The following is a 57,671-nucleotide window of genomic DNA, read 5'->3' on the forward strand; positions in this document are numbered from 1 at the left end:
ATTTTCCCGTTAACGTTCATAGGAAATGATTCAAGACAAATGAAATGACTAGGAACCATATAAATTGGTAGTTTATCAAGTAAAAAAGATCTAAGTTTCTGTTCATTTATTGTGTTATTACTTGTAAAAAATGAACAGATCCATTGCTCGTTATTCTTATCTCTATTAATTTCTGTTACACATTGTTTTATTCCAGGGTATTTAATGATTACTTTTTCGATTTCTTCCAATTCTATTCTGTATCCTTGAAACTTAACTTGATTATCCTTTCTACCTAAATATTTAATATAACCACTTGGCAAAATTACACCGAGATCACCAGTTTTATAAATTCTATTCTCACTAATTGACGGAATTGAGACGAAGTTTTTTTTGGTAAGCTCAGGCTTATTAACATAACCTTTACCTACACCTATCCCTGATATATAAATTTCTCCTTTTTCGTTAACTCCCAGTTTTTGTTGTTTTTCATTTAAAATGAATACATTCATATTTTTAATAGGCTTTCCTATATGAATATCATTTGCTTTAGTTAAATTGCAATAAGTTGCAAATGCAGTTATTTCTGTTGGTCCATACAGATTATAAATCTTAGCACTACTATTAGTTTTAATTAATTCAAGTAGATTATAGGATATATTTTCAGCACCTAATAGCACAGTAGTTAGTCTTTTTAAAAAAACATAATCGTTATTGTAACTAAGGAGGTATTCTAATCTTGTAGGAGGAATAAGGAGTATATCAACATTGTTATTTATAATTAATTTTTTCATTAAAACAGGGTTTATTTGCTCTTTTTCATTCGCAAGCACCACTGTCAAACCCTTACATAAAGGTAAAATAGTTTCAGGTACTGACATATCGAAAGAAATATTTGATATGCAGGCTATTGTTTTCCCAAAATTTATTCCAACTTCTTCTGTTCCATTTCTAATTAAATTCATTAACGACTCCTGTGTTATCAGAACACCTTTTGGATCCCCTGTCGAACCAGATGTATAAATAATATAGGCTGTATTTTTCATATAATTAGGTGAACTTTTTTGTGGAATATCTTCAGTATATGTTGTTATTTCTTTTGCTTTAGACATATTTATAATTTTCTTGTTCTTAATGTAATTGCAATCTTGATCAGAAACAACACATTCTGATCCGCTATCTTTTATTAAATAAATAATCCTTTTTTCGGGTAATGTTGGTTCTATGGGGACATAAGTTGCACCTAGCTTCAGTAATGCAAATAATGTAGCAAGTAGCTCAGGAGACCTTTTCATTATTATACTTACTATTCTACCTGAATGAATTCCCTCTTTTTCTAAATATAACGCTATTGAATCCACACGGAATAGAAACTCTTTATAAGTAATTCTCTGACTTTCGAATTTGACTGCTACTGTGTCTGGATACTTAAATGAAGTCCTCCTTAACAAATCATAGATTGACAGTTCCATTTTATTACCCCCCTTAAATTAACTGCTAGCGCTGCTATAATTCTTTATTGCATAATTCCAAAATATACGGACTAAAACAAAAAGAATGATCGGGACAATATAAGCCCATATTAAAAGCGTATTAGAAATCTTGCCAACTAAGAACATTGAAGGAAAATTTGAGATTGTAAAAATAGGTATAAGAAAAATCCCTATTCTTTGAATTATTTTTGTATAAATTACCATCGGCATTGTATTAAAATCCCATGCCTTATCTGATATATTAAATATCGCCTTTGTTTCAATAATCCAAAAAGACAAAAGCTGCGGAATCAAAAATAATGTATACGCAACAATTACTCCTAAAAAAATTAGTAATATATAACCAAGAAAATAACTAAATGTTAAATCTATATTTAATTTTAAAATAGCCATAATAACCATTGCCGTTCCACCTAAAAAGTTTGATAGGATCATAGAAAAGTCAATTTTCCTAAGTGTTAACATAAACTGGAGGGAGACTGGTTTTATTATAAGAAGATCTAAGTCACCCTTTTTTATGTTATTAGGTATTTCGTAAAAATTAATCATTATAAATCCAGTATAGAATGCTGTTATTATAGAAAAAGTTCCTACATAAAGTAAAATTTCATCTGGTGAGTAACCGTTAATAGTAATGTCTAGATTATAAATAACAATAAGATACATAATTTTTGTAAATATAAACCCACTTTCTACAATAAACCCAATGAAAAAATTCCATCTATATTCCATTTGAGTTATTAAACTAAGTTTTAAAAATTGAATATATACAATTAAATGCTTATTAACTACATTTATTAATTTACTCATTAGCCACCCACCGCCAAATATTTGTTCATACCAATTTTCCACAAAGCTTTAAGGAGAAAAAAGTGGATAACTATCCATACTAATTGAATTAGAACTCCATTAAGAATCATGGAAGGGCTTAATCTTCCTGTTATTATGTTTATCGGAAAATATACTGTATATTTAAAAGGTAAAAAATTAAGAGCATAGTTTAATCTTTCACCAAAAATATCTAAGGGGAATATTGAACCACTTATAATTAACGTTAAAAGATTGACTCCCCAAAAAAGCATTGATACTTCTTCAAACCAAAATGCTAATGAACTTATACAATAGAAAAAAAGAAAATTAAGCAATATAGATAATAATATAGGTATAATCGAAAAAAATATATTGATTATATTTAAATCTAAATCCATAACCGAGTTAATAGTACATAATAAGAATACTGAAAGTATTATTGTAACTAATAATTCGCTGCATTTTTGTCCTAAAAAACAACTACTTCTAAACTTAAAATAATTTATTGGCTGAATAAGAAATTTACTTAAACCCCCATCCTTTATATCTAGTGCAATATCCCTCTCAAACCCTGTAGATACTAAATTCGTAACCAAAGCAGCCATTACGGTATATATAATTAACTCACTATAAGTATAACCAAAAACTGTTTTGCTACTAGTATTTTCAAAAATAGAAGACCACAAGTATAATTGGATTACTAAAGTGAAAAATCCTCCAAATATATTAAGAAGGAAATTAGTTCTATACTCCATTGAATTTTGAATTCCTAATATAAAAGTTTTCTTATATTTTAGCCTCTTTCTCAATTTTAATCACACCTTCTTTCCTATACAATAATTCAATGCTCTCTTCAATTGGAATATTTTCTATGGTGAAATCTTTTATTGGAAATTGACTTAGAATGGATAATAAATCTTGATTAACAATTTTATTTTCAACTTCCAACTGTACATTATAATCATCATATATCCTAATATTCCCAAGTGAAGATAACTCATTTTTATTAAAGTTTTCTGTGAAATTTAGATTTATTAGTTTTTTATTGTTAAATATCTCATTTATTTTATATAAATCACCATCATAAACTAGCTCCCCATTATTAATTACTATAACTCTATCGCACAATTCCTCTATATCTTCCATATAATGACTCGTTAGTATTATTGTTGTTTTGAATTTTTGGTTATAATCTTTAATGAATGCTCTAAGATTTCTTTGAGTAATTACATCTAAACCTATTGTTGGTTCATCAAGAAAAATTATTTTAGGTTGATGTATTAGTGCAGCAATCAATTCCATTTTCATTCTCTGTCCTAGAGATAATCTTCTTACTTGAACGTTTAATAAATCTTTAACTTTTAATAATTCAGCCAGTTCTCTAACAATTAAATTGAACTGTTTATCATTTATTTCATATATATATTTATTAAGATTTAGTGATTCTATTGCAGGTAAATCCCACCAAAGCTGACTCTTTTGCCCCATAATTATGGAGAAGTTTTTCTTAAACTGTTCTTTTCTTTCCCATGGTATATAGCCGCTTACTGTAGCGGTTCCTTCAGATGGATAAAGTATTCCAGCTAACATTTTTAATGTCGTAGTTTTTCCGGCACCATTAGGACCTAAAAATCCAACGATCTCACCTTCTGAAATACAAAAGGACACATTCTTCACAGCTTTTTTGACTAATTTCTTTCTTCGAAATAAATTTTGAAGTGAAGATTTTACTCCAAGCTCTTTTTTATAATAATTAAAATGTTTAGACAAATCTTTGACTTCTATAATCATAAGACCATTCCTTTTCACATTTAGTCTCATAAGGCAACCATCAACAAATAGAGAAGTTTTGTTAACCAAAAACATTTACATATTAATATTTTTATAGATTATTCTTATACCAATCAATAGTTAACCGCAAACCAGTTGCAACGTCATAGTCAGGTTTATAATTCAATAAATTCATAGCTTTATTTATATCTGCATTTGAATGTCTAACGTCTCCAACCCTATCCGGACCAAACTTAGGAACTATTTCTTTTCTAAGAATTCGAGAGATATCTGAATATAGCTGAATTATGGTTTTCTGTTGGCCGAATGCAATATTGAAAACCTTGCCAAAAGACTCTTCTTTAGCAAGACAAGCTTTTAAATTAGCTTGGACTACGTTATCAATAAAAGTAAAGTCTCTAGTCTGTAAGCCGTCACCATTAATTATTGGCGGTTTATTATAGAGAAGCGTCTTGATGAATTTTGGTATAACCGCAGCATAAATTGAATTAGGGTTTTGCCTCTTTCCAAAGACATTAAAATAACGCAAACCAATAGTTGGAAAATCATAAATCTCATTAAAATTTTTCGAATAAAGTTCTTTGGTAAGCTTTGTTATTGCATAAGGAGACAATGGATTACCTATTCTATCCTCAATTTTTGGTAGATTTAAATCGTCACCGTATACTGAAGAAGAAGAAGCATATACAAATCTTTTTACTTTAGCTTTTTTAGAGGCTACAAGCATATTTAAAGTTCCGTTCACATTTACATCATTTGTTTCAATTGGTTTGTCTATAGATCTAGGCACAGAGCCGAGTGCTGCTTGATGTAGTACATAATCAATTCCCTCACATGCCTTTTGACATTCTTCTAAATTACGAATATCACCTTTTTGGAGGTCAAAATTAGAGTTGCTATAAAAAACTTCAATATTTTCTTTATTACCAGTAGAAAAGTTGTCAAGAACCCTTACATAAAACCCCATTTCCAGTATTTTTTCAACAAGATTAGACCCAATAAAACCCGCTCCACCAGTAACAAGAAATTTGGAATTTTCAGGGAAATCATATCTATTATTATTATTATTATTATTATTCAACTTAAAGCCTCCAATAGAGAAAGTTTTTATTCTCTACTTCTTCTCGATTAAAAATGCCTTTTAAATCAATTAAAGTATTTTTTTTTATATTTATTTTATAATTTTGATTTTGCACTTCAGAGGAAGTTGCAGCTTCCATAATTGCAGCTTCGAAAGCAACATTATTGTATACATTGATTCTATACATATTTGAAATATCAGTTAAATCAATAGATTTAAATATATTATGAGGGACAGCGAAAATTATACAGTCCATATTTTTTATATCATTAATATCATTAAGTTTAATTCTGTATTCATCCCATAAATCATCTGCATTTGCAATAGGATCTACTACCTTTATGTTGGTTTCATACTCTTGAAGCTCTCTAATTGTATTCACAACTAAGCTATTTCTTATATCCGGACAGTTCTCCTTAAATGTCACACCAAATACTGCAATTCTTGCTCCCTTAATATTCTTCCCGGCTTTTAATAACATCTTTATAGTATTTTCCGCAACATACTTTCCCATACTGTCATTTATTTTACGTCCAGCAAGAATTATTTGTGAATGATATCCTATCTCTTCAGCCTTATATGTAAGGTAATACGGATCTATTCCTATACAATGTCCGCCAACTAAGCCGGGTGAAAAGTCCATAAAATTCCATTTGGTTTTTGCAGCTTCTAAAACAGACTTTGTATCTATCCCCATTTTATTGAAAATAATTGAAAGCTCATTCATAAAGGCAATATTTATATCTCTTTGAGAATTCTCAATTACTTTAGCTGATTCCGCCACTTTAATACTTTTTGCTCTATAAACTCCTGCCTTTACAATTGTTTTATAAACTTGTGATATAATATTAAGTGACTCCCTGTCCATTCCAGATACTACTTTTGTGACATTTTCCAAATTGTGGTGATCGTCCCCTGGGTTTATTCTTTCTGGTGAATATCCAATTTTAAAATCAATCCCACATTTAAGACCTGACTCTTTCTCTAATATTGGTGCACATATTTCTTCTGTAACGCCAGGATAAACGGTAGATTCATAGACTACAATCGAATCTTTTTTTAAGTTTCTACCTACAATAGAACTTGCCTCTTTAAGTGGAGATAAATCAGGGGTTTTATTTAAATTAATAGGAGTAGGTACAGCAATAATATGAAATCTAGAATCCAAAAGCTCTTTTTCATTATACGTAAACAAGATATCTGAATCTTTTATTTTTTCCCTTTCTACTTCATAAGTATATTTTTTACCTTTCAAATAATTTTTTATTTTATCCTCAGAAATATCAAAACCTATTACTTTAAAATATTTTCCTAATGAAATTGCAAGTGGTAATCCAACATATCCTAAACCAATAACTGATACTTTAAACTTCTTATCCCGTAAAGATTTATACAAGTTCATAATTTCCTCCCATAAATATATGCGGACATGAGAATTCTTGATAAATTACAAAGGATTCCTAAAAAACAGTTATCAAGATAAGTCAAGTATACTTAATACACACAATATAAAAACTCTGAAAATTTCAATTCGCAATTCGATTTTTCAATTGCCCTTTTTAAGTTTTAGCCCTAGCATATCAACATCAGTTGTATATAAATACCCTTAACTTGATACCTTCAGTTTCTTTGATTATTATACCATAGTTACCACAATTATACAAACATTTTTCTGGTTTTTCAGAAAATTCTTTTTGATTTTAACAAATTCAATGGCTTAAATTCCATAGATAGCTAGAAAGGAATAATACTAAACTTTCGTCCTGAACTGTCGATATTAATAATAAGGCCGGCGCGATACTCCCTATAACATCCTTTTCAGTAGATTTCATTATCGTGCCGGTTTTCTCACATGCAAAGCAATCCCGCCAATCTGATTGGCGGGATTTTATATTTTACATTCCTGTCCAAACGTCTTTCACATAACGTTTTTGATCTTGCAGCTTTTGCAGCCATTCAGCTGATTCTTCCTGACTTGCTCCTTTTTCAGCTTCATACGCCAATCGCAAAGTTTTCTCTACATCAGGAGCCATTTGCGATCCATCACCGCATACGTAAATATGAGCCCCTTTTTCAATGAGTGTCATCAATTTCTGCGTATCTTGCTTGAGCAAGTGCTGGACATATCCTTTTGGTTCGTTTTCGACGCGCGAGTAGCATCGGCGGATTGTAACCAAACCGTCCTGTTCCGCTTGATCCAGCTCTTCTCTGTAAAGGTCGTCATGGTCCGGGCGGCGGCAGCCGAAGTATAAAAGTGCTTCACCAAGGGTGCTTCCTTCCTTCTTCAAAACCGATCTTGCCTGAATAAAGCCCCTGAATGGCGCAATTCCTGTGCCCGGCCCGACCATAATCATAGGCGTTTCAGGCTCATCCGGCATCTGGAATCCGGACTGCGGCGTACGAATGAAGCAAGCTGCTGCATCACCTGTATTCAATTCTGCTAAATAATTAGAGGCGACACCCCGGTATTCACCTCGGCCGCTCCATGCTGAGGCTTTCACAACTCCTACCGTCATGCTCACGATATTTGCATGAACTTTCGGTGAGCTTGAAATGGAATAGTATCTCGGTTTTAGTGATGGCAAAAGTGCTAAAAACCGTTCAAACGGCATTTCGCAGGCAGGATAATCCTCTAAAAAATCAAGCATGGTAAGACGTTTTGCAAGTACCTGCTCTTTGTAAATGCCATCATCTGAAACGAGCTGTTCCAGCTCTTTTTGATGCGGCGGACAGACTGTATAAGAGGCCAGCTCCCGAAGCTGAAGCCTTGATGCCGGTTCCTGCAGCTCTACATAGGACGACAATAAATCCACTACTTTGATCGGCCGATCCATCGGCAGATGAGACATATGAGCGCTTCCGCTTACTTTTATCACATGATTGGACTGCAAACCGAATCGGCTGAGAACCCGCTGAACAAGCTCCCTGCTGTTCTTCGGCAGGATTCCGATATGATCGCCTTCTTTATATGTTTTACCAGCCGGAATTTTCAATTCGATATGGCGGGTTGAACGCGTACTGTCAGCTGTCTGGAGTTCTCGATTCTCTAACACACTCCCTTCAAAGGCGCCATATGCTTTAGCAACCGGCGTTTCCGTCGCTTCACTGAGAAAAGTAATCGATAATGAAGGCCTGTCTTCTTTCTGGGCTAATTCGTTAATATCAAATGCGTCCATCGTTTTCTCCCAGAAGCGGTTTTCCCAAGACTCGCGATGGCTTTCAAAATCATCGGCGGCGTCACCTTCCCCAATCGCTGTTAAACGCGATGCCCCCTTTGCTTTCATCATGTCATCAATCAGGCGGGGAATCCGCTGATACGTGCTGGCCCAGCTCCGGTTTCCGCAGCCGAATACCGCATAGGAAACACCTTTCAATTGGCCTTCCTCAAGCTCTTTCAGCCACTCTACAAAGCCGGCAGCATTATCAGGCGGCGCCCCATTATAAGAAGCCGTTACAATGACGACTGCCCCTTCTTCAGGGAGCTTGCCAATATAATCATCAAGCGGAGCCGTTTCAGTTGTAAAGCCCATCTGGCGGCCTTGAGCAGCCAGTTCACCGGCTATTCCCTCAGCTGTCCCAAGGTTTGAACCGTAAAGAACGAGTAAAGGTGTGCCGTGTTTAGGTTTGGTTTCTTTTGGCTTTGTTTCTGTTTTGATGTCTGTCTGTTCTTTTCTCTGTACATTGATTGCCGCTGTTTTCCGCGGTTTCACAGTAATTTTAAAATCATCCGGCTTGATCGTTAATGCTTCTTTGATTTTTAGTTCGTAGCCAGTATGGTTTATCAATTCAAAATGCTTTAATACAAGACCGAGAACCATTGTCGCTTCTTGAAGAGCAAACTGCATGCCAATACAAGCGCGCTGTCCGTTTCCAAACGGCTTATACGCATGGTGAGGGATACTTGAAGGATCCTCAAACCGTTCTGGACGGAAATCTTCCGCATCCGGTCCCCAAGCGTTTTGATCCCGGTGCAGTTTTGGAATTAAAACAGTGACTGGCTGCCCTTTACTGATCGGATATTCCCCGCCTAGAACAGTATCCTCCTTCGCATATAGAGAAAAAGCCGGAGCTGTTGGATACAGTCTGAGGGTTTCATTTAAAACCATCCGAATGTATTTGAGCTGCTGGATTTGTTTATATTCAGGCGTGTCATCCGTTAACACGCGATCCGCTTCCTCCTGAGCTTTTTTCAGTTTTTCCGGATGTGTAAGCAGACAATAAATCGCAAAGGATAGCAACCCGCTTGTTGTCTCATGTCCAGCAATTAAAAATGTGATGATTTGGTATCGAATGTTTTCGTCATCCAGCGTTTCACCCGTTACTGGATCTTTGGCATAAAGCATGAGAGACAAGAGATCCTTAATGTTTTCATCCGGATTCGCCTTTCGCTCCGCTATCATTCTATCAACCAGGGAGTTCATGACTTCTATATCCTTTTGGAACTGCAGCTTCGTTTTCACCATCATTTTATCTTGCAGGCCCAGTCTTTTCGATTGATTCATCGCCTCTTTTAAGGCACGGAGCATACTGGTGATAAACGGATGCTGTGAATCACGGTAAAAGCTGTTGAATCGATAGTTAAACCCGCACAACCCAATCGTATCAAGCGTCAGACGTGTCATATCGTCTGCTACATCAATTTCTTCATTAGGGTTTAACCGGCTCCATTTTTGAATCAGCTGGGTTGCGATATCCAGCATCATAGAATGGTAGCCTTTCATCGCTTTTTGACTAAAACTCGGCAGCAAAATGCGGTGGGCTTTTTGCCAGTTCGGTTCATGCGTCCAGCTTGTAAATAAGCCATCTCCCCCGAATTCGCGCACCTTTTGCAAGCCTTTGCCAAGGTTCTTGTCAAAGCGGCTTTCATCACACACTTCAGCCACAAGATTGTGGCCCGATACAAAAACACTGGATACTCCCGGAAAATCAAAACGGAAAATCGGCCCCAATTCATCAGCTATCCGCCATAAGGATTGAGAAAGCTGTTCTTTTTCCAGATGCGGAAGATTTTTTAAAGGTCCGTATGTTTTGGGCTGAGGTATTGCGCTTGCCTGTTTCATTAACATCTCCCTTTCCTTATTTTTGTGATGAATGAAGCTTAATGGCGTCCCAGCAGCATTGTTCCAATTCAGTAATTAAATCAGTGTCCATCTCTATATCACCTGTTTGAACGAGCTGATATATCTTGAGAAACGCCCCTAATACAATCGCAATTAACACATTAGAGGGCAGGCTGCGAATCACGCCTTCCGCTTTTCCCTTATTAAAATAGTCATCAAGCATTTGAGTCAGATTTTCTATCATTTTTTTGCTTGTGTGATTTAAGTAATGAGCATCTTTTTTGGTTTCAAGAAAAAAAAGCGCATAGTCGCTCTCTTTCGTAAACTGAACGAGACAGCAAAATACGTGGTGAAAGCCTTCTCTGACAGGCAATTCTGAAACGTCTTGCTTCAGTTTTTCCGTAAATCGCTGGATGCTTTCTTGAAACAGCACGTTTACGAGTGTTTCTTTGCTGTCAAAATAACGATAGATCGTTCCTGTCCCTACATGAGCACGATCAGCTATCATAGGAATAGTGGTAGCGTCAAAACCCCTTTCCGTAAAAAGTGAGACCGACGCTTTCATAATCATGTCGTATTTACTGCTGGATGCGGATAGCATATAATGTTACAACCTCCGATTCGTTGCGGAATGAATATTCATTCCTTTTGTTCACAAAGAATGTCTGCCCTGTCTGAAATCACCTCTTTGTTCTTTCTTCTGTTATAAGTTTATATGAAAAAAACTTTTTTTAATATAAAGTATATGCAAAAAATAAAAAATTAAGAAAATATACCCAATCCTAAAGCGAGGATCTTGTATATATTTCCCGAGAAATTTTTTATTTAACAGCCACAATACATAGACAGGAATCACGCCGGATAACAGAAAGATCCCTGAAATGCTGGTCTTTCAGCAGTTGAATATACGTTTTCTCTTTTTCACCGGTCTTTGTGTCAATACTGATATAAAACCGGCCGTCAATTTGAAGCACCCTGTAAATTTCTCTTAATGCAAGCCTAATATCGGTGCAGCTTTGAACCGTATGTAAAGAAAAGACTTTATTAAAGGTACGGTCATCAAAGGGAATGTCCTCTGGATAGCCATGAAAAACCTCCCCGTTCCCCATGTTCTTTCGATTCGCACGTGATATCTGTCTTACCTTTCGTTTTGAAGGATCAATGCTTTTTAGGCTACCCTTTTTTAGTTTCTTGGTTATGCTTTTAAAGACAGTGCCGTTTCCAATTCCAATTTCTAAAATTCTGTCATTTTCTTGTATATCTATAGAGTCAATCATCATATGCTCAATTGTTTTGGTTAGCTTATATTTCCGAGAAAATAATTTCCAAAAATCCGATCGTTTATAGAGTCTATTTTCTAGCATTTTAAACACCTGCTTTTGGTTTCCTATGTTTATTTATTATCTTAAAAAAATAAACATCATCTTCATTTCTAAAAGTGAAGGAAGGTACCAACTAGACGGCAATGTATTGAAAAATGTTTCAATAGAACTAAACTTTTTCATTTTTTTCCGAAAAAAAAGCAGAAAACATAATGTTTTCTGCCCTCTTTCTAATGCCAATGATAAGGGAATACATACAGCCTTTGCTGCTGCATTGCCATCAGCCTCTGCTGTCGGAATGGATTTCCATAACCATGTTTGAAGGAATGCGGCATGGACGCATAACCATGGCCAATCGACGGCAGTCTTTTTTGATAATCGTTCATCATGCCATCACCTGCCTCACAATAACGTTGATTTACTATATGCAGGCGCGCATTTTCTTGACAGCTATTTCGCTAAACTTGGTCCTTCTCCATTGTATAATGCATCAATAATTCTCTTCTAAGCATATGCCATTCCCCCTTCAGTTTTTTTCGTTGCTTTTAGCGCCAGTTCGTTAAATAAAGATGCTTTAACTGAGACTCTTTCATTTCATCATAAATCTGCTCAATCTGCTGTTCTCGTTCGAATTCTTCCAGGCTTTTAAACCGTTTTTTAATCGTTAACGTTAAAAAGAATAGGTTAATCGTCATATCGCTCACCCCCTTTCAAAGTCCGCATCAAGCGAAATAACCCGCGGCACAACCCTTCTGCCGCGGGCAAATAAAAACCGCAGACAAAAGAAGACACCAATGCCTCTACTGCCTGCGGGGAGTTGCGTATGTCCGACTATTCCGAATTTAATGCGTGCGATAAGCATCGGTTAAGGAAGGACACGAACTCTTCCACAGGCTGAATAAACCATGAACTTTTACATGTGTATCACGTACAGGTTGACGTCGTTGTCTCATTGTCATTTTGGTTCAGCCTCCTTTGCTTTTTTCTTACTTTGTAAGTATATCCACCAAATTCCATTTTGTAAACATCTTTTTCTAAAAATGGACGGAAATTGTGCAAATCATCGAATGGATTTGCCCGTTGGTCATGACACCTGCTTCATTTCTTTTCTGGAGCGGTCTTTCTTATGATATGCAATAAAATAAATGAGACCGACAAATACAGCTCCGCCGATGACATTACCGATAAAAGCCGGAATGATGTTTCCGATGAACTGCCCCCACGTGAATGAGCCTGCAAAAATGGCAGCAGGAATCACAAACATGTTGGCGACAACGTGCTGAAATCCGATAGCCACAAAAGCCATGATTGGGAACCAGATGCCAAGGATTTTTCCTGCTGCGTCTTGGGCGCCGAAAGAAAGCCACACTGCAAGACATACAAGCCAGTTACAGCCGATGGCGGAAATGAGAACCTTGCCAAAGCTCATATCAAGCTTTCCTTGGGCAACGGCAATCGTTTTTTCTAAATAAGGACCTGTTTCAGTCAATCCAACCAAATGCCCGAAAAAGTAAGCAACAAACAATGCGCCGATTAAGTTCATAATTGTGACGATTCCCCAGTTAATCGCTAACTCTTTTACTGATATTTTTCTCGAAAATAACGCCATCGCAACTGACATCATATTGCCTGTGATCAGTTCAGCGCCAGCGAGAACGACAAGGATCAGGCCGACTGGAAATACTGCTGCACCAATCAAACTGGACAGGCTCCCCCATTCTTTCGGAAGATCGCCAATTACCCTGATATCAAGCAAATACCCAAGCGCGATAAATGCACCGCCTAAAAACCCCAGCACAAGCAGTGACGGCAGCGGGAGCTTTATTTTTTTCATCCCTGCTTCAATTGCTGCTTCCGCTATTTCATCCGGTTTTCGAAAAGCCATAATAAAACGCCTCCATTACTTCTTCTTTTCTCACAGTTATGCAAGAAAGGCAATAAAAAAGGCAGCACTCAAATAACCTGTGTCAAACCAGGCGTTTGAATGCTGCCTAACTTGTATGCATACCCATACAACAATATCAAGCAGTATATAAGATATTGAAAGAGAATATATACAGTTCGTGCATACATTCCATTGCTTTAGCCTTCTATAACTGTAGCAACATCATATCAAATGTGACAAATTTGTGTCAATGACAAATATACTAGCTTTGCAGAGCTTCTTTTTGCTCATCTATTTTTCGGTCAAAAACAAATACAGATACAGCGATGTTTTCCTCAATTTTAATATCAGAAAACAAATGGACTAGCTTAGCTCCCATAAGTTCCTCCATTCCTTCCGGTGTTTGTTTGGAATAAAGGTCTTGAATTAGGCTTGTCCGGGCCGCATGTACCATCTCTCTTCCTTCAGGCGTGCGGGCAATAAACTGCTCGCTTGCACTCAGATTTCCGTATAGTGTTGAAACTGCCATGTTTTCTACAAATACAGTATGAATTCTCTCAGGCCCTTTTCCGAACAATTCTTTGCGAAGTTTTCGAATAATATCATTGAATTCATGAATTTTTTTAGACATGCTGATTACCCCTTCCGATATTGCCTTATAAAGGCTTTTCCCGGTTCCCCTCAGGACATTTCACTTGGTTAAAATTTTCCTGCCATATTGTATTATAATAAATATCACATTATAATAAAAGCAGTGTTGATGGATTTGTAATAGGATCTTGTTATGAGTCTATCGTTTTATAAAAATCAAGGATTGGTCTGTTAGTAAGACTTGCTAGTGAACTATTCCGCCATGTGTGTTTACACCTTCTTAGAATTAAGGGCAGGTGTATCTATACATGGCTTTTTTTGACTTCTTGAAAGAAAGATGGAGGGGAATATGAATATGATGGACGTTAAGTCGATCAGTGTCCGTGTAGACGGAACAGAAATTCAAGCACGAGCAGGGGCCACAATTTTAGATATTTTAAATGAAAACGGAATTGAGTACCCGCAGATTTGCCACGTACCAGAGGTTGACCCGATTCAAACTTGTGATACTTGCATAGTAGAGGCAAACGGCAAGCTGGTTCGTTCATGCGCGACGGTTGCAGAAAACGGGATGTCTATTGATCTTTCAGGAAATCGAGTGAAAGAAGCGCAAACCGAAGCGATGGACCGCCTTCTTGAAAACCATTTGCTGTATTGTACAGTTTGCGATAACAACAATGGAAACTGTACGCTGCATAATACAGCGGAAATGATGGGGATCGAGCATCAAAAATACCCATACACGCCAAAAGAAGATCCTTCTTGCGCGGTTGATATGTCTCATCCTTTTTACCGCTATGATCCAAACCAATGTATTGCCTGCGGCCAGTGTGTTGAGGTCTGTCAAAACCTTCAGGTAAATGAAACACTCTCAATCGACTGGGAACGCGAACGCCCTCGCGTCATTTGGGATGAGGGAGTTCCGATCAATGAATCTTCCTGTGTCAGCTGCGGTCAGTGTGTCACAGTATGTCCATGTAATGCACTGATGGAAAAATCAATGCTCGGGCAGGCTGGTTTTATGACAGGCATTAAAGAGGACGTCATGGAACCGATGATTGATCTCGTGAAAAATGTTGAACCGGGGTATGGCAGCATTTTTGCCATTTCTGAAGTCGAAGCGGCAATGCGTGAAACAAGAACGAAAAAAACGAAAACTGTATGTACGTTCTGCGGTGTCGGGTGTTCATTTGAAGTATGGACAAAAGGACGGGATATTTTAAAGATCCAGCCTGTTTCTGATGCCCCGGTTAACGCGATTTCCACATGTGTCAAAGGGAAATTCGGCTGGGATTTCGTCAATTCAAAAGAACGGATCACAAAGCCTTTAATCCGTAAAAACGGAGCCTTTGTGGAATCTTCTTGGGAAGAAGCCCTCGATCTTGTCGCAAGCAGATTAGGATCAATTAAAGAGCAGTACGGTAAAGGCTCTGTCGGGTTTATTTCTTCTTCTAAAATTACGAATGAAGAAAACTACGTCATTCAAAAACTAGCGCGTCAGGTATTTGAAACAAACAACGTCGATAACTGCTCACGCTACTGCCAGTCTCCTGCTACAGACGGATTGTTCCGCACTGTCGGCATGGGCGGTGACGCCGGCACGATTAAAGATATTGCCAAAGCAGGCCTGGTCATCATTGTCGGTGCCAATCCGGCGGAAGGACACCCAGTGCTCGCAACACGCGTCAAACGGGCACACAAGCTCCACGGTCAAAAACTGATTGTTGCTGACCTGCGTAAAAATGAGATGGCTGAGCGATCCGATCTGTTCATCAGCCCTAAACAAGGCACAGACCAAGTTTGGCTGATGGCTGTTACGAAATATATGATCGACCAAGGCTGGCACGATCAGGCGTTTATTGATGAGAACGTCAATTACTTTGAAGATTATAAAGAAACTCTTAAAACGTATACGCTTGATTATGCAGAACGCATCACAGGCCTTTCAAAAGAAAACATCATTCAAATTGCTGAAATGATTCGTGATGCTGACGGCACTTGTGTCCTTTGGGGAATGGGTGTCACACAAAATACAGGCGGTTCTGATACATCAGCAGCCATTTCAAACCTGCTTCTCGCTACGGGCAACTATCGCCGTCCAGGTGCCGGCGCTTATCCTCTGCGCGGACACAATAACGTGCAAGGCGCATGTGATATGGGAACTTTGCCTGGCTGGCTGCCGGGATATCAGCATATTACAGATGATAAAGCTCGCGCTAAATTTGAAGAGGCATATGGTGTCGAGATTGATGGAAAGCCTGGTTTAGATAATATTCAAATGCTTCATGCCATTGAAGAAGGAAAAATGAAAGCTATGTATCTTGTCGGTGAGGATATGGCACTGGTCGATTCAAACGCGAACCATGTGCATGATATTTTATCAAGCCTTGATTTTTTCGTGGTACAGGACATCTTCCTGTCAAGAACAGCTCAATATGCTGATGTCGTCTTGCCGGCCACTCCTTCACTTGAAAAAGACGGAACATTTACCAACACAGAACGCCGTGTCCAGCGATTGTATCAGGCGCTTCCGACGCTTGGTGACGCAAAACCGGACTGGTGGATTATTCAAGAGGTGGCAAACCGTTTAGGAGCGAAATGGAATTACAGCCATCCAAGTGACATTTTCTCTGAAATGGCGAGCCTTTCTCCTCTGTTTGCCAAAGCAAGCTATGAGGTGCTTGAAGGCTGGAACAGCTTCCTATGGGGCAGCTTCACAGGTGAAAGCACACCGCTTCTGTATGAAGACGGATTTAATTTCCCTGACAAAAAAGCCCGCTTTGCCCTTTCTGATTGGACCGAGCCAGCGGCATTTCCGGAGGAATATGACCTTCATATCAATAACGGCCGGATGCTGGAGCATTTCCACGAAGGAAACATGACAAATAAATCGAAAGGCATCCAAGCGAAAGTGCCGAATGTATTCGTTGAGATCTCACCTGAGCTTGCACAAGAGCGAGGTGTTTGTGACGGTTCGCTTGTACGGCTCGTTTCTCCGTTCGGAGCAGTCAAATTGAACGCGCTGATCACAGACCGGGTACGGAAAAATGAACTCTATCTGCCAATGAACTCGACAGACAAGGAGTCAGCGATTAACTTCTTGACGGGCCCTGCAGCTGATAAACGGACGAACACGCCTGCTTATAAACAGACAAAGGTCCGCATGGAAGTGCTTGGCGGCTGCGAAACAGCGCCGCTTCCAAAAACAAATCCGCGCAACAAAAAACGGCATCCGCAAAACGGAGTCGAAGCAGAAAGAAAATGGAACCGTCCTGGCTATGTCCATCTGACTGATTAAACGATAGGAGGAAAACGAATGGCCACTCCGATTACGACGATCAAAAAAGAAACAAAAACAGCCGAGCAAATTAAGCTTGAAAAAATAGAAGAACTGAAAGAGCTGCTGGCGGAAAATGAGGACGCCGTCTCTAAAACGATGACGTTAATGAATGAACTCAATGATCTTGGAATTTTTGACGCGGCAACAAGCATGCTCAGAGCGAAGGAAGACATTGCCAAGATTGCGCTTGGCCAAGTTTCCCGCGAGCCTGTCACCAACCTCATCAACACGATGATGGCCGCCGGAGGCGCATTGACAAAAGCCGATCCTGAGTTTACAGCAAAGCTTTTAGAAAGCGTAATGGCTGGGACTGAACAGGCACAAAGCTTTTTAAAAGAAGACAAGAAAGTTGGGGTTCTCGACCTGTTAAAAGCAATGAACGACCCTGACATCAACAGAGCCGTCGGCTTCGGCCTTCAGTTTTTAAAAGGCATGGGAAAAGAACTTCGAGAACAATAACAGAAAAACAGCCATCGCTTGATGATGGCTGTTTTTTTATTCGTCGGCTTCTTCCAAACGCTTCTTGTAAATAAGTGAACGGTCAGCGCAAAAGAAGGCACCGGCTAAAAATACGCAATCCGCTAAAAACATCGTCGATTTCTGGCCTAATGTTAAGCCTTGATCAGGGAGAACTGCGCCTATATATAAAAAAGTGCTGACTGCAAGCAATGTAAAAGCAAAATGCTTGTAGTCTTCTTTTAAAGATTTCATTCTATTTTTGTTCAAAAGAATCACCTGCCAGATTCATAGTATACGACTATTATAATATAATCCGGCGGCTTACAGAGAAAGTAATTCTATCCATTTGTTATATATTTTCAAGCGCTTGGCCGATATCTTCCAACAAGTCTTCCGCATCTTCAATTCCTACAGAAATTCTGATCAAGCCGTCCGTAATGCCGAGCTCAAGCCGGCGTTCTCTCGGAATAGAGGCATGTGTCATTCTTGCAGGAACAGAAATTAAGCTTTCAACCGCCCCCAGGCTTTCAGCAATGGTAAACAGTTTCAGATTTCCTAAAAACGCATCAACCCGTTCTTCACTGCCAATATCAAAGGAGATCATGCCGCCGAAGCCCGATCCTTGCGTTTTTGCAAGCTCATGTCCGGGATGATTTGAAGAACCAGGGTAATATAACGTTTGGACAGCAGGGTGATTCTCAAGAAAGCTTGCGATTTTCCGCGCATTTTGATCGATCGCTTCCATTCTGAGTCCCAACGTTTTGATTCCTCTCATTAACAGCCAGGAATCTTGAGGGCCAAGCACGCCGCCTGTGGAGTTTTGCACAAAATGCAGCTCTTCTCCAAGCTCTTTCGAAGCTGTCACAACTAAACCTCCGACGACATCACTGTGTCCGCCAAGATATTTTGTCGCACTGTGAAGTACGATATCAGCGCCTAAAGTAAGCGGCTGCTGAAAATAAGGAGTGTTAAAGGTATTGTCTACGATAAGCAGAACACCCGCTTTTTTTGCGATATCAGCCATGAGCGTCAGGTCGGTGATTTTGAGCAACGGGTTTGTCGGTGTTTCAATATAAATGGCTTTTGTATTAGGGCGAATCGCTTTTTCAACTTCTTCCCTGCTGCTCGTATCAACAAATGTTGATTCAATGCCAAGACGGTTAAGCACCTTTGTCATCACGCGATATGTTCCGCCGTACACATCATCAGTCAACACGACATGATCTCCGCTGTTAAACAGCATCATAACCGCTGTAATGGCAGCCATTCCTGAGCTGAACGCATAGCCTGCTTCCCCGCTTTCCAGTTCTGTCACAAGTGCTTCGAGAGCGGTTCGAGTCGGATTGGCCGTTCTTGAATACTCGTAGCCTGTATGCTGTCCTGCTTTCGGCTGCTTGTACGTGCTGACTTGATAAATGGGCACGGAAACTGCGCCTGTTTTCTCATCACCTGTGATTCCGCCATGTATCATCAATGTTTTTTTCTTCATATCAGATGCCTCCTTCGTATATTTGTTTGCTGATATATCGATCGCTGCTGTCAGGAAATACTGTGACAATGTTAGTTCCAGCGGATGCTTTTTTCGCTTCCTCCAATGCCGCATAAAGCGCTGCACCTGAAGAGCTTCCGATCAGCAGGCCTTCTTTTTCTGCCGCTTCTTTCACAAGTCTAAACGCATTCTCATCCGTTACGGTGTAGATCTCGTCAAAGTGGTTCTTATTCATATAATCGGGGATAAACTCCATGCCGATGCCTTCTGTTTTATGAGCGTGAGGCTCTCCTCCGTTTAAAATCGAGCCCTCCGGTTCAACAATCACCGTTTTGACTGCTGAATTTTTTTCTTTTAAGAAGGAAGCTGTTCCTGCGAACGTGCCCCCTGATCCTGCCCCTGCGACAAATGTATGAATATTCCCGTCAAGCGCTTCCCACATTTCAGGTCCAAGCGTCTTATAGTAAGTCGATGGATTTACTCGGTTTTTAAATTGCAAAACGCAATAAGAATTTTCAATTTCAGTCTCCAGCTGAATGGCTTTTTGAATGGCGCCCTGCATTCCGTCTTGACGCGGTGTATGAATGATTGATGCGCCAAGCGCTTGCATAATTTGCTGTTTCTCTCTGCTGAAATGTTCAGGGACACAGAAAATCGCTTTCAGCCCATATTTTCTGGCACTCAGCGCAAGGCCGATCCCTGTATTGCCTGCCGTAGCTTCTATAATCACTCCGCCGGGTTTCACCTTGCCTGAATCGAGTGCGTCACGAATCAGCATATCTCCCAGTCTGTCTTTGATGCTTCCCCCTGGATTCATCATTTCAAGCTTGGCATACACCGCGACTCCTTCTGGAACATCAAAGTTCTTCAAGCGGAGAAGCGGTGTATTCCCAATCAGCTCGGTAATGTCCGTAATCACTGTCATATATGTCCTCCTCCTTAATAGAGGTTGTTTTTAGAGAAAAACGGAGGAGAACGTTCTCCCCGTTTTAATGAATTCGTTTGATCACCTTTAACACAAGCTCTGTTGAATGGACAGCCGCCTGCTCTAAAAATTGGTCAAATGAAACATGTGATTCTTTTCCTGCGATATCAGACAACGCTCTGATGACGACAAACGGCGTTTTAAATTGATGGCACACTTGAGCCACTGCCGCAGCCTCCATTTCAACTGCGTACAGATCAGAAAATCTCGCACGCACCTCTTCAACCCGCTTCGGATCGTTCATGAAAGAATCGCCTGTTGCAATCGTTCCTTTTGCAACCTGAATGCCGTCGAGTTCAGATACCGCTTCTTCAGTGATGCTGATCAGCTTTTCATCCGCCGCATAAGCAGCCGGAAGACCCGGCACTTGGCCGTATTCATAGTCAAAAGCCGTTACGTCTACATCATGGTGGCGAACGTCAGTAGAAATAACGACATCCCCTACATTCAATGTATGATGAAATCCGCCGGCTGAGCCTGTGTTAATGACATAATCAGGCTTGTAACGGTCAAGCAGAAGCGTCGTGCTGATCGCAGCATTTACTTTTCCAATTCCTGATTTTAAAAGAATCACTTCAGTTCCTTCGTATTCGCCTGTTGTAAATTCACAGTGTGCGATCGTTTCTGTTTTTGCATTTTCAAGTTTGTTTCTTAGGATGGTAACTTCCTCTTCCATTGCTCCGATGACTGCTAGTCTCATCTATTCACATTCCCTTCACTTTACCGTTTGATCGCCTCCATTATCCACACGAAGTCGTTTTGCTGAGTGAATCGGACTGCAAAACCTTCAGCTGTAAACATTTCTTTCAACGCATCCAATGTAGGATAATGCTCTGTCTCTAAATCATTTGCAAGCTGATAAAAGCCTTGAGAACGGGCTTTATCGATAGCCTGTTGATACGCTTGCGCATTTTCAAAGACGGTATCGGCAAACACTATTTTATCATGCAAGTGAAGATATTTGCTATATTGCTTTATGGCAGCCCGCTTTTCTTCGTCAGTCAAATGATGAAAAGCATATGAACTGACAATCGTGTCAGCCTGAAATGGCGGCTCAGGGAATGTCAGGAAGTCTCCATCAACGATTTCTGTCCTGCCTGAAAGCTTGTCAGAAGCCAGTTTACGCATTGCTGGAGAAGGTTCGATTCCAAATACAGTTTTGCCTGCATCGAGCAGCTTAGCCGTCAAATTCCCTGTCCCCGGGCCAAATTCTAACACATGCGTTCCAGATTTGCTGACGATGGCATCAAGGATATGATCGTAGCCTCTGAATGCTTCTTTATACTGAATATCTAAACCTTGTACTGTTTGATCATAAGTTGCTGCCCAATCTTCAAAGAGAGGGATAAATTCACGTCCCATATTTGTCACACTCCATATTTAATAATTCCTATAAGCATACTATGAATTAATGATGGAACAGTTCCTATAATACCACATCTTCTGAAAAGCAGGTACTAAAACACTTTGTGTATTTTATGCCATCTCATATTGCGCATTGACCGCAAAAAAGCTTATACTTCATATGACTTGTGAAAGCTGGAGGGTCAAGACATGAATTTTCAATTAGATCTGATTAAAGACAAAGTGGAATTTTTTGAAGCCGCTTCATTGCAGGAGCTTGAAAAGAAAATCAATACACAAATTGAAAACAATAAAGCCATCATGCTCCGGGTGAAATCTGTTTCACACCAAACTGCTGTGGCAGAAGGAAGAATATTGTACAGCGCGGTGGTTCATTTCGCAGCTGAAGCCTAAAACAAAAGCAGCCGGTTGTAACCCGGCTGCTTTTGTTTATTTTAGCTTTTCTACTTTTGTCGGCTTCCAGCCTTTTTCATCGACCCATGTAATCGTGACTTGATATTTATTCCCAGTCGCCTTGTCCAAAATTTTGCCTTTGGCATCCTGAGGGCTGCCGTTATTTCCGAGCCAGAGCACCGTCATGTTATCTGTTGAGACACCAGTTGCGTACGAGATGGCTTTCAGCATCTCAGCCCAGTCTTGTGAGCTTGAATCATAAGTAGCGGCATGCTCGCCAGTCTGCTCAGTTCCGACTGCTTTCCAGTCAGGATTTTCATACGTTTTTTCCACATCGCTCGATGAGCCGCCTTCTGTTACTTTTGCATCTTTAAGCCCGTCACCGGCTGAATCTGAGCTTGAATCTGAATCAGAGTCATCTTTTTTAGAAGAAGAATCATCTTTTTTGGAATCAGAGTCAGAAGACTTCTCAGAATCCTTTTCGCTGTCAGATGTATCTTTCTTGCTGTCTTTTATATCCTCATCCGATTTCTTTTCCGTCTTTCCTGAAGCCGGAGATTCCTGTTTTTGCGCCGTTTCAGAATCCTTGCTGACATCTTTGCTAGAAGGACTGTTAATGAAGAGATTCGCTGCTACTACGACAATTAGTATGGATACGATTGCGATTAAAATGTTAAGCACTAAATTGGCTTTTCTGCGTTTATCACGATTTTCATAACGAGATTGATTATTGCTCAATAATTCTGCACTCCTTTATCCCTCTTGGCTCAGCATATATTTTAACATGTGCTGAGAAGTTGTTCTATTTCTGATTGATTTCAATTTCGTGTACTTTTTTAACAATATCATAAAACACCGAATTTGTCAGAGCCTTATCTCCCGGTGTATCCATGTGTAAAACAACCAGAGCGTATTTCGGCTTATCCGCGGGAAAATATCCGGCAAACCATTTTTCATAGAGCGTTTCCTTCTCTTTTGAAAGCTTGCCTGTTTGGGCTGTGCCCGACTTCCCTGCTACAGTATACGGAAGATCTTGAAACCTTCTGCCCGTTCCAGAAGAAGATTCTACCACCCGCCGCAGTATTTTTTGAAGCTGCTGTGACGTATATCTGTCTATCGTTTCCCCTTTGAGCTTCTGATCTTTAAACGTAACGAGCGTTGTACCGTTCTTATACTCAATTTGTTCGGCAATTTTCACCTGCCGTTTTTCTCCGCCGCGGGCGATTGTCGCCATCATATTGGCTACCTCTAGCGGCGTTACCTTTACATTTTTCTGCCCAATTGCGGTTTGCGCAATGGCTTTTTTGACTGATTTGTCTTTTTCATCCCCCCAAATCACGCCGCTTTTTTCGTTATACAGCTGGCGGAAATCGGTTTCGTGGTACAGTTTTCCCTCCCAGCCTGCCCGATCAGTGAGAGCCAGCTTCTCGGACATATCTTCAATAACCGAGCTGTCTTTTTTCATTAATTGTTCTGCAAGACTCGTAAATGTGTAATTACAGCTTTGTGCAAAACTTTCATCAAAAGACAAGGTTCCTTTGTCGTCCCCCGGTTCCCCGTACAGGTTTAAATTGCAATTAAAGGTTTGACTAGGCTTCACCATATTATTTTCGATTGCAGCTGCGGCAATGACTGTTTTAAAAACTGATCCGGGATAGATTGGCGTCAGCATATAATTTTGAAGTGTGTTTTGCCGGGACACATCCGCATCTGGTTTGCTTACAATTCCCAGAACACTGCTATTTTCGATGTCCAGCAGCACAGCTCCTCCCTTTTTCAGCCCCTGTTCATCCAATACCTCCTCCATCGCTTTTTGAATGCTTTGATCGATCGTTGTTTTGACCTGGAGCGGATAAAATGTATTGGCTTCAGCTGTATATTTGACGTCCATGCCAAACAAAGGGTTTCCTTTTCCGTCCACATGATATAAAAGCTTTGTGTCTTGTTCCGGAAGCAAAAACTCGTCAAATGTCCGTTCTAAACCGGTTGTTCCGATTTCTGTTGTAATCGGAAGGCTTTCCTTGTCAGGATATTTCTTGCGAAGCAGCGCCGGATCTTGGTTCGTGCTCCCTATCGTATGTGAAGCAAGGCTGGGCTTGTCTTCATTCTCCATATATACGCCGTAAATGCCGGGATATTTCAAAGAATTGATTTTTGTGATAGATTGTTTTGAAAGTGTTTTGATTTTCTTTTGCTGCAAAATGACCGGTTTTTTTGCCTTACCTAGTGTCTGGCGCAAATCATCTTCAGACATGCCGAGGATGTCCGCAACTTTTTTGATCGGCCAATCCTGCGTCAGCAGAAAAGGGAACAAAACAACCGCAGGCTCGCTTTGTCCTGTCAGCGCCCGCCCGTTTCGATCTAAAAAAGAGCCTCTTCCATCTGAAATGAGCACTTCCTCCGTCCGCTGTTTCACGCTTTCTTGAATCAAATTAATTTTCTTTTTAGAAAATGATTCTGTGAAAAACAGCTGGATTTCTGCAAGCCTCAGCAGAAGCAGAAAAAATACAATCAAAAAAGCGATGACTGCCAGCTTCATTCGTTTCGATATCTTCATAAAAAAACACCTCACCCACATTGTGGACGAGGTGTTTCGCTGCTAAACAGATATTATGAAATTTTCACAATTTTCACGAGCATTTCTCCGCCCGGTGTTTGTACTGTGACTTCTTCATCTACTTTTTTGCCCAAGAGGCTTTTTGCGATCGGTGAGTCGTTTGAGATTTTCCCTTCAAACGGGTCAGCTTCCGCGCTTCCGACGATCGTATATGATTCTTCATCACCGTCAGGCAGTTCGACGAAAGTGACGGTTTTACCCAAACCGACAACGTTAGAGCCGCCGTCATCTTCAATGATTTTCGCATTGCGAATCATATTTTCAAGAGTCGTCACGCGGCCCTCTACAAATGCCTGCTCTTCTTTCGCTGAATCGTATTCAGAGTTCTCGGAAAGGTCTCCGAAGCTTCTCGCAATTTTGATTCGCTCTACTACTTCTTTTCGTTTAACCGTTTTCAAATATTCTAATTCTTGTTCAAGTTTTTGTTTTCCTTCTGCAGTCATAGGAAAAACTTTCTCTTGTGCCATGTCCCTTCACTCCTTCTGGTTGTCCCTCAACATCTTCGATTATGTATGAGAGCATAAACTAAAAAATACAAGAATGAGAACACAGGGCAGTCCTCGTTCTTCTCTCCCATATAGGTACTGTTTATCTTAAACTGAATCGTGTCGTTCTGCAAATATTTCGCGTTTATAAACAGGGAAAGAAGGGAATTCGCACATTCCCTTCCTGCCTATACATAATATGGTCAGAGTTATTTATGTCTATGCTATGGTATTACAAAATCGCGTTTTGTTCAAGAATGGTTTGAATTTTTGTGACCATCAGATCAATTGCGACGTGATTCTGACCGCCTTCCGGGATAATAATATCAGCGTATCGTTTCGTCGGCTCGACGAATTGGTTATGCATCGGACGGACCACTGACACATATTGTTCAATGACAGAATCAATAGAGCGTCCGCGCTCATTAATATCTCTCATAATCCGTCTGATGATACGCAAGTCAGCGTCCGTATCAACATAAAGCTTGATATCCATCAGATCACGAAGCCTTTTGTCTTCAAGAACAAGAATGCCTTCAAGGATAATAACATCCTTTGGCTCTACGTGAACCGTTTCTTCTGAACGTGTGTGAAGCTTATAGTCATAAATCGGCTTTTCAATCGGGCGGTAATTCAATAGATCCTGAATATGCTCGATTAAATAGTCATTATCAAACGCAAGCGGATGATCATAGTTTGTGTTCAGCCTTTCTTCAAACGGAAGATGGCTTTGGTCTTTATAATAAAGGTCCTGCTGGATCATTAAAATCGAGTGTCCTTTAAATTGTTCATAAATGGACCGTGTGACACTCGTTTTTCCTGAACCGGAACCTCCTGCGATTCCAATGACTACTGGATTCTTACCCATGGGCTGTTACTTCCCCTTTCTCATCATGTTGCTCGGATAAATCTTTTTGTCTAGTTTGAATTTGACAATTTGCAGGGGATGGCGGGCAGCATCTAGCTCATTTCCGTCTTCGTCCCAAATGGTTTCAATCGTATGTGTAAAGTTTTCGATTTCTGGACCGAAAAACTCCACTTCGTCGCCTTTTTTGAAGAAATTGCGCTGCTGAAGCGTGACCATTTGTGTATCTTCATCATAATTCAGCACTAAGCCGACAAAATCATATGTCGTTTTCTTGGCGTGTTCGCCGAACATTTGCTCTTCATAGCCTGGCGTTCCTTCAAAGAAAGCTGTCGCAGTGTCCCTGTTGGCGCACTTATCAAGCTCTTCAAGCCATTCTTTTTGAATCACAAAGTTCTCTGGATCAGCGCAATAAGCATCGATTACTTTGCGGTATACGCTGACAACAGTTGCTACATAGTGAATGGATTTCATGCGGCCTTCAATCTTTAAGCTGTCGATCCCCATTTCAATCATTTTTGGAATGGATTCAATCAGCTTCAAATCTTTCGGGCTCATCGCAAATGGTGCATCTTCTTCACCATACAAAGCAACGGCGTTGGCACCGTCTGTTTGGTAGAGATCATAGTCCCAGCGGCATGACTGGCAGCAGCCTCCGCGGTTGGAATCCCGCGCTGTCATGTGATTGCTCAGCACACAGCGGCCGGAATATGCGATACACATTGCGCCATGAATAAAGGATTCGATTTCGATATCTACCTTTTCTTTCATTTCTCTGATTTCAAGAGCGCTTGTTTCACGAGCCAGCACGACGCGGTCGAGACCTTCTTCCTTCCAGAACTGGACAGCCTTCCAGTTTGAAAGAGACTGCTGTGTGCTCAAGTGAACCTCAACATTCGGCGCCACTCTGCGGCATGTTTCGATAATAAGCGGATCTGCCACAATGATGCCGGCAACGTTGGCGTCTCCAAGCGCTTTTAAATAGTCTTCAAGCCCGTCCATGTTTTCATTATGAGCGAAAATATTCGTTGTTACGTAGATCTTCGCGCCATATTTCTTTGCGAATTCAACGCCTTCTGCAATTTCTTCGATCGTAAAGTTATCGGCATTCGAGCGCAGCCCGTATTCCTGTCCCCCGATAAAGACCGCGTCCGCTCCGTAATGAACAGCGATTTTCAGCTTTTCAAGATTACCCGCAGGTGCGAGAAGCTCCGGCTTTTTCGTAATCACACGCTTTCCATTAACGATTGTGGATATTTTATCATTTACGGCAGTCATAGCTTAACCTCCTTTTGATTAATAAACCGTTTCCTTGAAGAAGAATCCGGTATCAATTTTTCTGTTTGCTGGCTGGATGCTTTCAATGCGTTCGATCCAGTCTTCTTTTTTCGCTTCGTATTCGTCACGGTTTTCCACGCACAAATCAATTGCTTCTCTGTACATTTTGGTGACTTCTATTAGGTATTCAGGCGTTTTCAAAACACCATCGATTTTGAAAGAATCAATTCCGGCATCTATCAATTCCTCGAGCTCATCAATGATGCACACATCGTTCGGGCTCATGATGTGAGTGCCGTTTTCATCTTCGAAAATCGGATATTTATTATCGCGTTCTTTATCGTGTAAAAACATGCCTGATTCTTTTTTCTTTCTTTCAATGTCCATGACTTTGCCCTGATATTCAAAATAGTTTCCAATCAAAGAACGCTTCGATTGGAACATGCACGTCATTCCATGCACCTGGATTTCAATTTCGACTTCAGCATTTTCTTTAATCTCAACAATGCTGTCCATGTTTAATTCTCTGGCAAGCACAGAACGCGCCGCACCCTTGCGTCCCCAGTAGTTGCATGTATAATAGTTGGTGCCTGTCGTTTCTGTGCTCCAATGAAGCTTCAGATCAGGCGCAGATTCACGGGCAGCCATCAGCACGGCAGGATCGCCGAATACCGCTGCATCGACACCGGCTTCTGCTAAGAAAGCCAGATATTCGCCAAGCTCACCCACTTTATCGTTATGGAAAATTGCATTTACAGCAACGTATACTTTTGCTCCTTCTTTGTGAGCAATCTCTACGGCTTTTGTTACATCTTCACGAGAAAATTCTCCGGCTAATCTCAAGCCGTATCTCTGTTCCCCAACTAAAAACGCAGTTGCCCCCGCCTGTATGAGCGGCAAAATGTCCGCTGTACTCGTCGGCGTCACTAAGAGCTCTGGTTTTTTCATGACGTTCACCTCTTCTTTTTACTAATCGCAAGTCCGTCCCCGACAGGAATAATCGCAGTTTGATAATCCGGATGATTCATCAGCCAATGATTATATTCATCAATTTTTGCTACAAGCCTGCGCCTTCTCTTCGGTTCTATTTTGCTGTAATCCTCTGCCACCAGACCTTTAAACAGCACGTTGTCTGTTATAATCACCCCGTCCGGTGAAAGCATCGGTTCATATAAATGAAAAAAGTTTTGATACTGACCTTTTGCAGCGTCAATAAAAATGACATCGTAAGGCGCGGTTACATGAACGGCGTCAGCTAATTCAAGCGCATCTCCGTAAAAAACATGAATCCGGTCATCAAGCTGAAAATCCTTGATATTGTTTACCGCTTCTTCATGCCGTTTCTCATTGCGTTCAATTGTATATATTTCAGCAGACGGCAGCTCCAGCGCCATTCGAATGGCAGAATAACCAATGGCCGTTCCGATTTCTAGTATTTTTTTCGGCTGTTTCACAGACAAAATTTGAAGCAGCACCTCCATGCCCGCTTTTTCCATGATCGGGACATGATGTTCTTCTGCATATGCTTCAAGCTTCTTCACGTTATCCGGCCGAGGCTTTAATAATGCTTCTATATAGTCATTTATTTGTTCATACCGGTCAGTCACTACAAACAGCCTCCCGTTCTAAAAAGGAGTGCCCCAGTCTTATGCGCAGGACACTCTCTGAATACATCATAATACATCGGTAAACAACCCGATATATTTTATCATAAAACCTTGCGGAAAGCGAACAAAAGGAGAGCTTTTTGCTCTCCTTTTATTTCTCATTTTTTGAGGAAATGTATTTTTCTTTTGCTTTATTATGCTCTTTTAGCGTTTTTGTAAATACGACCTCACCATTTGATTTGGCCAAGAAATACAGATAGTCCGTTTTATCCGGATGCAGCGCCGCTTCCCATGACGACATGCCGGCATTGGCAATCGGCCCTGGCGTCAGCCCTGTGTTTTTATACGTATTGTATGGTGAATCGATTTCCAGATCCTTATAAAGAACCCGATCTTTATGCTTGCCTGCCGCGTACAGGACAGTCGGATCTGTTTGGAGCGGCATTTTCTTTTTCAGGCGGTTATAAAAGACACTCGCAATTTTATGGCGGTCGGCTTTTTCAGTCGCTTCTTCTTCTATCAAAGAAGCCATTGTCAGCAGCTTATGCACAGAAAGTTTGTTTTTCTTCATTTCTGATTTATATGTTTCCACATAAGAATTTGTCTGCTTAATCATTGCCTTGATAATGTCTTCAAGTGATGTGTCCGGATCGTTAAAAGGGTATGTAGCCGGGAATAGGTACCCTTCAAGCGGGTGCTTAATGTTTTTATTGAAAACATCATTTGTCACAGTGTCCGGGAATTCTTTCTTCAGCTGATTGATAAATGTTTCATCGTCCAGCTTCGCTATGACTTGTTTTTTAGAGTATTTTGTTTCATCAGCAATAGCAGCCGCGATTTGGGTCAGCTGTGCTCCCTCAGTCACTGTGATTTGAAAAGCGTAACCTGTAGCCCCGCTTGTCAGCTTCTGAATAATGGCATCTAAATCCATACCTTTATTCAGATGGTAGAATCCGGCCTGAAACCCGGAAGCACCTTTATATTTCACATAGTACTGAAACGCCTTCTCGCTTTTTATGACATCATTTTTCTTTAATATCGATGCGATGGCTGAAACAGACGAACCGCTCGGAATGTTAATATTAACTGTCGTTTTACTGCCTTTTTCAACAGGTTCAAGCAATGATTTCCCATATAAAAATGCCCCGCCAATGATGAGAAACAGCACAACAATGGAAGACAGTATGATTCTTTTTTTATTAAAAAACGATTTTTTTTGCTGATTGATATACATTAGGTCTCCTCCCATCAGCTCTTATACTACATGATTCATTGTATTTCGGCAATTTATTACAAAAAGAGGCCTGCATAAAGCAGAAAAAAGCCGGAGCAGTATAGCTCCGGCTTTGTTTGGCGCGATGTTTTACTCTTCGTCTTCGTCCGCTAAGAATGTGTTTAATGTTTCTTCGATCATATCCCATTCTTCGTCAGTTTCAATCGGGAATAGCTCACCGTTTTCACCGTCTTCGTTTGGCGTGAAGCTGGAAGCAAGAATTTCTACTTCTTCGTCATCTTTTGATTCGATTGGGTAGTACAAGACATAAGACTTGCCAAACTCTTCGTTTTCAAATGTAAACAGCACTTCACAAAGCTGTTCATTTCCTTGATCGTCAACAATTGTAATATTTTTTTCGCCGTGTTCCATTTTCTTCACCTCTGGCTTTAATTTAAGCTGTCAAGATATCCTTGTAAAATCATAACAGCCGCCATTTTATCAATGACTTTTTTTCGTTTTTGCCTGCTGACGTCAGCTGCAATCAGCATTTTTTCAGCCGCCATTGTGGTAAGACGCTCGTCCCACAGCACAACAGGAACATTGTACGTTGTTTCAAGCACTTTCGCAAATGTTTGGCTGGCTTCGCCTCTCGGGCCGACTGTTCCGTTCATGTTCTTAGGAAAGCCGAGCACGATTTTATCTATAGTATAGTCCTTTATCAGTTCAGATAAACGGGATAAACCATAATCGCCTTCTGCTTCATTTATCTTTATGGTCTCAATGCCTTGAGCAGTCCAGCCCATTTCATCGCTCAGAGCTACACCGAGTGTTTTGGTTCCTAAATCGAGTCCTAATATTCTCATTCTTTATTTACGCCTCTTTATGCTGTTCTAAATAAGACTTTACCAATTCCTCGATTAATTCGTCTCTTTCAAGTTTGCGAATTAAATTGCGAGCGTCACGATGCCTAGGAATATAAGCGGGATCACCTGACAGCAAGTATCCGACAATCTGGTTGATTGGATTGTAGCCCTTTTCCTGAAGCGCGTCATACACTGTAATCAGCACCTCATTTACGTTAGTCTCAGCAGAATCATCGGAGAAATTAAATTTCATCGTTTTATCAAACGAGCTCACCGTTTTGCACCTCTTTCCCAAATTCGCAGGCAAAGTTCAGCCTGGGGTCCTAATCTTACCATCATTCTACACTACATGGGCGAATTATAAAACGGATTTCACCCAATCTTCTACAGAAGCCAAAGCTTCTTCTAATTTTTCCGGCTGTTTACCGCCTGCCTGCGCCATGTCCGGACGGCCTCCGCCGCCTCCGCCGCAAACTTCCGCAGCTTGTTTAACCAGCTTGCCGGCGTGAAGGCCTTTCTCAATGAGGTCCTTTGTGACTCCGGCAGAGATATTAACTTTATCGTTTTGTACCGCACCAAGCACGATCACCGCAGAGCCAAGCTTTGCTTTGAGTTCATCGACCATAGTGCGGAGATGATTCATGTCTTTTGCATTTACTTTTGCCGCAAGCACGTTTACGCCGTCAACTTCTTTTACTTTCGACAGGATTGCTCCTGCTTCCACGTTGCCTAGTTTTGCAAGAAGAGATTCATTTTCTCTTTGTGCATCCTTCAGTTCAGCCTGCAGAGCCGCAACCCGTTTCGGCACTTCTTTGATATTTGTTTTCAGCTCGTCAGCGGTTTGCTTCAATACAGAAATCTGGCTGTTCATTTCGACGTAAGCGCCTTGTCCCGTTACAGCTTCAATCCGTCTTGTGCCTGCTCCGATTCCGGATTCAGAAACGATTTTAAACAAGCCGATTTCTGCTGTATTTCTGACATGGCAGCCGCCGCACAACTCTAAGCTGTAATCTCCAACTTGAACGACACGGACAATATCGCCATATTTCTCGCCGAACAGTGCCATCGCACCCATTTCTTTTGCTTCAGCGATCGGTTTCAAATCAATGCTGACCGGGATGCTCGCCCAGATCTTTTCGTTTACGATTCTTTCAATTTGTTCGAGCTCTTCTTTTGTCACTTGGCCAAAGTGCGAGAAGTCAAAACGAAGACGGTTTTCCGTTACAAGAGAGCCCGCCTGATTGACATGAGTTCCAAGAACATCTTTTAGAGCCTGATGCAATAAATGCGTTGCCGTGTGGTTTTTAATGACGCCGCTTCTCATATGGTCTTCAACTTCAGCCGTAACATGCAGGCCTTTTTGAACAGTACCGCTCTCCACAACACCTTCATGCACATGCTGGCCGTTCGGCGCTTTTTGAACATCTTTAATTCTTACAACTGCCTGCTCGTTTCGGAGATAGCCTTTATCGCCGATTTGGCCGCCGCTTTCTGCATAGAACGGTGTTTCATCAAGAATGATTTGAACGCTTTCTCCTTCATGAGCCTCTTCGATTAATTGGCCGTCCTGAAGAAGCACAATGATATTGGCATCAGCTTTGGTTTGAGAGTAGCCGACAAATGTGCTTTCATCTGTCACGTCGCGCAGTGCGCCGCCCTGCACCTGCATGCTGCCGACATCCTGGCGGGCGTTTCTTGCCCGTTCACGCTGCTGGTTCATTTCCTCCTCAAAGCCCTCATGGTCAACCGTCATGTTCTCGTCTTCTGCGTATTCTTCAGTCAATTCAACCGGGAATCCATACGTATCATACAGTTTGAACACATCAGCACCTGAGATAACGCTGCTGCCCTTGTCTTTTTCTTTTTTGATCATTTCTGACAGGATCGCAAGCCCTTCATTAAGGGTCTCATGGAAGCGTTCTTCCTCGGTTTTAATGACTTTTGCGATGAAATCCGCTTTCTCTTTCACTTCAGGATAGAAATCAGCCATGATTTCTGCGACAACCGGCACTAAATCAAACATGAACGGACGATGGATGTTGATCGTTTTGGCATAACGCACGGCACGGCGTAATAAGCGTCTTAATACATAGCCGCGGCCTTCATTTGACGGCAGCGCACCGTCACTGACAGCAAAGGCAACCGTTCTGATATGGTCAGCAATCACTTTAAACGCAGTGTCTTTCACATTGTCTTTGCCATATGTTTCACCAGAAATCGATTCTGTTGCTTTAATGATCGGAACAAACAAATCGGTGTCAAAGTTTGTCGGAACATTCTGGATGACAGACACCATTCTTTCAAGACCCATGCCTGTATCAATATTTTTCTTTGGAAGCGGTGTGTACGTGCCGTCAGGGTTATGGTTGAACTCTGAGAACACAAGGTTCCATACTTCCAGGTAACGGTCGTTTTCCCCGCCTGGGTAAAGCTCCGGATCTTCTGGATCATTACCGTATGCTTCACCGCGGTCGTAAAAGATTTCCGTATTCGGTCCGCTCGGCCCTTCACCGATATCCCAGAAGTTCCCTTCCAGACGGATAATTCTTTCTTCAGGAATACCGATTTTTTTCGCCCAAAACTCATATGCCTCTTCATCTTCAGGATGAACCGTAACAGAGAGAAGCTCTTTGTCGAAGCCAATCCACTTGTCGCTCGTTAAAAACTCCCAAGCCCATGTAATGGCTTCTTCTTTGAAATAATCGCCGATGGAAAAGTTTCCGAGCATTTCAAAGAAAGTGTGATGGCGCGCAGTTTTACCTACATTTTCTATATCGTTTGTTCTGATCGCTTTTTGAGCGTTTACGATTCTTGGATTTTCCGGCACGACACGGCCGTCAAAATATTTTTTCAGCGTCGCAACACCGCTGTTGATCCAAAGCAGTGAAGGATCCTCATGAGGCACTAATGACGCGCTTGGCTCTACCGCATGTCCTTTTTCTTTAAAGAAATCCAAAAACATTTGACGCACTTCCGCAGAAGTTAAGTGTTTCATTGTATTTCCTCCTCTATAAAAATCGAAATTCTCTTCAGTGACAGCAAAAAAGCCCTCCCCCTATGCAAACCAACGTTTACACAGGGACGAGAGCTGTCTCGCGGTACCACCCTGATTACGGGCATTCATGCGCCCGTCACCTTTAACCCTGTAACGCAGGATAAGCGGCAGTGATTAACTGCACTCAGGATTAGCTTCCTCCGATCTTCTGATAAAGCTCCTTTCAGCTTATGGAGCTTCTCTCTTTAACAGGGCTTCGGCGTACTCAGATCCGTCACTCGAGATTCGTATGTATTCTACGAGAAATTATAGACAAGCGGCACGCCGATGTCAATGCTCCGTCCTCATCCGCAAAAAATGGATCATCATTACTTTTAAAACAGCCGTCGCAGGAACAGCCAGAATCATCCCGACGATACCCGCAAGCTCCCCTCCGGCAAGGAGTGCAAGCATGATAACGACCGGATGCATTTTAAGGCTTCTGCCGACAATGAACGGACTGAGGATATTTCCTTCCATAAACTGCAGAATAAACACCGTAATCACCACAACAAGAACCGCCTTGACTGAGATCGTCATCGCAATTAACAACGCAGGAACAGCTCCGATGAAAGGGCCAAAATACGGGATGACATTCGTTACCCCAGAGATAAGGCCAAGTATCAGCGGATACGGAAGCCCAAATACCCAGAACGAAATGCCTGCAATCACGCCAAGAATCAAGCAGACCAAAAGCTGGCCGCGGATATAATCGCCAAGCGAATCATCCACATCCCGCAAAAAGGCGCTGCCCCGCTTTCTCCACGACTTCGGAGTCAAGTACCATACTGTCTTTTTCATTAACTCAATGTCCTTCACCATATAAAACACGAGAAAAGGGATTGTTGCAGCAATTAAGAAGTAATCAAGCACATTGCGGATCCCGCTGATCGCACCCTCGATCGTTCCCGCAAAAAACGCCTCCGTCTGGCGGATCATTTTATCTATACGGTGATGCATACCATCAGGCCAGTCATCCGTATGGTTATGCACATGAAGAAGAAGCCCGTTATACGTTTCGGCAAACATGGGTATATTTTCTGACAAATCCGTCAGCTGCACGATTAAAACAGGCACCCCTTTATACAACGCCCAGCCAATCCCGCCAAAAAAAAGAACATAAATGACCAAGATGCTCAAAGTCCTAGGCAATCCTTTGCCATGCAGCCATTCTGTGACCGGAAGCAATAAATAAGATATAAAAATAGAAATGATCAAGGGAATAAAGATCGTTTTTATGACGAGCCAAAAGGGTGACCATAACATATCAAGCATAAAAAAGACATAGACTGTTAACAGAACCAGCAAACAAATAGCCACCCACAACAAAAGCTGCACCGGTTTTTGGAGCATCTGCTTTCACCTCACCTATATCTTTTGAGGTTTACAAGGAATTATTCTTTATGTTTCTTTAGTCAGTCAGAAGTCATGGACATTTTTTCACTTTTAATTTTCAGAAAAGTTTGATCATTTACTTTTTGGTCAAATTTTCTGATAGGAGGATTGCGATGATCACATTTCAAAATGTAAACAAGCATTACGGAGATTTTCACGTGTTAAAACAAATTAATCTTCAAATCGAAAAAGGGGAAGTCGTTGTTATCATCGGCCCATCCGGTTCCGGTAAAAGCACATTGCTCAGATGCATCAACAGACTTGAGTCGATCAATGAGGGAGTGCTTACAGTAAACGGCACCGCCATTAACGACAGAAAAACTGATATCAATCAAGTGCGGCAAAATATCGGGATGGTGTTTCAGCACTTTCATTTATATCCGCATAAAACAGTGCTGCAGAACATCATGCTGGCTCCGGTAAAAGTGCTTAGACAATCACCTGAACAAGCAAAGGAAACGGCGCGGTACTATCTTGAAAAAGTCGGCATCCCAGACAAGGCTGACGCCTATCCTTCCCAGCTTTCCGGCGGGCAGCAGCAGCGTGTTGCCATCGCAAGAGGACTGGCGATGAAGCCGGAGGTCATGCTGTTTGACGAGCCGACATCAGCACTTGATCCTGAAATGATCGGTGAGGTGCTAGATGTCATGAAAACACTCGCCAAAGAAGGCATGACAATGGTTGTCGTGACACACGAAATGGGGTTTGCCAAAGAAGTTGCCGACCGAATTGTCTTCATTGACGGAGGAAAAATTTTAGAAGAAGCAATGCCGGCTGAGTTTTACGCGAACCCAAAGGAAGAACGGGCCCGCTTATTCTTAAGCCGTATTTTAAATCATTAAAACAGAAATGGGGGAGCTTGTATGAAAAAGATTTTTTCTTTAGCATTGATTTCTTTATTCGCTGTCATCTTGCTTGCCGCTTGCGGCAGCAAGGGATCAAACGGAGAAGCCTCAAAGGAGAGCAAAAAAGATACGCTAGCCGCCATTAAAGACAATGACAAAATTGTCTTCGGCGTAAAAACGGACACTCGACTGTTCGGTCTTAAAAATCCAAGCTCAGGTGAGATTGAGGGTTTTGATATTGATATTGCCAAACAAATCGCTAAAGACATTTTAGGTGATGAGAAAAAAGCTGAATTTAAAGAGGTCACCTCAAAAACAAGGATTCCTATGCTGCAAAACGGGGATATCGACGCCATTGTCGCCACAATGACGATCACTGATGAACGAAAAAAGGAAGTTGACTTTTCTGATGTCTATTTCGAGGCCGGGCAATCGCTTCTCGTGAAAAAAGGCAGCAAAATCAAGAGTGTCGAGGATCTTGACAAAGGCTCAAAAGTTCTTGCAGTAAAAGGCTCCACCTCCTCTCAAAACATTCGTGAAAAGGCGCCTGAAGCATCTGTTTTAGAATTTGAAAACTACGCAGAAGCCTTTACAGCCCTTAAATCGGGGCAAGGCGATGCCCTCACCACAGATAATGCGATTTTATATGGAATGGCTGATGAAAATAAAAATTATCAATTAACAGGAAAGCCTTTTACAGATGAGCCTTACGGGATCGCCGTGAAAAAAGGGCAATCTGCTCTCGCGAAAGAAATCAACGCTTCACTTAAAAAGATGAAGTCGGATGGCAGATACGATGAAATTTATAAAAAATGGATCAAAGAAGACCCAGCTGAATAACAACCATCCCGGGATGAGCAGGCGATGCTCATCCCAATTTGATAAGGAGTGAATAGGCAGATGAATGTGTCAATTCTTTTCGATAACTTCGGCATGTATATGGACGGTTTTTACCATACCTTGCTCGCAAGTGTTATCGCGCTGGCCGGCAGTTTTGTCCTCGGCGTCGCTGTAGCGGTTATGAGAATAACAGTCTTTAAGCCGCTGCAATGGCTAGGGACCGTATATGTAGAATTCATCCGCAACATCCCTCTTCTTTTAATTACCTTTGTTTTCTATTTCGGACTTCCAAACGCAGGCCTGAGGCTTGACGGTTTTCAAGCGGGAACGGTTGCTCTCACCATTTATACCTCTGCGTTTATCGCTGAAGCCATCAGAGCAGGCATCCAGTCTGTTTCAAAAGGGCAGATGGAAGCGGCACGCTCGTCAGGCTTTACCTACAGCCAAGCCATGCTCCATATCATTTTGCCGCAGGCAATCAAAATCGTCATTCCGCCTTTAGGCAATCAATTTTTAAACTTAGTCAAAAACTCTTCGATTCTTGGGGTTGTGGCCGGATTGGATCTTATGTACCAAGCCGATTTAGTTTCGTCGAGCACACTCGTTGTATTTGATGTTTATATTTTTGTGGCGCTTTTTTACTTAGTGCTGACGATTCCGCTTAGCATCGGTGTTAACTATCTGGAAAAACGGCTGGAAAAAAGCTATTGATAAGGAGTGAGTTACATTGGATTTCATCGGTGCTTATTCACAGGAGCATTTAGCGTTTTTATGGGATGGCTTTCTCGTCACCTTGTACGTTGCTTTCATCTCCATCATTCTGAGCTTTTTCTTCGGTTTAATCGCAGGCACCCTGCGATATGCGAAAGTACCCGTTCTTTCTCAATTGATTGCAGTTCTCGTTGAAACGATCAGAAACCTCCCCTTGCTGTTAATTATTTTCTTTACGTTTTTTGCCCTTCCGGAAATTGGTATTAAGCTTGAAATTACAGCTGCTGCAATTACAGCACTAACGATTTTTGAATCCGCTATGCTATCTGAAATTATCCGAAGCGGACTGAAATCAATTGACAAAGGACAAATTGAAGCGGCGCGCTCCTCCGGGCTGAGCTATACACAGACCCTGTTCTTTATCGTTATGCCGCAAGCGCTTCGCCGCATGGTTCCGCCCATCGTAAGCCAGTTTATTTCTTTATTAAAAGATACATCGCTCGCTGTTGTGATCGCCCTGCCTGAACTGATTCACAACGCGCAAATTATTAACGGCCAAAGCGCAGACGGCAGTTATTTTTTCCCGATCTTTTTACTTGCGGCCCTTATGTATTTCGCAGTCAACTACAGCCTTTCACTCGCAGCAAGACGCCTCGAGGTCCGGCAAACATAGAAAAGGATACTCTTTGGAGAGTATCCTTTTTGCATTAAAACATTTTCGTAATTCTTCTTCTCATCCGCTTCATGCTTCGATTATTCAGCATGTCAGATTGAGTCGCCATTCGGTACACGAGAGCTCCGGCTCCCATTGCCAAAAGAGAAGTCATCGTCCGATTCATCCTGCGCATCTCCTTTCATGATTAAAAATTGATGCTGCGTTCATCCTCAGAAAACAAATCATCCAAGCTGCTTAACGTTCCGTCTTCTTCCACCTGATGAGTTGCAATCTTCCCTTTCGCCACTGTCAGTTCAATAAAACAGCCCCAGCAATAATATTGGTTCACGCCGATTTTGCCGATATCCTTACTTTTGCAATTCGGGCATATAAGCATACCTCACACCTCTATCCGTTCAGAACGATCTCGTCTTTCCGCACCTCGACAAGCGAATCCGCTCTTTGGATCTGGCGCTTGCTTCCCGCCAGGTCAGAAAAGAAACCGTCCGAGAGTTCATATGCTACGATTATGCCCCTGTCCAAACAAAAGTATACATCTTCCAGCATCCCCAATATATCGCCCTCTTGCGATTTCACAAGCTTCATCTTCATCTGCTCGTATGTGAAGCATGATTTCGGAAGAGGCAAAAGCTGTTCTAAACTGACCGAAGCCAATATGCGGTCATCAAGAATGGAAGAGATATCACACGCCCGTAATAGCGCATGATGATGATGCAAAAAGCGTTTTTGTGCAAGAATAAACCCAAGACAATCTCCTTTCAGAGAAAAACAAATATCGGAAATTGTCCCAAGATAACTAGAAGTTCGTTCTGAGTATACTGGGAATCCTTCTACTTCATGGCATGTTCTCAAAGTGTGATCAACCACCTTTTGTTGAACAGGCTTAGGTTTTGCTTTGCGCCTTAGACTCATACGATGAAATCAATTCCACTGCAAATGAAAAAACTCCCGCTTACACGGGAGCATTTTATTGCTGTTCTTCTTTCATAAAATCGAATGGTGTAATGCCTTCCATGCCAATGTTGGCGTCGTGTACGCTGAACGGGAGCTCTTTTTGCAAAGCCTCAAGCTCGGCATCCATTTCCTCAACCTGTACGGACAGCCTGTTTTTCAAGGAGGTCTGTCTGACAGTTGCATCATTATTTTTTACGCCCCACTCCAGCGCCTCCTCCTCACCGCATAAAATGAGAAATTTCTTCGCTCTTGTAATCGCGGTATAAAGAAGGTTTCTTCTGAGCATTCTATAATAGCCTTTCACAACAGGCAAAACCACAATCGGAAATTCACTTCCCTGCGATTTATGAATAGAACAGCAATACGCATGGGTAAATTGATTAAAATCTTTTTTCGTAAATGTCATTTCATTGCCGTCAAAAGAAACAACGGCCATGTCTTCTTTTTCTGTATTTTCCTTTGCATAAAATATCGACGTGATTTCGCCAATATCTCCGTTGAATACATTGTTTTCCGGCTGATTGACAAGCTGCAAAATTTTATCTCCGGTTCTGTAGACAACATCCCCGAACTTCAATTCTCTCCGTTTTTCTTTAGGAGGATTTAAAATGTCCTGTAGCATCACATTCAATTCATTAATGCCGGCTTTTCCTCTGTACATCGGAGCGAGGACCTGAATGTCCTTTGCCGTATAGCCTTTTTTCAATGCATTGGCGACAACCTTCTCAACTACTTCTTTGATTTGCGACCCGCCGCAGCGAATAAAGGAACGGTCCTTTGTCGGGGCAGTCAAATTGTTCGGCAGCAATCCATTTTTCATCTGGTGGGCAAGCTCGACGATTGATGACCCTTCTGCCTGGCGATAGATGTCTGTCAGTCTCACAGTCGGAATCACCTGGGATGCCAGCAGGTCTCTGAGCACTTGTCCCGGACCGACGGAAGGCAGCTGGTCTTCGTCTCCGACAATGATGATTTGTATATGATCAGGGATCGCCTTGAACAAATGATTCGCCAGCCATATATCAAGCATACTGGCTTCATCGATAATTAACAGCTTCCCTTCGATCGGCTGATCCTCTGTATGAGTAAAGCCTTCAGCACCGTTCCAGCCAAGCAGCCTGTGTATCGTGACTGCAGGAAGTCCCGTTGACTCACTCATCCGTTTTGCTGCTCTCCCTGTCGGAGCGGCCAAAACAATCGGAAAAGCTTCATCCTTTTTATAAGCTGACGGGTCTAGTGACACACCGTGAAGCTCTCCGTAGAGCTCGACAATCCCTCTGATTACCGTCGTTTTTCCTGTTCCAGGGCCGCCTGTTAAAAGAAGCATCGGCGAGGAAAGGGCTTTTTGAATCGCTTCCTTCTGGCTGGGGGCATACTGAACGTTCATCCGTTCTTCCAGTTCTCCCAACGCGAGCAAAAACTCTGATTCGGGAAACTGGTTCTCATATTCGGTTTGGCTAGCGATATGTTTCACACGCTTTGCAACGTTTTGTTCTGCGTAAAACAGCGACGGAAAATAACAGCGGCCATCTTCAATGACAATGTCTTTATTTTCTCCAAGGGCAATAATCGCGTTAGCGGCATCCATTTCTGTGATGCGCTGCCCTTCCCTTGCTGACTGATTTAACAGAGATTGGGTGTCAATGATCAGCTGTTCTGTTTCTATGTACGTGTGCCCCTCTGACAGACAAGTCGTTTCAAGCGTGTACAAAATAGCAGCTTTTACCCGCTCAGGATGATTACCCGAAAGACCCATTCTGCTGCCCAGCTCATCCGCTTTCCCAAACCCGATGCCTTCTACATCCTTCACAAGCTGATAAGGATTTTCCTGAATCTTTTCAAGCGTCTCGGATTCATAGGCTTGATAGATTTTCATAGACAGCTGCGGGCCAAAGCCAAACTGATTCAAGGAAATCATGATTTGCTCCAGTCCCTGATGCCGCTGCAATGCACCAGCCAGCGTGTCGGCTTTCTTTTTTGAGAGTCTGGGAACATCATAAAGCACTGAAGCATCAGCCAATATTTTATTAATGGCGCTGTCGCCCAGCTTTTTCACAATTTCTTCAGCTGTTTTTTTGCCGATCCCCTCGAATAAATCACTCGATAAATATTGAATGATGCCTTCCTTAGTCGTCGGAATCTCCTTTTTGAAATGCTCCGCCTGAAATTGGAGCCCGAACTTTGGATGGGTTACGATCTTTCCGTAAAACGTGTAGGTCTCTTCTTCTTGAAGCGCAGGGAAGTAGCCCGTCACGGATACGGCTTTATCTTCAATGGCTTCGGAGGTCTCTGTGACTTTCACTTTCAGAACCGTATATAAATTGGTGTCATTATGATAGATGACTGTGTTGACTGTCCCTTTTAAATAGGGCTCTTCCTCCAGTTTAAGCTGATCCGGATGCTGCTGCACGAGCTGTCCCTCCTCCTGTGCCTGTTATGATGGATCAATCAGTTTTTTAGCATGAAGCGCAAGCATATGATCTGGCTGGATATCGATTGCCTTGTCCAGCATTTCAAGCGCTTTTTCTCGGTTTTCTTTATAAGCATAAGCGACACCGGCATTATAAAATGCATCTGCATGCCCCGGGTCTTGCTCTGTTACAGCTGCGAATTGGCTGAGCGCTTCGTCCAGCATGCCCTCGTTGGCTAAGCACATCCCGAATTGAAAACGCGCTTCCGTATCGCTTTCATTCAGTTCGACCGCTCTTTGTAAATATGGCAGTGCAAGCTTAGGCTGTTCGAGCTTGACAAGTACCGTTCCGAGCATGTAAAACAGGTCGCCGTTTTCCATCCCCGCACGAAGCGCTTTTTCAAACATGTCTTTCGCTTCTTTGTACATTTCTTTTACAACATAGACATTTCCTGCTCCATAATAAGCAGTGGCTGCGCTACTGTCTAATTCAAGCGCTTTATCATAAAACGCAAGCGCACGTTCCAGCTCGTTTACGGATGAAAGCAGGTTGGCAAAATTGATATACGGAATCGCGTCTTCTTTATTTTCTTCAATCGCTTTTGTAAATGCCTCTGCCGCTTTCTCGTAATCGCCTTCCTGCATCGCCTCTATACCGAGTTGATTATAATCCACCGATCATCTTCCTTTCATTAAAAAACCCCAACTCAGTGTTGAGGTTTTTCATCTTTTATACGTACCACAATTTTGTTCCGTCTTTGTACACATCATCAATTGTCCCGCCGCCAAGGCATTCTTCGCCGTCATAGAAGACAACGGCTTGTCCCGGCGTTACAGCGCGGACTTGTTCATCAAAGATGACTTCCGCTTCACCCTGGCCAGTCATGCGCACCGTTACTTTATGATCCTCTTGGCGGTAACGGAATTTAGCCGTGCAGGAAATCTCTTCGCCCTTCATGATATCCGAACGCACCCAGCTGATATTTGTTGCTGTGATTTTGTCGGAATATAAAAGCGGGTTATGGAACCCTTGATCCACGTAGAGGATGTTCTTTTCAAGATCTTTGCCTACCGCAAACCACGGCTCGCCGCTTCCGCCGATGCCAAGGCCGTGACGCTGTCCGATCGTATAGTACATCAACCCGTCGTGGCGGCCTTTTACTTCGCCGTCCATCGTCATCATATCGCCCGGCTGTGCAGGGAGATATTGGCTGAGAAACGTTTTGAAGTTGCGTTCGCCGATAAAGCAGATGCCTGTACTGTCTTTTTTCGTCGCCGTTGCAAGTTCTGCTTCTTTGGCGATTTCACGCACACGGCTTTTTTGAAGTTCGCCGATCGGAAACATGACTTTGCTCAGCGTATCTTCTGTCAGCTGATTCAAGAAGTACGTTTGATCCTTGTTTTCATCAATGCCGCGCAGCATTCTGACTTTTCCGCCGCTTCTGTCTACTCTTGCATAGTGGCCAGTCGCTAAATAGTCGGCGCCAAGTGACAATGCATGCTCCAAAAAGGCTTTGAATTTAATTTCTTTGTTGCACAGTACATCCGGGTTTGGTGTTCTGCCTGCTTTATATTCATCAAGGAAGTATTGAAATACCTTCTCATAATATTGCTTTTCAAAGTTTACGGCATAATACGGAATTCCGATTTGGTTGCAGACGCGGATCACATCTTCATAATCCTCTGTCGCCGTGCAAAAACCGTTTTCGTCCGTATCATCCCAGTTTTTCATAAAGATTCCGATTACATCATAGCCCTGTTCTTTTAACAGCAGGGCCGCCACAGATGAGTCTACTCCGCCGGACATGCCGACGACGACTCTTGTATCCTCCGGCCGTTTTTCCATTTCATTCACTCCAATTACTACGCCGCCTTATTATGTCAGCCGTTTGACAACGTCGGCCACATGTTTGGCAGCAGTTTTCACTTGCTCAGCCGTATTGCCGAGGCCGAAGCTGATTCGAATAGAGGACGTCAGCCGGTCACTCTCTTCGCCGAACATAGCAGTCAGAACATGTGACGGCAGGACTGAACCGGCCGTGCACGCTGAACCGCTGGAGACAGCGACACCAGCCATATCAAGATTAACCAGCAGCGCTTCCACTGACACACCGGGGAAATAAAGATTCAGAACATGCGGCAGACTATGCTCTTTGTCCCCGTTGACCTCGAATGCCACACCTGCATCTCTAAGCGTGTCGGCAAAGATTGCTTTAAACGATTGATACTTCTCGTTTTTTTCGTCCCGTTCTTCACTTGACAGCTTGATCGCTTCTTTCAGCCCGACAATGCCTGGAACATTTTCCGTTCCGGCACGGCGTTTTCTTTCTTGCTCTCCTCCGAATAAAAGCGGTGAAAGCTTCACATCTTTACTAGCATATAAAAAGCCTGTCCCTTTTGGCCCGTTGAGCTTGTGCCCGGAAACAGACAGAAGGTCAATATGGCTGTTTTTCACATCAATTGGCAGCAACCCGAATGCCTGAACAGCATCGGTATGAAAATAAGCTTTGTGTTCCTTTAACAGCTCACCGATTTCTTCGATCGGCTGCACTGTTCCAACTTCATTATTTCCATACATCACTGTCACAAGGATTGTATCATCACGCAGTGCTTCTTTCACCTGTTTTGCACTGACTCTTCCATTTTGGTCAACGTCCAGATACGTTATGTCAAATCCGTCTTCCTCAAGTTTTTCACATGTGTGAAGCACGGCGTGATGCTCAATTTTTGTTGTGATGACATGTCTGCCAAGATCTTTTCTTGCAAGTGCGGTTCCCATGATCGCCAAGTTATCAGCTTCCGTTCCCCCGCTTGTAAAAATGATCTCCTGCTCTGCCGCTCCGATTTCTGCTGCGATCTGCGCTCTTGCTTCATCCACCCATTTTCGAGATTCTCTGCCAAATGAATGAATACTGGAGGGATTACCGAAACTGCCGGAGAAGTGCGGTATCATTTTTTCCAGCACGCGTTCATCCATCGGAGACGTTGCGGCATGATCTAAATAAATCCGTTCCATTATGTTTACACCTCTGATCTAAATATAGAACATATAAGCTTCTTGCTCTCCGTCTGTATAGCTGGCAAGATCCTCTAATGTTGTACTGTCTAAAACCTCTTTTACAGCATCCCGGATGCGAATCCAGAGCTCACGCTTGGCAGGCTCCTCATCTTCCAGCACTTCAACAGGGCTGATCGGCCCCTCAAGCACACGGATAATATCTCCCGCGGTAATGGCATCCGGCTCACTGCCTAATACATATCCGCCATATGCGCCTCTGATGCTTTTCACTAAACCGGCATTTCTGAGCGGCGATACCAGCTGCTCCAAATAATGCTCGGACAAATTATTCGTCTGTGCGATGCTTTTTAATGAAGTCGGGCCTTCACCGTGCTTTTTTGCAAGCTCAATCATAATGGTGAGCCCGTATCTTCCCTTAGTTGATATTTTCAACATGAACACCTCTGTTATTTCATGATTTTCCACATTTATAATGGTAATTTCTATATGTTTCGTCCGTTTATTATCTTATAGACCAACTGTTATTATAACATACCTTCAGCGAATTTTCATTGAGGCAGAAGGAAAGGGGCCTTTCCCCTTTTCTAATGTACGGTTTTCCGTTACCCTGTAATTAAGTAAGGAGAGATGATAGATGAAGCCATTGGCATATCGGATGCGTCCGACAAAAATAGAGGATATTATCGGCCAGCAGCATCTGGTGGCTGAAGATAAAATTATCGGCAGAATGGTCCAGGCAAAACATTTGTCATCCATGATTTTGTACGGGCCGCCCGGAATTGGAAAAACATCAATCGCAACAGCAATCGCCGGTTCAACAAGTATTGCTTTTCGAAAGCTGAATGCTGTCATTAACAATAAAAAAGATATGGAAATCGTAGCTCAGGAAGCCAAGATGTCCGGCCAAGTGATTTTGATTCTGGATGAAGTCCACAGGCTGGATAAAGGAAAACAGGATTTTCTATTACCCTATTTAGAAAACGGGATGATCATTTTGATCGGAGCAACGACGGCTAACCCGTATCATGCCATTAATCCGGCGATCAGAAGCCGGACCCAGATTTTTGAGCTTGAACCGTTAACACCTGATCTGATTAAACAGGCACTGGAACGCGCGCTCCATGATGAGCATCGGGGCCTTGGCACCTATTCTGTATCCATTGATGATCAGGCGATGGAGCATTTTGCCCACGGATGCGGAGGAGATGTCCGCTCCGCTTTAAATGCGCTTGAGCTTGCCGTGTTGTCAACGAAGGAGTCAGCAGACGGTGAAATTCACATTACATTAGAAACCGCGGAAGAATGCTTGCAGAAAAAAAGCTTTTCTCACGATAAAGATGGTGACGCGCATTATGATGTACTGTCCGCTTTTCAAAAATCGATCCGCGGCTCTGATGCCAACGCTGCTCTTCACTATTTGGCTAGATTAATTGAAGCCGGTGATCTGGAGAGCATCGCAAGACGATTGCTTGTTATCGCCTATGAAGATATCGGTTTAGCAAGCCCGCAAGCCGGCCCTAGAGTGCTGAACGCTATTCAGACCGCTGAGCGAGTCGGGTTTCCTGAAGCGCGAATCCCGCTGGCCAACGCAGTTATTGAGCTTTGCCTCTCACCGAAATCAAACTCTGCCATTCTGGCAATCGATGAGGCCCTGGCAGATATCAGAGCCGGAAAAATTGGGGATGTTCCGAAGCATTTAAAAGACGCGCATTATAAAGGGGCTCAGGAATTAGGAAGAGGAATCGGCTATAAATACCCGCACAATTACGACAACGGTTGGGTCGAACAACAATACCTCCCTGATCCTCTGAAAAATAAGCAATACTATAAGCCGAAACAGACAGGAAAATTCGAATCAGCCTTAAAGCAGGTGTACGATAAATTAATGAAAAGAAAATAAAACAAAAACAGCCTTGATCATCAAGGCTGTTTTTATGCATTATTTATCCTTCACACGTTTGATTTCAATGTCTTTCAATAGATCCATGACAACATGTCCGCCCATAATCAAACCTGCAACTGACGGCACAAAAGCATTAGAGGAAGGCGGCATTTTTGCTTTACGGATTTTCGCTTCGTCATTTCCCACTTCTTTTCTGACATCTTCCCGAATGACAATCGGACTTTCATCAGAGAAAATCACTTGAACACCTTTTTTGATACCCTCTTTGCGCAATCTCGTACGGACGACCTTCGCAATTGGATCAGTGTGCGTTTTTGAGATATCAGCGATTTGGAAGCGCGTCGGATCCGTTTTATTTGCTGCACCCATGCTGGAGATGAGCGGAATATCCCGTTTCAGACATTCTTTCATTAAATGAATTTTATAATGAATCGTGTCTGACGCATCAATGACATAGTCAAGATCATAGTCAAAAAACTGCTCATACGTTTCCTCCGTATAGAACATTTTTAACGCGATCACTTCACACTCCGGGTTAATGTCTGCGATCCGCGCCTTCATTAAATCAACTTTCGGCTGTCCGACAGTTGAAAGCAGCGCGTGAAGCTGACGGTTTACATTTGTAATGTCGACATCATCTTTGTCGACAAGCAGAATGCGGCCGACGCCTGACCGCGCGAGAGCTTCCGCCGCGAACGACCCAACTCCCCCGACTCCAAGCACAGCAACTGTGCTCTTTTTCAGCGTTTCAAGCCCTTCTTTTCCGATAGCTAATTCATTGCGTGAAAACTGGTGTAACAAGAACCTCACTCCACATTCGTATTCTGGTTTCATCTATAAAATGGCTGATCCATGAGCAGCCGTTTTTCTGCGCACAAAAAATAAAGTCCCAATAGTGCCGTTGCAGCTTTCCTTTGTTTTGAACCCGCTCTCAGCAGGTGGGTGCCCTCTTTTAAATCTTGTAAGTCCTCTTTACCGAATGAAAAGAGGCATGTACGCCATTTAAAAATGCGGGCTCCCAAATCAAAAAAATGTTCGGTCAAAACTAGGTGTACAACTAACACATCAGGACTTTATTTAACTTGTCAAAATCATATCACAGACGATTTTGATTTTCAAGAATCGAACTGCACATTCAGTTCTTAACTTTTTTCTTAATAGAAAGATGAAGCTCGTCAAGCTGGGCGTCGCTTACTTCGCCTGGCGCTTCTGTCATCAGGCAGCTTGCACTTGCCGTTTTCGGGAATGCAATCGTATCTCTCAGGTTCGTACGTCCAGCTAGAAGCATAACGAGACGGTCTAAGCCGAGTGCGATTCCGCCGTGCGGAGGAGCGCCGTATTCAAATGCTTCCAGCAGGAATCCAAACTGTTCAGCCGCTTCTTCTGGTGAGAAGCCGAGAAGCGCAAACATTTTTTCCTGAATATCCTTTTCGAAAATACGGATTGAACCGCCGCCAAGCTCATAGCCGTTTAAGACGAGGTCATAGGCTTGTGCTTTCATGTCTTCAGGCGCTGTTTCAATCAGCTCAAGGTCTTCGCGGACAGGCATTGTGAACGGATGGTGCGCTGCGTAAAAACGGCCTTCTTCCGGATCATGCTCTAATAGCGGCCAGTCGATGACCCATAAGAAATTGAACAATTTTTCGTCAATCAGCCCGCGCTCTTTCCCAAGCTTTAAGCGCAGGGCGCCGAGTGATGCAGCCACAACTTCGAATTGATCCGCTCCGAACAGCAGCAAATCACCTTCAGCTGCATCAAGTGCTTCAATCAGCTTAGACTGCTTTTCTTCATCAAAGAATTTAGCGATCGGGCCTTTCACTCCGTCTGCCTCAACCTTCACCCAGGCAAGCCCTTTTGCCCCGTAGTTTGCAGCAAAAGCGCCAAGAGCGTCGATGTCTTTTCTGGAGTAATCGCCGGCACCGCCTTTTACATTGATGGCTTTGACCACGCCGCCGTTTGCTACAGCTGATGAGAACACTTTAAATTCCGTATCCTTTACAATGTCAGACACATCCGTCAAAAGCATGTCAAAACGCGTATCCGGTTTATCAGAACCGTACTTGTTCATTGCTTCGTCATACGTCATTCGAGGAAGAGGAAGCTTAAGTTCCTCACCTTTTGTTTCACGCATAACCTTTGCCATCATCTCCTCAGCCAATGACATAATGTCTTCCTGGCTCATAAAGGACATTTCAATATCAATTTGCGTAAACTCAGGCTGGCGGTCCGCACGCAAGTCTTCATCGCGGAAACAACGGGCAATTTGATAATATCGTTCAATGCCTGATACCATCAGAAGCTGTTTAAATAGCTGCGGGGACTGCGGCAGCGCGTAGAACTCACCTTCGTGCACACGGCTCGGCACCAAGTAATCACGTGCGCCTTCAGGCGTGCTTCCTGTTAAAATCGGCGTTTCAATATCAAGAAACCCATTTTCATCTAAAAAGCTGCGAACAGCTTTCGTCACGTTATGGCGCAGCTGCATCGTCTGGAACATAGCCGGTCTGCGCAAATCTAAGTAACGGTGTTTTAAACGAACGTCCTCTGACACTTCTTCTGCTTGATCAGAAATCGCAAATGGAGGTGTCTTTGCAGCATTTAATACGTTCACTCCATCAGCATGTATTTCGATCGCGCCTGTTTTCAAATTCGGATTAACTGTTCCCTCTTCACGCGCCACCACTTTTCCTTGAATATCAAGCACGTATTCATTTCTGATGCCTTCCGCAATAGCAAGCGCTTCTTTTGACACATCAGGGTTAAAAACGACTTGAACAATGCCCGTACGGTCACGCAAGTCAATAAAAATCAATCCGCCGAGGTCTCGTCTTTTTTGGACCCAGCCTTTCAGCGTTACAGATTCGCCAATTGCTTTTTCAGTTATATCACCGCAATAATATGTTCTTCCAAACAATGCGTTTCACTCCTTATCCCTTTTGGTTTGCCTTCATCACATGTATAAATTCATCAAGTGCCACTTCAATCTGTTCGCCCGTCTGTGCATCCTTTACATTGATTTTGTTTTGGGCAAGCTCATCTTCACCCAAAATCGCAATAAATCTGGCATTTAAGCGATCAGCTGTTTTAAACTGGCCTTTCATTTTCTTATTTTCATAATCGATTTCACTGGAAATGCCTGCTTCTCTCAGTTTGTACACCAATGAAACAGAATAATCCTTTGCTTTTTCGCCGAGTGTGACGATATAGCAGTCGATTCCCTTATCAACAGGCAGCTCTCTTTTTTCAGCATCAATTGCGGCAAGCAAGCGTTCGATGCTCATCGCAAATCCGATGCCCGGTGCTTCAGGTCCGCCGATCTGTTCGACAAGCCCGTCGTAGCGTCCGCCGCCGGCAAGTGTCGTAATCGCGCCAAAGCCCTCCGCATTGCTCATAATTTCAAATGCGGTGTGGTTGTAATAGTCCAGGCCTCTCACAAGGTTCGGATCGATTTCATACGAAATGCCAAGATCATTTAAGTATTGTTTCACTTTTTCAAAATAAGCGGCCGATTCATCGTTTAAATACGTCAAAATTGAAGGCGCCGATTTCATCAGCTCATGATCTCGGTCTTTTTTGCAGTCCAAGATTCTAAGCGGGTTCGTGTGCAGCCGTGACTGGCAGTCTGAACAAAATTCTTCGATGCGAGGCTCGAAGTGTTTCACGAGCGCTTCTCTGTAGCTTTTGCGGCTATCTTGATCGCCGAGACTGTTTATGACAAGCTTAACGTTTTCTAAACCTGCTTTTTCATAAATACTCATCGCAAGCGCCATTACTTCAGCGTCGATTGCAGGGTCTTTCGAACCAATCGCTTCAATTCCAAACTGATAAAACTGGCGGTAACGGCCCGTCTGAGGACGTTCATAACGGAACATCGGCCCGACATAATAAAGCTTTGTCGGCTGTACAGGATTTGCGAACAGCTTGTTTTCATTAAAAGCGCGAACCGCAGCAGCTGTTCCCTCCGGACGAAGCGTCAGGCTTCTGCCTTTGCGGTCCTCGAAGGTATACATTTCTTTTTGTACGATATCCGTTGATTCTCCGACGCCTCTGGCAAACAGTTCTGTATGCTCAAAAATCGGTGTGCGTATTTCTTTATATTGATAAGTGCGGCAAGTGTCTCTCATAATTTGTTCAACATACTGCCAGCGATCTGATTCTCCAGGCAGAATATCCTGTGTTCCTCTCGGAATGTTATATCCCATAGGTAGACCTCCTTATGTATTCCTTTTAAAATATCCAATGATCGTTAATGATGAAAATGAAAAAAACTCCCGCCCCTACTATACATGATAGTAGGGACGAGAGTTATACCCGTGGTGCCACCCTAGTTGGAATACGTTCATATTCCCGCTCGATCCTTTAACGCAGGTTCACGTTCACTGCCTAATGGCGTTATTCACGCGTTCAGCAGGAAACCTCCGGAGTGTTGTTTCGAGAAAGACGCAATGGGATCCGCTTTCAGCCTAGGGCGGGTTCCTCTCTAATCATGCAATCTGACCTACTCTTCTCCATTATTGGTTCAAATCTTTCATCATTTGCTATGTACTCAATTTCTATTATAATAATGGGATTGGGGTTCTCTGTCAAGCTTTATTCCGGTTGTTTTTCCTCAGCGCTGCTTCTTTGGACATAAGACCAAATTCAGATGCTGTTTCCGTAAGATAACCAGTCGTATCGGGATCTGCGTGATCGCTGTAATGCAGATTCGCTTCACCGTCGTGAAATGCGCGTCCCATTTTTGGATGATATTTCATGATTTGCACACCTTTTTGATTGTATTTACGCTTAGTATAAACAAATCATTTTATTTTTATTTAAAAATCAGAAAGGACTTTACGATATTAAACAAGAATGCTTTTTTAATGATCATCAGAAAGGAGGACACAATGAACAAGAAATACTTTGTCCTTATTGTATGTATTATTTTCACCGCAGCGCTATTCCCGACCTTTTCATCCGTTACAGCTGCTCAAGGAGAAGCGGTCATCGCAACAGATGAAATGAACGTCAGAAGCGGCCCTGGGCTTAGCTACGGCATTACAGCGGAAGTAAAAAAGGGAGAACGCTATCCGATTTTAAAGGAAGATGGAGACTGGGTGCAGATACAGCTTGGTTCCGGAGAAAAGGGCTGGGTAGTCTCCTGGCTTATTACAAAGGAAGACCAGGCCAGCACAAGCTCCTCAGGAAGCAGTGTCACTGTGACATCAACAGACCCCGATCTGCGGATGAGAAGCGGCCCGGGCACTTCCTACGAAGTCATCGGCAAATTCCCGCAAGGCAGCCAAGCATCTGTCATTGATAAAGATTCGGGCTGGATCAAGATATCCTATCACAGTGCCACCGGATGGGTATCATCTGAATATGTCACATCAGGAGGCAGCAGTTCAGCGTCTGATGAGAGTGACCAAACCGAGGATTCCGGTGCGTCAACGACGGGCACAGTCGGTGTTTCTTCGCTAAATGTAAGAGCCTCCGCCTCACATGACGCGGCAATTATAACAAAACTTGATCGCGGAACGAAACTGACGGTTCTCAACGAGAAAAATGGCTGGGCTCACATTGAGGTGAACGGGCTAAAAGGCTGGGTTGCAAGCCATTACCTTTTGACTAGTTCTGTTCCAGCTGATGATTCAGCAAATGCCGGCAGTTCATCCTCCGCTAAAAAAGCCTATATCATGTACGGAGGAACGAATCTAAGAAGTGATGCGTCAACATCAGCTTCGATCGTTGAGCGCGCTGCCAAAGGAGATTCATACACCATTACCGGTTCAAAGGGAAGCTGGTATGAAATAAAGCTTGATAACGGGCAGACTGCTTATGTAGCCAATTGGGTGGTCCAAACGTCTAAAAGCGCAGAAGAAGCAGGTGAACCGCCAGTCTCTGATTCCCCGTCTGGAAACGGCTCTCTAAACAATAAAACGATTATTGTTGACCCGGGACATGGAGGAAAAGACAGCGGAACGATCGGGTATTCGGGGAAATTCGAGAAAAACCTGACGATCAAAACGGCAAAACTGCTCGCCAGCAAACTTAGATCGGCTGGAGCGGATGTATATGTGACACGCCAGGATGATACCTTTGTCAGCCTGCAGTCACGGGTCTCTACCTCTCACTACCGTAACGCTGACGCCTTTATCAGCATTCATTATGACAGCTATGCGGATACCTCTACAAGAGGCAGTACAGCATATTACTACAGTCCTGCCAAAGATCAGGAACTCGCATCAGATGTCCACTCAGAAGTGGTGAAGCGTTCTTCCATTCCAGACCGCGGCGTATTATTCGGAGATTATTATGTGCTCCGGGAAAACAGACAGCCCGCTATGCTGTACGAGCTGGGATATGTAAGCCATCCGCAGGAAGAAGCCATTGTACATAGCAATTCATACCAAGAAAAAGTAACAGATGGGATCGAAAGCGGATTAGAGAAATACTTCCAATAAAAAAAGCTGCCTTTTGGCAGCTTTTTTTATTTTGAATCCATAATGAGCGTGACCGGTCCGGAGTTTGTAAGCTGAACATCCATCATTGCTCCAAACGTTCCGGTCTCCACTTTGATTCCTTTTTCACGAAGCAGGTCATTCCATTTTTCATAAAGACCTAAAGCTTTATCAGGTTTGGCCGCGTTCATGTAGTTCGGCCGGCGCCCTTTTTTCGTATCTCCATAAAGCGTAAACTGTGAGACGGATAATATCTCTCCTCCTATATCTACAAGAGACAGATTCATTTTCCCTTCACTGTCATCGAAAATACGGAGATTGACAACTTTATCGGCTAAATAAGCTGCATCATCTTCTGTATCATCGTGAGTGATGCCGACCAGCACCATAAGGCCTTGTCCAATTTGGCCGACGACCTCTTCGTCCACTGTAACGCTTGCTTCTGTTACTCGCTGAACAACTAATCTCATTTTCTAACCCCTTTAGTTCATGACGCGGCGCACAGAATAGATATCTCTAATCTGTTTAATACGCTCGACGACTTTATGCAAGTGATTGATATTCTGGATAAAAATCGCCATATGGATGGTTGCCACTTTATTGCGATCCGATTTGCCAGAGACAGATGAAATATTGGTTTTCGTTTCATTCACTGCCTGGAGTACCTCGTTCAGCAATCCGCGGCGGTCATACCCAAGAATCTCTATCTCAACATTGTATTCCTTGCGCTTTTGAACTTGTGACTCATGTTCCCACTCTACCGGGATCAGCCGCTCTTGGGCTTCATTCGTTTTGACATTCGGACAGTCTTCGCGATGGACCGAAACCCCTCTGCCTTTTGTGATAAAGCCGACAATATCATCACCTGGCACAGGATTGCAGCATTTTGATAAACGGACAAGGAGGTTGTCAATGCCCTTGACACGAACGCCAGCTTCCCGTTTTCTTCCTTGCGGGTATGGCTTAGGTTCCCCAGTGACTTCCTGAACGATCTTTTCCTGTTCTTCCTGGTCGCGCTGCTTTCTCTCTTTTTCTGTTAGGCGGTTCGCCACCTGCAGAGCTGTGATGCCGTTGTAACCGACCGCCGCGTACATATCCTCTTCATTTGAGAAATTAAATTTGTCAGCAACCTTTTGAATATTCTCCGGCGTTAAAACATCCTTCAATTCAAAATCCAAGTTTTTAATTTCTTTTTCGACCAGCTCACGGCCTTTTTCGACATTTTCTTCACGCCGCTGTTTCTTAAAGAATTGACGGATTTTATGCTTCGCTTGGGATGTTTGGGCAAGCTTCACCCAATCCTGGCTCGGACCGTAGGAATGCTTAGAGGTGAGAATTTCAACGATATCACCTGTCCGAAGCTTATGGTCAAGCGTAACCATTTTTCCGTTTACTTTGGCACCGATTGTTTTATTGCCGATTTCAGAGTGAATCCGGTAAGAAAAGTCAATCGGAACAGAACCGGACGGAAGCTCGATTACATCTCCTTTTGGCGTAAAGACATACACCATGTCAGAGAACAAATCAATTTTGAGCGATTCCATAAATTCTTCTGCATCTGTCGATTCATTTTGAAATTCTAAAATTTCACGGAACCAAGAAAGCTTTTTCTCAAAGGTTGCACCTTCATTGGCTGCTTTCCCTTCTTTATAAGCCCAGTGAGCCGCAACCCCGTATTCCGCTATTTCATGCATTTCAAAGGTGCGGATCTGCACTTCAAGCGGATCGCCTTTAGGCCCAATAACCGTTGTATGAAGCGATTGATACATATTCGGCTTCGGCATTGCGATATAATCTTTGAATCTGCCTGGCATCGGTTTCCAGCATGTGTGAATGATGCCAAGCACCGCGTAGCAGTCCTTTATGCTATTCACAAGAATACGGACAGCCAACAAATCGTAAATTTCATTGAATTGCTTATTTTGCAGCACCATTTTTCGATAAATGCTGTAAATATGTTTCGGGCGTCCCGAGAAGTCAGCCTTGATATTTACTTCTTCGACACGTTTCTTCACTTCATTGACAACCTCATCGACATAAAGCTCTCGTTCTGCACGTTTCTTCTTCATGAGGTTGACAATTCTGTAATATTGCTGAGGGTTCAAATAACGGAGCGCCGTATCTTCCAATTCCCACTTAATTTTTGAAATCCCGAGACGATGCGCCAAAGGAGCAAAAATTTCCAGCGTTTCATTGGAGATTCTCCGCTGTTTTTCCTGAGGCAGATGTTTCAGTGTCCGCATATTGTGAAGACGATCCGCCAGCTTGATCAATATGACCCTGATATCTTGAGCCATAGCGACAAACATTTTGCGATGATTTTCCGCCTGCTGTTCCTCTTGAGATTTATATTTAATTTTGCCGAGTTTCGTTACGCCGTCTACAAGCATTGCCACTTCTTCGGAAAATGCTTCTTTCAGGTCATCGAGCGTCACATCTGTATCTTCCACGACATCGTGCAAAAATCCGCCCGCGATTGTGGAAGGGTCCATTTCAAGATCAACGAGTATCCCCGCAACCTGAATCGGATGAATAATATATGGCTCGCCCGATTTGCGGTATTGCTCGCGATGAGCATCTTCAGCGTACAGATATGCTTTTTCGACAAATGCGATATGCTCATCAGATAGATAGCTGCGTGCTTTATCTATAACTTGCTCGGCAGTCAATACTTGTTCGTTCGCCATGGAATCACCTTTTTTAAAATGTAAACTGTATTGTAGTTTATTATCAAGAAAAAAACGAAAGATGTAAAGAGCAGAAGTTCAAATAGCCAAATATTATATAAAATAAATGCAAAACAATAGGAAAAAAGCACCCTGACATGGAGTGCTTTTTCGTTATGCGGTTATCCTTAGTATTTCATCAATGTTAAGATGTCGTAATCTTCGAGCTTATTTCTGCCGTCAAGGTAAGAAAGCTCGATTAAGAAAGCGATACCAGCAACAACGCCGCCAAGTTCTTCAACAAGTTTGATTGTCGCTTCAATTGTGCCGCCTGTCGCAAGCAGGTCATCTGTAATAAGCACACGCTGACCAGGCTTAATCGCATCTTTGTGGATCGTTAATACGTCTTTTCCGTATTCCAAGCCATAATCCACTTTGATTACTTCACGAGGCAACTTGCCTTCTTTGCGGACCGGCGCAAAACCTACGCCAAGCGCGTAAGCAACGGGACAGCCGATAATAAAGCCGCGCGCTTCAGGGCCAACGACCAAATCAATTTGCTTTTCTTTCGCATATTCAACAATTTGATCTGTGGCATAGCGGTATACATCGCCTTTATCCATCAGTGTCGTAATATCTTTAAATTGCACGCCCTCTTTCGGGTAATCCGGTACAATTGTTACGTATTGTTTTAAATCCATCTGTTTTATGTCCTCCTCGTACTTTCATAAGCCTCTGAATCTTGTTTCATCAGCTTATTCAGCCATTCCTTCAGCTCTTCAGCAGAAGAATAATTCAGCTTTTGATCCAGTTCCATCAGCTGCTGTTTCGCCTGATATGTTTGTGAGTCTGTTAAGTCGCGTTTCTTTGCTCCGCTCACAACAGACAGCACACCATTCTCTATTTTAACAAAACCGAGATCAAAAAACACCTTTGTCATGAAATTGATTGTTTCAACGGACCAGCCTTTATGTTTTGCAAGCTCTGAACCGTGTTTTTTCACGTCAAAAGCGCCTCTTTTCAGCAAGAACGCATAATACCATTTAAAGTGGTCTCTTGCGGGAAAAGTTGATAAAAAGTGGTCCTCATGATTGAGAAAAATAAAATATATCCGCTCGGGCGCCTTTCCTTCCAGCAAACGTGCGAGCATGTCCAGCGAAGGCGGCGGATCCAGTAATACAATATATGCACCATCGAGGTCAAACGCCTTTGCTTGATCTTTAGAACTGATGACGTGCACTTCTCGGCGAAGGTCTTCAGTTTGAAGTAATGTTGTTGAGTCTTCTTTGAAAGAGACAATGGCCCGTTTAGCAGATGGAAGGGCGGAAACTGTGTCTTCCCACGTCCGTTTTCCCCTTAAATCAAACAGCTGCCATTCAGAAACAGCGGCATCCTTTATCATAAGCTGCGGCTTTTTTCGATTGTTCCATTCGTTGATTGACATCTCACCGACAATGGAAATTCTTGAACCCGGTACGATGCCTTCTTGAAGCTCGCCTTTATTAAAACCGACGCAATCAAGCTGGGACGACTCGTTTCTGATCGTCATTTTGACATGAGTTTTATTTGCCCCTATCTTGCGGACATCTTCCAGTACTGCATTTTCTACGAGAACGTGCGGTTTCGGGTTCAGCATGCCAAAAGGAGACAGCATGTTCATTTCTGCGATGCTTTCAACTGTAATGTCTTCGACGCCGCAGACAAGGTCGACTTCCTGTACGGGAATAAAATCCTCTTCCGTAAGCGTATTGTCCGCTATTTCATTCAGCCTGCTTCGCAAATCCGGCACATCTTCGGCTTTCAG

At 42.6% G+C, this 57,671-nt stretch carries 56 protein-coding genes, 1 other RNA gene and 1 other annotated feature (2 of these 58 only partly in view); of the genes, 9 read left to right on the forward strand and 48 right to left on the reverse strand.

Annotated features, from left to right (window positions below; all coding sequences use genetic code 11):
* The 13 genes from MKX38_RS13280 to MKX38_RS13340 form a co-directional block, all read right to left on the reverse strand.
* On the reverse strand, positions 1–1,451 hold the 5' portion of the coding sequence (locus MKX38_RS13280; protein ID WP_339187358.1) for an amino acid adenylation domain-containing protein. The gene continues 313 nt to the left of window position 1, outside the view; the window shows 1,451 of its 1,764 coding nt (coding positions 1–1,451); it begins with the start codon at positions 1,449–1,451; its stop codon lies beyond the left edge, outside the window.
* Positions 1,452–1,469: 18 nt separating this feature from the next.
* Complete coding sequence (locus MKX38_RS13285; RefSeq protein ID WP_015714413.1) at positions 1,470–2,282, reverse strand: ABC-2 family transporter protein; 813 nt, start codon at positions 2,280–2,282, stop codon at positions 1,470–1,472.
* On the reverse strand, positions 2,282–3,037 hold the full coding sequence (locus tag MKX38_RS13290; protein WP_128753637.1) for an ABC-2 family transporter protein: 756 nt from the start codon (positions 3,035–3,037) through the stop codon (positions 2,282–2,284). Before MKX38_RS13290 ends, MKX38_RS13285 begins: the two co-directional genes overlap by 1 nt.
* Before the next feature lie 31 nt (positions 3,038–3,068).
* Positions 3,069–4,073 (reverse strand): ATP-binding cassette domain-containing protein, encoded by a 1,005-nt coding sequence (locus MKX38_RS13295; RefSeq protein ID WP_339187363.1) that lies wholly within the window; start codon positions 4,071–4,073, stop codon positions 3,069–3,071.
* Between the two features lie 91 nt (positions 4,074–4,164).
* The gene (locus tag MKX38_RS13300) at positions 4,165–5,154 is read right to left on the reverse strand and encodes an SDR family oxidoreductase (protein ID WP_339187366.1); all 990 of its coding nucleotides are present in this window, start codon (positions 5,152–5,154) and stop codon (positions 4,165–4,167) included.
* A 1-nt stretch (position 5,155) separates the two neighbouring features.
* Positions 5,156–6,556 (reverse strand): nucleotide sugar dehydrogenase, encoded by a 1,401-nt coding sequence (locus MKX38_RS13305; protein ID WP_339187368.1) that lies wholly within the window; start codon positions 6,554–6,556, stop codon positions 5,156–5,158.
* Between the two features lie 493 nt (positions 6,557–7,049).
* Positions 7,050–10,214 (reverse strand): bifunctional cytochrome P450/NADPH--P450 reductase CypB, encoded by a 3,165-nt coding sequence (cypB, locus tag MKX38_RS13310; RefSeq protein ID WP_339187371.1) that lies wholly within the window; start codon positions 10,212–10,214, stop codon positions 7,050–7,052.
* Positions 10,215–10,230: 16 nt separating this feature from the next.
* The gene (gene fatR / locus MKX38_RS13315; protein WP_339187373.1) at positions 10,231–10,815 is read right to left on the reverse strand and encodes a transcriptional regulator FatR; all 585 of its coding nucleotides are present in this window, start codon (positions 10,813–10,815) and stop codon (positions 10,231–10,233) included.
* A gap of 220 nt (positions 10,816–11,035) precedes the next feature.
* A complete protein-coding gene (locus tag MKX38_RS13320) occupies positions 11,036–11,578 on the reverse strand; it encodes a class I SAM-dependent methyltransferase (protein ID WP_339187376.1) in 543 nt (180 codons plus the stop codon).
* Between the two features lie 188 nt (positions 11,579–11,766).
* Entirely contained in the window at positions 11,767–11,925 is a 159-nt protein-coding gene (locus MKX38_RS13325) for a hypothetical protein (RefSeq protein WP_003229817.1), read from the reverse strand.
* 156 nt (positions 11,926–12,081) lie between these two features.
* The gene (locus MKX38_RS13330; protein ID WP_004399102.1) at positions 12,082–12,231 is read right to left on the reverse strand and encodes a YrzI family small protein; all 150 of its coding nucleotides are present in this window, start codon (positions 12,229–12,231) and stop codon (positions 12,082–12,084) included.
* Positions 12,232–12,620: 389 nt separating this feature from the next.
* A complete protein-coding gene (locus MKX38_RS13335; protein WP_003229815.1) occupies positions 12,621–13,421 on the reverse strand; it encodes a formate/nitrite transporter family protein in 801 nt (266 codons plus the stop codon).
* A 262-nt stretch (positions 13,422–13,683) separates the two neighbouring features.
* On the reverse strand, positions 13,684–14,052 hold the full coding sequence (locus tag MKX38_RS13340; RefSeq protein ID WP_004398508.1) for a DUF2294 domain-containing protein: 369 nt from the start codon (positions 14,050–14,052) through the stop codon (positions 13,684–13,686).
* A gap of 315 nt (positions 14,053–14,367) precedes the next feature.
* On the opposite strand from MKX38_RS13340, the gene fdhF reads away from it, so the two are divergent.
* Both fdhF and MKX38_RS13350 read left to right on the forward strand, forming a co-directional pair.
* On the forward strand, positions 14,368–17,310 hold the full coding sequence (gene fdhF / locus MKX38_RS13345) for a formate dehydrogenase subunit alpha (RefSeq protein WP_339187379.1): 2,943 nt from the start codon (positions 14,368–14,370) through the stop codon (positions 17,308–17,310).
* An 18-nt stretch (positions 17,311–17,328) separates the two neighbouring features.
* A complete protein-coding gene (locus MKX38_RS13350) occupies positions 17,329–17,811 on the forward strand; it encodes a DUF1641 domain-containing protein (RefSeq protein ID WP_003229812.1) in 483 nt (160 codons plus the stop codon).
* A 36-nt stretch (positions 17,812–17,847) separates the two neighbouring features.
* On the opposite strand, the gene MKX38_RS13355 is transcribed toward MKX38_RS13350, so the two are convergent.
* The 5 genes from MKX38_RS13355 to MKX38_RS13375 form a co-directional block, all read right to left on the reverse strand.
* Complete coding sequence (locus tag MKX38_RS13355) at positions 17,848–18,078, reverse strand: YrhC family protein (RefSeq protein WP_003237358.1); 231 nt, start codon at positions 18,076–18,078, stop codon at positions 17,848–17,850.
* An 82-nt stretch (positions 18,079–18,160) separates the two neighbouring features.
* The gene (locus MKX38_RS13360) at positions 18,161–19,300 is read right to left on the reverse strand and encodes a bifunctional cystathionine gamma-lyase/homocysteine desulfhydrase (RefSeq protein WP_017696065.1); all 1,140 of its coding nucleotides are present in this window, start codon (positions 19,298–19,300) and stop codon (positions 18,161–18,163) included.
* Between the two features lies 1 nt (position 19,301).
* Positions 19,302–20,225 (reverse strand): O-acetylserine dependent cystathionine beta-synthase, encoded by a 924-nt coding sequence (locus MKX38_RS13365; protein WP_339187381.1) that lies wholly within the window; start codon positions 20,223–20,225, stop codon positions 19,302–19,304.
* A 64-nt stretch (positions 20,226–20,289) separates the two neighbouring features.
* On the reverse strand, positions 20,290–20,985 hold the full coding sequence (gene mtnN / locus MKX38_RS13370) for a 5'-methylthioadenosine/S-adenosylhomocysteine nucleosidase (RefSeq protein ID WP_009967881.1): 696 nt from the start codon (positions 20,983–20,985) through the stop codon (positions 20,290–20,292).
* A 20-nt stretch (positions 20,986–21,005) separates the two neighbouring features.
* Positions 21,006–21,647, reverse strand: coding sequence for a class I SAM-dependent methyltransferase (locus MKX38_RS13375; protein ID WP_339187384.1), 642 nt, complete (start codon positions 21,645–21,647; stop codon positions 21,006–21,008).
* 192 nt (positions 21,648–21,839) lie between these two features.
* Here MKX38_RS13375 and MKX38_RS13380 point away from each other — a divergent pair, with 192 nt between their 5' ends.
* A complete protein-coding gene (locus tag MKX38_RS13380) occupies positions 21,840–22,043 on the forward strand; it encodes a YrzA family protein (RefSeq protein WP_014477495.1) in 204 nt (67 codons plus the stop codon).
* A gap of 36 nt (positions 22,044–22,079) precedes the next feature.
* On the opposite strand, the gene MKX38_RS13385 is transcribed toward MKX38_RS13380, so the two are convergent.
* The 13 genes from MKX38_RS13385 to MKX38_RS13445 form a co-directional block, all read right to left on the reverse strand.
* Entirely contained in the window at positions 22,080–22,781 is a 702-nt protein-coding gene (locus MKX38_RS13385; protein ID WP_003246156.1) for a YrrS family protein, read from the reverse strand.
* A 64-nt stretch (positions 22,782–22,845) separates the two neighbouring features.
* Complete coding sequence (locus MKX38_RS13390; RefSeq protein WP_339187387.1) at positions 22,846–24,600, reverse strand: penicillin-binding protein 2; 1,755 nt, start codon at positions 24,598–24,600, stop codon at positions 22,846–22,848.
* 53 nt (positions 24,601–24,653) lie between these two features.
* The gene (gene greA / locus MKX38_RS13395; protein ID WP_004399078.1) at positions 24,654–25,127 is read right to left on the reverse strand and encodes a transcription elongation factor GreA; all 474 of its coding nucleotides are present in this window, start codon (positions 25,125–25,127) and stop codon (positions 24,654–24,656) included.
* 250 nt (positions 25,128–25,377) lie between these two features.
* The gene (udk, locus tag MKX38_RS13400) at positions 25,378–26,013 is read right to left on the reverse strand and encodes a uridine kinase (RefSeq protein ID WP_003225916.1); all 636 of its coding nucleotides are present in this window, start codon (positions 26,011–26,013) and stop codon (positions 25,378–25,380) included.
* 6 nt (positions 26,014–26,019) lie between these two features.
* Positions 26,020–27,288: a U32 family peptidase gene (locus tag MKX38_RS13405; protein ID WP_003229802.1), complete on the reverse strand. Its 1,269-nt coding sequence runs from the start codon at positions 27,286–27,288 to the stop codon at positions 26,020–26,022.
* A gap of 18 nt (positions 27,289–27,306) precedes the next feature.
* Positions 27,307–28,236, reverse strand: a complete 930-nt coding sequence (locus MKX38_RS13410; RefSeq protein WP_336153996.1) for a peptidase U32 family protein — start codon at positions 28,234–28,236, stop codon at positions 27,307–27,309.
* Between the two features lie 5 nt (positions 28,237–28,241).
* Positions 28,242–28,895 (reverse strand): O-methyltransferase, encoded by a 654-nt coding sequence (locus MKX38_RS13415; protein ID WP_339187390.1) that lies wholly within the window; start codon positions 28,893–28,895, stop codon positions 28,242–28,244.
* A 151-nt stretch (positions 28,896–29,046) separates the two neighbouring features.
* Complete coding sequence (mltG, locus tag MKX38_RS13420) at positions 29,047–30,129, reverse strand: endolytic transglycosylase MltG (RefSeq protein ID WP_339187393.1); 1,083 nt, start codon at positions 30,127–30,129, stop codon at positions 29,047–29,049.
* 129 nt (positions 30,130–30,258) lie between these two features.
* The gene (locus MKX38_RS13425; RefSeq protein WP_003246199.1) at positions 30,259–30,540 is read right to left on the reverse strand and encodes a DUF1292 domain-containing protein; all 282 of its coding nucleotides are present in this window, start codon (positions 30,538–30,540) and stop codon (positions 30,259–30,261) included.
* A 17-nt stretch (positions 30,541–30,557) separates the two neighbouring features.
* A complete protein-coding gene (gene ruvX / locus MKX38_RS13430; RefSeq protein ID WP_003229795.1) occupies positions 30,558–30,974 on the reverse strand; it encodes a Holliday junction resolvase RuvX in 417 nt (138 codons plus the stop codon).
* A 7-nt stretch (positions 30,975–30,981) separates the two neighbouring features.
* Positions 30,982–31,248, reverse strand: a complete 267-nt coding sequence (locus MKX38_RS13435; protein WP_003225903.1) for an IreB family regulatory phosphoprotein — start codon at positions 31,246–31,248, stop codon at positions 30,982–30,984.
* A gap of 84 nt (positions 31,249–31,332) precedes the next feature.
* Complete coding sequence (gene alaS, locus MKX38_RS13440; protein WP_046160680.1) at positions 31,333–33,969, reverse strand: alanine--tRNA ligase; 2,637 nt, start codon at positions 33,967–33,969, stop codon at positions 31,333–31,335.
* 330 nt (positions 33,970–34,299) lie between these two features.
* A complete protein-coding gene (locus tag MKX38_RS13445) occupies positions 34,300–35,361 on the reverse strand; it encodes an AI-2E family transporter (RefSeq protein ID WP_009967889.1) in 1,062 nt (353 codons plus the stop codon).
* Between the two features lie 155 nt (positions 35,362–35,516).
* Here MKX38_RS13445 and MKX38_RS13450 point away from each other — a divergent pair, with 155 nt between their 5' ends.
* The 4 genes from MKX38_RS13450 to MKX38_RS13465 are packed head-to-tail and all read left to right on the forward strand — an operon-like array spanning position 35,517 to position 38,472.
* The gene (locus tag MKX38_RS13450) at positions 35,517–36,245 is read left to right on the forward strand and encodes an amino acid ABC transporter ATP-binding protein (protein ID WP_339187395.1); all 729 of its coding nucleotides are present in this window, start codon (positions 35,517–35,519) and stop codon (positions 36,243–36,245) included.
* A gap of 21 nt (positions 36,246–36,266) precedes the next feature.
* Positions 36,267–37,088, forward strand: a complete 822-nt coding sequence (gene glnH, locus MKX38_RS13455) for a glutamine ABC transporter substrate-binding protein GlnH (protein ID WP_015251575.1) — start codon at positions 36,267–36,269, stop codon at positions 37,086–37,088.
* 60 nt (positions 37,089–37,148) lie between these two features.
* Positions 37,149–37,799 (forward strand): amino acid ABC transporter permease, encoded by a 651-nt coding sequence (locus tag MKX38_RS13460; protein ID WP_015714433.1) that lies wholly within the window; start codon positions 37,149–37,151, stop codon positions 37,797–37,799.
* A 16-nt stretch (positions 37,800–37,815) separates the two neighbouring features.
* The gene (locus tag MKX38_RS13465) at positions 37,816–38,472 is read left to right on the forward strand and encodes an amino acid ABC transporter permease (protein ID WP_003229784.1); all 657 of its coding nucleotides are present in this window, start codon (positions 37,816–37,818) and stop codon (positions 38,470–38,472) included.
* 34 nt (positions 38,473–38,506) lie between these two features.
* Here MKX38_RS13465 and MKX38_RS13470 read toward each other — a convergent pair whose 3' ends face one another.
* The 8 genes from MKX38_RS13470 to cymR form a co-directional block, all read right to left on the reverse strand.
* Positions 38,507–38,638 (reverse strand): YrzQ family protein, encoded by a 132-nt coding sequence (locus MKX38_RS13470; RefSeq protein WP_003229780.1) that lies wholly within the window; start codon positions 38,636–38,638, stop codon positions 38,507–38,509.
* Positions 38,639–38,659: 21 nt separating this feature from the next.
* Positions 38,660–38,851 (reverse strand): hypothetical protein, encoded by a 192-nt coding sequence (locus MKX38_RS13475; RefSeq protein WP_003225893.1) that lies wholly within the window; start codon positions 38,849–38,851, stop codon positions 38,660–38,662.
* An 11-nt stretch (positions 38,852–38,862) separates the two neighbouring features.
* The gene (locus tag MKX38_RS13480; RefSeq protein ID WP_339187400.1) at positions 38,863–39,387 is read right to left on the reverse strand and encodes a PRC-barrel domain-containing protein; all 525 of its coding nucleotides are present in this window, start codon (positions 39,385–39,387) and stop codon (positions 38,863–38,865) included.
* Between the two features lie 55 nt (positions 39,388–39,442).
* Entirely contained in the window at positions 39,443–41,839 is a 2,397-nt protein-coding gene (locus tag MKX38_RS13485) for an ATP-dependent RecD-like DNA helicase (protein ID WP_014477509.1), read from the reverse strand.
* A gap of 24 nt (positions 41,840–41,863) precedes the next feature.
* The gene (locus MKX38_RS13490; RefSeq protein WP_339189436.1) at positions 41,864–42,484 is read right to left on the reverse strand and encodes a tetratricopeptide repeat protein; all 621 of its coding nucleotides are present in this window, start codon (positions 42,482–42,484) and stop codon (positions 41,864–41,866) included.
* Between the two features lie 85 nt (positions 42,485–42,569).
* Complete coding sequence (mnmA, locus tag MKX38_RS13495) at positions 42,570–43,685, reverse strand: tRNA 2-thiouridine(34) synthase MnmA (RefSeq protein WP_335389037.1); 1,116 nt, start codon at positions 43,683–43,685, stop codon at positions 42,570–42,572.
* A 30-nt stretch (positions 43,686–43,715) separates the two neighbouring features.
* Complete coding sequence (locus MKX38_RS13500) at positions 43,716–44,855, reverse strand: cysteine desulfurase family protein (protein ID WP_064911658.1); 1,140 nt, start codon at positions 44,853–44,855, stop codon at positions 43,716–43,718.
* Positions 44,856–44,873: 18 nt separating this feature from the next.
* Positions 44,874–45,290 (reverse strand): cysteine metabolism transcriptional regulator CymR, encoded by a 417-nt coding sequence (cymR, locus tag MKX38_RS13505; protein ID WP_003225879.1) that lies wholly within the window; start codon positions 45,288–45,290, stop codon positions 44,874–44,876.
* A 202-nt stretch (positions 45,291–45,492) separates the two neighbouring features.
* On the opposite strand from cymR, the gene MKX38_RS13510 reads away from it, so the two are divergent.
* Positions 45,493–46,758, forward strand: a complete 1,266-nt coding sequence (locus tag MKX38_RS13510; protein WP_339187405.1) for a replication-associated recombination protein A — start codon at positions 45,493–45,495, stop codon at positions 46,756–46,758.
* Between the two features lie 39 nt (positions 46,759–46,797).
* Here the strand turns inward: MKX38_RS13510 and MKX38_RS13515 are convergent, their stop codons facing one another.
* From MKX38_RS13515 to MKX38_RS13535, 5 genes are all read right to left on the reverse strand, one after another.
* A complete protein-coding gene (locus MKX38_RS13515) occupies positions 46,798–47,562 on the reverse strand; it encodes a tRNA threonylcarbamoyladenosine dehydratase (RefSeq protein ID WP_123372978.1) in 765 nt (254 codons plus the stop codon).
* Between the two features lie 81 nt (positions 47,563–47,643).
* A non-coding RNA gene (gene ssrS, locus MKX38_RS13520) (6S RNA) lies at positions 47,644–47,836 on the reverse strand.
* Between the two features lie 60 nt (positions 47,837–47,896).
* A complete protein-coding gene (gene aspS, locus MKX38_RS13525; RefSeq protein WP_015384241.1) occupies positions 47,897–49,675 on the reverse strand; it encodes an aspartate--tRNA ligase in 1,779 nt (592 codons plus the stop codon).
* Between the two features lie 13 nt (positions 49,676–49,688).
* The gene (hisS, locus tag MKX38_RS13530; RefSeq protein ID WP_086344141.1) at positions 49,689–50,963 is read right to left on the reverse strand and encodes a histidine--tRNA ligase; all 1,275 of its coding nucleotides are present in this window, start codon (positions 50,961–50,963) and stop codon (positions 49,689–49,691) included.
* Positions 50,964–51,052: 89 nt separating this feature from the next.
* Positions 51,053–51,285, reverse strand: a binding site (T-box leader).
* A gap of 59 nt (positions 51,286–51,344) precedes the next feature.
* On the reverse strand, positions 51,345–51,515 hold the full coding sequence (locus tag MKX38_RS13535; protein ID WP_004399157.1) for a YrzK family protein: 171 nt from the start codon (positions 51,513–51,515) through the stop codon (positions 51,345–51,347).
* 132 nt (positions 51,516–51,647) lie between these two features.
* On the opposite strand from MKX38_RS13535, the gene MKX38_RS13540 reads away from it, so the two are divergent.
* Positions 51,648–53,204 (forward strand): SH3 domain-containing protein, encoded by a 1,557-nt coding sequence (locus MKX38_RS13540; RefSeq protein WP_339187408.1) that lies wholly within the window; start codon positions 51,648–51,650, stop codon positions 53,202–53,204.
* A gap of 26 nt (positions 53,205–53,230) precedes the next feature.
* On the opposite strand, the gene dtd is transcribed toward MKX38_RS13540, so the two are convergent.
* The 4 genes from dtd to recJ form a co-directional block, all read right to left on the reverse strand.
* Complete coding sequence (dtd, locus tag MKX38_RS13545; protein WP_004398689.1) at positions 53,231–53,671, reverse strand: D-aminoacyl-tRNA deacylase; 441 nt, start codon at positions 53,669–53,671, stop codon at positions 53,231–53,233.
* A gap of 12 nt (positions 53,672–53,683) precedes the next feature.
* Positions 53,684–55,888 (reverse strand): GTP diphosphokinase, encoded by a 2,205-nt coding sequence (gene relA, locus MKX38_RS13550; RefSeq protein ID WP_003229747.1) that lies wholly within the window; start codon positions 55,886–55,888, stop codon positions 53,684–53,686.
* A 167-nt stretch (positions 55,889–56,055) separates the two neighbouring features.
* Positions 56,056–56,568, reverse strand: coding sequence for an adenine phosphoribosyltransferase (locus MKX38_RS13555; RefSeq protein WP_003229745.1), 513 nt, complete (start codon positions 56,566–56,568; stop codon positions 56,056–56,058).
* 5 nt (positions 56,569–56,573) lie between these two features.
* Positions 56,574–57,671: the final stretch of a single-stranded-DNA-specific exonuclease RecJ gene (recJ, locus tag MKX38_RS13560; protein ID WP_003246110.1), read on the reverse strand. It continues 1,263 nt past the right edge of the window; 1,098 of the gene's 2,361 nt are visible here — the last part of the coding sequence; the start codon falls outside the window, past its right edge; it ends in the stop codon at positions 56,574–56,576.

It is taken from the genome of Bacillus sp. FSL M8-0025, from assembly GCF_037975475.1.
Classification (GTDB): Bacteria; Bacillota; Bacilli; order Bacillales; family Bacillaceae; genus Bacillus; species Bacillus subtilis.

Bases quoted from the DNA above. Each gene is read 5' to 3' on its own strand.
- MKX38_RS13535 (WP_004399157.1), bottom strand. From the start codon at position 51,515: ATGAAATATCATCCAAAAATGGGACGCGCATTTCACGACGGTGAAGCG.
- MKX38_RS13405 (WP_003229802.1), bottom strand. From the start codon at position 27,288: ATGACTGCCGTAAATGATAAAATATCCACAATCGTTAATGGAAAGCGT.
- relA (WP_003229747.1), bottom strand. From the start codon at position 55,888: ATGGCGAACGAACAAGTATTGACTGCCGAGCAAGTTATAGATAAAGCA.
- MKX38_RS13380 (WP_014477495.1), top strand. From the start codon at position 21,840: ATGAATTTTCAATTAGATCTGATTAAAGACAAAGTGGAATTTTTTGAA.
- MKX38_RS13500 (WP_064911658.1), bottom strand. From the start codon at position 44,855: ATGGAACGGATTTATTTAGATCATGCCGCAACGTCTCCGATGGATGAA.
- fdhF (WP_339187379.1), top strand. From the start codon at position 14,368: ATGATGGACGTTAAGTCGATCAGTGTCCGTGTAGACGGAACAGAAATT.
- MKX38_RS13285 (WP_015714413.1), bottom strand. From the start codon at position 2,282: ATGAGTAAATTAATAAATGTAGTTAATAAGCATTTAATTGTATATATT.
- cypB (WP_339187371.1), bottom strand. From the start codon at position 10,214: ATGAAACAGGCAAGCGCAATACCTCAGCCCAAAACATACGGACCTTTA.
- ruvX (WP_003229795.1), bottom strand. From the start codon at position 30,974: ATGAGAATATTAGGACTCGATTTAGGAACCAAAACACTCGGTGTAGCT.
- MKX38_RS13480 (WP_339187400.1), bottom strand. From the start codon at position 39,387: ATGAGTCTAAGGCGCAAAGCAAAACCTAAGCCTGTTCAACAAAAGGTG.
- MKX38_RS13295 (WP_339187363.1), bottom strand. From the start codon at position 4,073: ATGATTATAGAAGTCAAAGATTTGTCTAAACATTTTAATTATTATAAA.
- MKX38_RS13475 (WP_003225893.1), bottom strand. From the start codon at position 38,851: ATGCTTATATGCCCGAATTGCAAAAGTAAGGATATCGGCAAAATCGGC.
- MKX38_RS13375 (WP_339187384.1), bottom strand. From the start codon at position 21,647: ATGGGACGTGAATTTATCCCTCTCTTTGAAGATTGGGCAGCAACTTAT.
- mtnN (WP_009967881.1), bottom strand. From the start codon at position 20,985: ATGAGACTAGCAGTCATCGGAGCAATGGAAGAGGAAGTTACCATCCTA.
- glnH (WP_015251575.1), top strand. From the start codon at position 36,267: ATGAAAAAGATTTTTTCTTTAGCATTGATTTCTTTATTCGCTGTCATC.
- MKX38_RS13365 (WP_339187381.1), bottom strand. From the start codon at position 20,225: ATGACAGTGATTACGGACATTACCGAGCTGATTGGGAATACACCGCTT.
- udk (WP_003225916.1), bottom strand. From the start codon at position 26,013: ATGGGTAAGAATCCAGTAGTCATTGGAATCGCAGGAGGTTCCGGTTCA.
- MKX38_RS13490 (WP_339189436.1), bottom strand. From the start codon at position 42,484: ATGCAGGAAGGCGATTACGAGAAAGCGGCAGAGGCATTTACAAAAGCG.
- MKX38_RS13390 (WP_339187387.1), bottom strand. From the start codon at position 24,600: ATGAAGATATCGAAACGAATGAAGCTGGCAGTCATCGCTTTTTTGATT.
- MKX38_RS13360 (WP_017696065.1), bottom strand. From the start codon at position 19,300: ATGAAGAAAAAAACATTGATGATACATGGCGGAATCACAGGTGATGAG.
- MKX38_RS13510 (WP_339187405.1), top strand. From the start codon at position 45,493: ATGAAGCCATTGGCATATCGGATGCGTCCGACAAAAATAGAGGATATT.
- MKX38_RS13325 (WP_003229817.1), bottom strand. From the start codon at position 11,925: ATGATGAACGATTATCAAAAAAGACTGCCGTCGATTGGCCATGGTTAT.
- MKX38_RS13290 (WP_128753637.1), bottom strand. From the start codon at position 3,037: ATGGAGTATAGAACTAATTTCCTTCTTAATATATTTGGAGGATTTTTC.
- MKX38_RS13340 (WP_004398508.1), bottom strand. From the start codon at position 14,052: ATGTCTAAAAAAATTCATGAATTCAATGATATTATTCGAAAACTTCGC.
- MKX38_RS13425 (WP_003246199.1), bottom strand. From the start codon at position 30,540: ATGGAACACGGCGAAAAAAATATTACAATTGTTGACGATCAAGGAAAT.
- MKX38_RS13470 (WP_003229780.1), bottom strand. From the start codon at position 38,638: ATGAATCGGACGATGACTTCTCTTTTGGCAATGGGAGCCGGAGCTCTC.
- MKX38_RS13450 (WP_339187395.1), top strand. From the start codon at position 35,517: ATGATCACATTTCAAAATGTAAACAAGCATTACGGAGATTTTCACGTG.
- MKX38_RS13335 (WP_003229815.1), bottom strand. From the start codon at position 13,421: ATGGCTTTTCGAAAACCGGATGAAATAGCGGAAGCAGCAATTGAAGCA.
- MKX38_RS13410 (WP_336153996.1), bottom strand. From the start codon at position 28,236: ATGAAAAAACCAGAGCTCTTAGTGACGCCGACGAGTACAGCGGACATT.
- MKX38_RS13320 (WP_339187376.1), bottom strand. From the start codon at position 11,578: ATGCTAGAAAATAGACTCTATAAACGATCGGATTTTTGGAAATTATTT.
- hisS (WP_086344141.1), bottom strand. From the start codon at position 50,963: ATGGGATATAACATTCCGAGAGGAACACAGGATATTCTGCCTGGAGAA.
- MKX38_RS13445 (WP_009967889.1), bottom strand. From the start codon at position 35,361: ATGCTCCAAAAACCGGTGCAGCTTTTGTTGTGGGTGGCTATTTGTTTG.
- fatR (WP_339187373.1), bottom strand. From the start codon at position 10,815: ATGCTATCCGCATCCAGCAGTAAATACGACATGATTATGAAAGCGTCG.
- mltG (WP_339187393.1), bottom strand. From the start codon at position 30,129: ATGTATATCAATCAGCAAAAAAAATCGTTTTTTAATAAAAAAAGAATC.
- dtd (WP_004398689.1), bottom strand. From the start codon at position 53,671: ATGAGATTAGTTGTTCAGCGAGTAACAGAAGCAAGCGTTACAGTGGAC.
- MKX38_RS13330 (WP_004399102.1), bottom strand. From the start codon at position 12,231: ATGACGATTAACCTATTCTTTTTAACGTTAACGATTAAAAAACGGTTT.
- MKX38_RS13460 (WP_015714433.1), top strand. From the start codon at position 37,149: ATGAATGTGTCAATTCTTTTCGATAACTTCGGCATGTATATGGACGGT.
- mnmA (WP_335389037.1), bottom strand. From the start codon at position 43,685: ATGGAAAAACGGCCGGAGGATACAAGAGTCGTCGTCGGCATGTCCGGC.
- MKX38_RS13555 (WP_003229745.1), bottom strand. From the start codon at position 56,568: ATGGATTTAAAACAATACGTAACAATTGTACCGGATTACCCGAAAGAG.
- MKX38_RS13540 (WP_339187408.1), top strand. From the start codon at position 51,648: ATGAACAAGAAATACTTTGTCCTTATTGTATGTATTATTTTCACCGCA.
- greA (WP_004399078.1), bottom strand. From the start codon at position 25,127: ATGGCACAAGAGAAAGTTTTTCCTATGACTGCAGAAGGAAAACAAAAA.
- MKX38_RS13305 (WP_339187368.1), bottom strand. From the start codon at position 6,556: ATGAACTTGTATAAATCTTTACGGGATAAGAAGTTTAAAGTATCAGTT.
- MKX38_RS13350 (WP_003229812.1), top strand. From the start codon at position 17,329: ATGGCCACTCCGATTACGACGATCAAAAAAGAAACAAAAACAGCCGAG.
- alaS (WP_046160680.1), bottom strand. From the start codon at position 33,969: ATGAAACACTTAACTTCTGCGGAAGTGCGTCAAATGTTTTTGGATTTC.